This window comes from Hydrogenophaga sp. ZJX-1, from assembly GCF_048590325.1.
Lineage (GTDB): Bacteria > Pseudomonadota > Gammaproteobacteria > Burkholderiales > Burkholderiaceae_C > Hydrogenophaga.
Map to the genome: position 1 here is coordinate 110,861 of NZ_JBMBRA010000008.1, position 57,008 is coordinate 167,868.

52 protein-coding genes (2 of these 52 running past the window's edge) are annotated in these 57,008 nt (G+C 60.6%); 40 read left to right on the forward strand and 12 right to left on the reverse strand.

From position 1 onward, the window contains the following. Positions 1-215 carry the beginning of a 2-polyprenyl-3-methyl-6-methoxy-1,4-benzoquinone monooxygenase gene (coq7, locus tag ACN5W5_RS20515; RefSeq protein ID WP_420050301.1) on the reverse strand. 433 nt of this gene lie to the left of the window's left edge, so 215 of the gene's 648 nt are visible here — the first part of the coding sequence; it begins with the start codon at positions 213-215; the stop codon falls past the left edge of the window. A gap of 283 nt (positions 216-498) precedes the next feature. Between coq7 and ACN5W5_RS20520 the strand changes: the two genes are divergently transcribed. Next, positions 499-1,419 (forward strand): porin, encoded by a 921-nt coding sequence (locus ACN5W5_RS20520; RefSeq protein ID WP_420050302.1) that lies wholly within the window; start codon positions 499-501, stop codon positions 1,417-1,419. A 287-nt stretch (positions 1,420-1,706) separates the two neighbouring features. Beyond that, the gene (locus ACN5W5_RS20525; RefSeq protein ID WP_420050303.1) at positions 1,707-2,633 is read left to right on the forward strand and encodes a porin; all 927 of its coding nucleotides are present in this window, start codon (positions 1,707-1,709) and stop codon (positions 2,631-2,633) included. A 92-nt stretch (positions 2,634-2,725) separates the two neighbouring features. Here ACN5W5_RS20525 and ACN5W5_RS20530 read toward each other — a convergent pair whose 3' ends face one another. Then, a complete protein-coding gene (locus tag ACN5W5_RS20530) occupies positions 2,726-3,067 on the reverse strand; it encodes a ComEA family DNA-binding protein (protein WP_420050304.1) in 342 nt (113 codons plus the stop codon). A gap of 245 nt (positions 3,068-3,312) precedes the next feature. Between ACN5W5_RS20530 and ACN5W5_RS20535 the strand changes: the two genes are divergently transcribed. Next, positions 3,313-4,239 (forward strand): IS1595 family transposase, encoded by a 927-nt coding sequence (locus ACN5W5_RS20535; protein WP_420050305.1) that lies wholly within the window; start codon positions 3,313-3,315, stop codon positions 4,237-4,239. Positions 4,240-4,630: 391 nt separating this feature from the next. Here the strand turns inward: ACN5W5_RS20535 and ACN5W5_RS20540 are convergent, their stop codons facing one another. Next, positions 4,631-5,395: a DUF5343 domain-containing protein gene (locus ACN5W5_RS20540; RefSeq protein WP_420050306.1), complete on the reverse strand. Its 765-nt coding sequence runs from the start codon at positions 5,393-5,395 to the stop codon at positions 4,631-4,633. A gap of 564 nt (positions 5,396-5,959) precedes the next feature. Between ACN5W5_RS20540 and ACN5W5_RS20545 the strand changes: the two genes are divergently transcribed. From ACN5W5_RS20545 to ACN5W5_RS20570, 6 genes are all read left to right on the forward strand, one after another. Beyond that, positions 5,960-6,940, forward strand: coding sequence for an ABC transporter permease (locus ACN5W5_RS20545; RefSeq protein ID WP_420050307.1), 981 nt, complete (start codon positions 5,960-5,962; stop codon positions 6,938-6,940). Position 6,941: 1 nt separating this feature from the next. Continuing rightward, positions 6,942-8,168, forward strand: a complete 1,227-nt coding sequence (locus ACN5W5_RS20550) for a M20 aminoacylase family protein (protein WP_420050308.1) — start codon at positions 6,942-6,944, stop codon at positions 8,166-8,168. 37 nt (positions 8,169-8,205) lie between these two features. Then, positions 8,206-9,783 carry an ABC transporter substrate-binding protein gene (locus ACN5W5_RS20555; RefSeq protein ID WP_420050309.1) on the forward strand — a complete coding sequence of 526 codons (1,578 nt, stop codon included), beginning with the start codon at positions 8,206-8,208 and terminating at the stop codon, positions 9,781-9,783. Between the two features lie 142 nt (positions 9,784-9,925). Beyond that, positions 9,926-10,837, forward strand: a complete 912-nt coding sequence (locus ACN5W5_RS20560; protein WP_177133001.1) for an ABC transporter permease — start codon at positions 9,926-9,928, stop codon at positions 10,835-10,837. A 6-nt stretch (positions 10,838-10,843) separates the two neighbouring features. Then, the gene (locus tag ACN5W5_RS20565) at positions 10,844-11,842 is read left to right on the forward strand and encodes an ABC transporter ATP-binding protein (RefSeq protein ID WP_420050310.1); all 999 of its coding nucleotides are present in this window, start codon (positions 10,844-10,846) and stop codon (positions 11,840-11,842) included. Continuing rightward, entirely contained in the window at positions 11,839-12,930 is a 1,092-nt protein-coding gene (locus ACN5W5_RS20570; RefSeq protein ID WP_420050311.1) for an ABC transporter ATP-binding protein, read from the forward strand. The genes ACN5W5_RS20565 and ACN5W5_RS20570 overlap by 4 nt, the downstream gene beginning before the upstream one ends. A gap of 250 nt (positions 12,931-13,180) precedes the next feature. On the opposite strand, the gene ACN5W5_RS20575 is transcribed toward ACN5W5_RS20570, so the two are convergent. Continuing rightward, the gene (locus ACN5W5_RS20575) at positions 13,181-14,029 is read right to left on the reverse strand and encodes a MurR/RpiR family transcriptional regulator (protein ID WP_177132998.1); all 849 of its coding nucleotides are present in this window, start codon (positions 14,027-14,029) and stop codon (positions 13,181-13,183) included. A gap of 70 nt (positions 14,030-14,099) precedes the next feature. Between ACN5W5_RS20575 and tal the strand changes: the two genes are divergently transcribed. After that, on the forward strand, positions 14,100-15,041 hold the full coding sequence (gene tal / locus ACN5W5_RS20580; protein WP_420050312.1) for a transaldolase: 942 nt from the start codon (positions 14,100-14,102) through the stop codon (positions 15,039-15,041). A 205-nt stretch (positions 15,042-15,246) separates the two neighbouring features. On the opposite strand, the gene groL is transcribed toward tal, so the two are convergent. Together groL and ACN5W5_RS20590 are read right to left on the reverse strand one after the other, a co-directional pair. Further along, positions 15,247-16,893 (reverse strand): chaperonin GroEL, encoded by a 1,647-nt coding sequence (gene groL / locus ACN5W5_RS20585; protein WP_177132996.1) that lies wholly within the window; start codon positions 16,891-16,893, stop codon positions 15,247-15,249. A gap of 45 nt (positions 16,894-16,938) precedes the next feature. After that, positions 16,939-17,229, reverse strand: coding sequence for a co-chaperone GroES (locus ACN5W5_RS20590; protein WP_068174446.1), 291 nt, complete (start codon positions 17,227-17,229; stop codon positions 16,939-16,941). 399 nt (positions 17,230-17,628) lie between these two features. Here ACN5W5_RS20590 and ccoG point away from each other — a divergent pair, with 399 nt between their 5' ends. Then, positions 17,629-19,062, forward strand: a complete 1,434-nt coding sequence (gene ccoG / locus ACN5W5_RS20595) for a cytochrome c oxidase accessory protein CcoG (RefSeq protein WP_420050313.1) — start codon at positions 17,629-17,631, stop codon at positions 19,060-19,062. 54 nt (positions 19,063-19,116) lie between these two features. On the opposite strand, the gene ACN5W5_RS20600 is transcribed toward ccoG, so the two are convergent. Further along, positions 19,117-19,344 (reverse strand): SDR family oxidoreductase, encoded by a 228-nt coding sequence (locus tag ACN5W5_RS20600; protein WP_420050407.1) that lies wholly within the window; start codon positions 19,342-19,344, stop codon positions 19,117-19,119. Positions 19,345-19,373: 29 nt separating this feature from the next. Between ACN5W5_RS20600 and ACN5W5_RS20605 the strand changes: the two genes are divergently transcribed. Further along, positions 19,374-19,502 (forward strand): hypothetical protein, encoded by a 129-nt coding sequence (locus ACN5W5_RS20605; protein WP_420050314.1) that lies wholly within the window; start codon positions 19,374-19,376, stop codon positions 19,500-19,502. Between the two features lie 27 nt (positions 19,503-19,529). Here ACN5W5_RS20605 and ACN5W5_RS20610 read toward each other — a convergent pair whose 3' ends face one another. Together ACN5W5_RS20610 and metK are read right to left on the reverse strand one after the other, a co-directional pair. Further along, positions 19,530-21,605 (reverse strand): PAS domain-containing sensor histidine kinase, encoded by a 2,076-nt coding sequence (locus tag ACN5W5_RS20610; RefSeq protein ID WP_420050315.1) that lies wholly within the window; start codon positions 21,603-21,605, stop codon positions 19,530-19,532. A gap of 272 nt (positions 21,606-21,877) precedes the next feature. After that, positions 21,878-23,059: a methionine adenosyltransferase gene (gene metK, locus ACN5W5_RS20615; protein ID WP_420050316.1), complete on the reverse strand. Its 1,182-nt coding sequence runs from the start codon at positions 23,057-23,059 to the stop codon at positions 21,878-21,880. Positions 23,060-23,290: 231 nt separating this feature from the next. Between metK and ACN5W5_RS20620 the strand changes: the two genes are divergently transcribed. Together ACN5W5_RS20620 and ACN5W5_RS20625 are read left to right on the forward strand one after the other, a co-directional pair. Beyond that, positions 23,291-24,172, forward strand: a complete 882-nt coding sequence (locus ACN5W5_RS20620) for a lysophospholipid acyltransferase family protein (protein WP_420050317.1) — start codon at positions 23,291-23,293, stop codon at positions 24,170-24,172. A gap of 28 nt (positions 24,173-24,200) precedes the next feature. Beyond that, entirely contained in the window at positions 24,201-25,124 is a 924-nt protein-coding gene (locus ACN5W5_RS20625) for a lysophospholipid acyltransferase family protein (RefSeq protein ID WP_420050318.1), read from the forward strand. A gap of 62 nt (positions 25,125-25,186) precedes the next feature. Here ACN5W5_RS20625 and yihA read toward each other — a convergent pair whose 3' ends face one another. Beyond that, a complete protein-coding gene (gene yihA / locus ACN5W5_RS20630; RefSeq protein ID WP_420050319.1) occupies positions 25,187-25,966 on the reverse strand; it encodes a ribosome biogenesis GTP-binding protein YihA/YsxC in 780 nt (259 codons plus the stop codon). Between the two features lie 97 nt (positions 25,967-26,063). On the opposite strand from yihA, the gene ACN5W5_RS20635 reads away from it, so the two are divergent. The 5 genes from ACN5W5_RS20635 (at position 26,064) to ACN5W5_RS20655 (ending at position 32,209) form a co-directional block, all read left to right on the forward strand. Beyond that, positions 26,064-26,678 carry a c-type cytochrome gene (locus tag ACN5W5_RS20635; protein ID WP_226465255.1) on the forward strand — a complete coding sequence of 205 codons (615 nt, stop codon included), beginning with the start codon at positions 26,064-26,066 and terminating at the stop codon, positions 26,676-26,678. A gap of 174 nt (positions 26,679-26,852) precedes the next feature. After that, positions 26,853-28,985 (forward strand): cytochrome c biogenesis protein ResB, encoded by a 2,133-nt coding sequence (locus ACN5W5_RS20640; protein ID WP_420050320.1) that lies wholly within the window; start codon positions 26,853-26,855, stop codon positions 28,983-28,985. Continuing rightward, positions 28,982-30,343 (forward strand): c-type cytochrome biogenesis protein CcsB, encoded by a 1,362-nt coding sequence (gene ccsB / locus ACN5W5_RS20645; RefSeq protein WP_420050321.1) that lies wholly within the window; start codon positions 28,982-28,984, stop codon positions 30,341-30,343. The genes ACN5W5_RS20640 and ccsB overlap by 4 nt, the downstream gene beginning before the upstream one ends. A gap of 134 nt (positions 30,344-30,477) precedes the next feature. Next, positions 30,478-31,476 (forward strand): protein-methionine-sulfoxide reductase catalytic subunit MsrP, encoded by a 999-nt coding sequence (msrP, locus tag ACN5W5_RS20650; RefSeq protein ID WP_420050322.1) that lies wholly within the window; start codon positions 30,478-30,480, stop codon positions 31,474-31,476. 133 nt (positions 31,477-31,609) lie between these two features. After that, on the forward strand, positions 31,610-32,209 hold the full coding sequence (locus ACN5W5_RS20655) for a sulfite oxidase heme-binding subunit YedZ (RefSeq protein WP_420050323.1): 600 nt from the start codon (positions 31,610-31,612) through the stop codon (positions 32,207-32,209). Positions 32,210-32,311: 102 nt separating this feature from the next. On the opposite strand, the gene ACN5W5_RS20660 is transcribed toward ACN5W5_RS20655, so the two are convergent. Then, positions 32,312-32,521, reverse strand: a complete 210-nt coding sequence (locus ACN5W5_RS20660) for a lipoprotein (RefSeq protein WP_420050324.1) — start codon at positions 32,519-32,521, stop codon at positions 32,312-32,314. A 21-nt stretch (positions 32,522-32,542) separates the two neighbouring features. Between ACN5W5_RS20660 and cyaY the strand changes: the two genes are divergently transcribed. Continuing rightward, entirely contained in the window at positions 32,543-32,872 is a 330-nt protein-coding gene (gene cyaY, locus ACN5W5_RS20665) for an iron donor protein CyaY (protein WP_420050325.1), read from the forward strand. Here cyaY and ACN5W5_RS20670 read toward each other — a convergent pair. After that, the gene (locus tag ACN5W5_RS20670; protein WP_420050326.1) at positions 32,862-35,276 is read right to left on the reverse strand and encodes a penicillin-binding protein 1A; all 2,415 of its coding nucleotides are present in this window, start codon (positions 35,274-35,276) and stop codon (positions 32,862-32,864) included. The two genes, cyaY and ACN5W5_RS20670, sit on opposite strands and share 11 nt — an antisense overlap. A 270-nt stretch (positions 35,277-35,546) precedes the next feature. Here ACN5W5_RS20670 and ACN5W5_RS20675 point away from each other — a divergent pair, with 270 nt between their 5' ends. From ACN5W5_RS20675 to ACN5W5_RS20770, 20 genes are all read left to right on the forward strand, one after another. Further along, positions 35,547-36,626 (forward strand): pilus assembly protein PilM, encoded by a 1,080-nt coding sequence (locus tag ACN5W5_RS20675; RefSeq protein ID WP_420050408.1) that lies wholly within the window; start codon positions 35,547-35,549, stop codon positions 36,624-36,626. Beyond that, on the forward strand, positions 36,623-37,246 hold the full coding sequence (locus ACN5W5_RS20680; RefSeq protein ID WP_420050327.1) for a PilN domain-containing protein: 624 nt from the start codon (positions 36,623-36,625) through the stop codon (positions 37,244-37,246). Before ACN5W5_RS20675 ends, ACN5W5_RS20680 begins: the two co-directional genes overlap by 4 nt. Positions 37,247-37,257: 11 nt before the next feature. After that, entirely contained in the window at positions 37,258-37,950 is a 693-nt protein-coding gene (locus ACN5W5_RS20685; protein ID WP_420050328.1) for a type 4a pilus biogenesis protein PilO, read from the forward strand. Next, positions 37,947-38,510, forward strand: a complete 564-nt coding sequence (locus ACN5W5_RS20690; RefSeq protein WP_420050329.1) for a pilus assembly protein PilP — start codon at positions 37,947-37,949, stop codon at positions 38,508-38,510. Before ACN5W5_RS20685 ends, ACN5W5_RS20690 begins: the two co-directional genes overlap by 4 nt. After that, positions 38,507-40,672, forward strand: a complete 2,166-nt coding sequence (gene pilQ, locus ACN5W5_RS20695) for a type IV pilus secretin PilQ (protein ID WP_420050330.1) — start codon at positions 38,507-38,509, stop codon at positions 40,670-40,672. Before ACN5W5_RS20690 ends, pilQ begins: the two co-directional genes overlap by 4 nt. 18 nt (positions 40,673-40,690) lie before the next feature. Then, the gene (locus ACN5W5_RS20700; protein ID WP_420050331.1) at positions 40,691-41,098 is read left to right on the forward strand and encodes a hypothetical protein; all 408 of its coding nucleotides are present in this window, start codon (positions 40,691-40,693) and stop codon (positions 41,096-41,098) included. 121 nt (positions 41,099-41,219) lie between these two features. Then, a complete protein-coding gene (locus tag ACN5W5_RS20705) occupies positions 41,220-41,774 on the forward strand; it encodes a shikimate kinase (protein ID WP_420050409.1) in 555 nt (184 codons plus the stop codon). Positions 41,775-41,851: 77 nt separating this feature from the next. After that, on the forward strand, positions 41,852-42,973 hold the full coding sequence (gene aroB / locus ACN5W5_RS20710) for a 3-dehydroquinate synthase (RefSeq protein WP_420050332.1): 1,122 nt from the start codon (positions 41,852-41,854) through the stop codon (positions 42,971-42,973). A 70-nt stretch (positions 42,974-43,043) separates the two neighbouring features. Continuing rightward, positions 43,044-44,210, forward strand: a complete 1,167-nt coding sequence (locus ACN5W5_RS20715; RefSeq protein ID WP_420050410.1) for a deoxyguanosinetriphosphate triphosphohydrolase — start codon at positions 43,044-43,046, stop codon at positions 44,208-44,210. Further along, positions 44,207-45,445 (forward strand): CynX/NimT family MFS transporter, encoded by a 1,239-nt coding sequence (locus ACN5W5_RS20720; protein ID WP_420050333.1) that lies wholly within the window; start codon positions 44,207-44,209, stop codon positions 45,443-45,445. Before ACN5W5_RS20715 ends, ACN5W5_RS20720 begins: the two co-directional genes overlap by 4 nt. A 97-nt stretch (positions 45,446-45,542) precedes the next feature. Continuing rightward, a complete protein-coding gene (locus ACN5W5_RS20725; RefSeq protein ID WP_420050334.1) occupies positions 45,543-46,247 on the forward strand; it encodes a transposase in 705 nt (234 codons plus the stop codon). A 190-nt stretch (positions 46,248-46,437) separates the two neighbouring features. Then, positions 46,438-51,216: a glutamate synthase-related protein gene (locus ACN5W5_RS20730; protein WP_420050335.1), complete on the forward strand. Its 4,779-nt coding sequence runs from the start codon at positions 46,438-46,440 to the stop codon at positions 51,214-51,216. A gap of 32 nt (positions 51,217-51,248) precedes the next feature. After that, positions 51,249-52,715: a glutamate synthase subunit beta gene (locus tag ACN5W5_RS20735; protein ID WP_420050336.1), complete on the forward strand. Its 1,467-nt coding sequence runs from the start codon at positions 51,249-51,251 to the stop codon at positions 52,713-52,715. A 77-nt stretch (positions 52,716-52,792) separates the two neighbouring features. Continuing rightward, positions 52,793-53,608 carry an ABC transporter ATP-binding protein gene (locus ACN5W5_RS20740; RefSeq protein ID WP_420050337.1) on the forward strand — a complete coding sequence of 272 codons (816 nt, stop codon included), beginning with the start codon at positions 52,793-52,795 and terminating at the stop codon, positions 53,606-53,608. Continuing rightward, a complete protein-coding gene (gene mlaE, locus ACN5W5_RS20745; protein WP_210826823.1) occupies positions 53,605-54,384 on the forward strand; it encodes a lipid asymmetry maintenance ABC transporter permease subunit MlaE in 780 nt (259 codons plus the stop codon). Before ACN5W5_RS20740 ends, mlaE begins: the two co-directional genes overlap by 4 nt. Before the next feature lie 18 nt (positions 54,385-54,402). After that, on the forward strand, positions 54,403-54,882 hold the full coding sequence (gene mlaD / locus ACN5W5_RS20750; protein ID WP_420050338.1) for an outer membrane lipid asymmetry maintenance protein MlaD: 480 nt from the start codon (positions 54,403-54,405) through the stop codon (positions 54,880-54,882). 44 nt (positions 54,883-54,926) lie between these two features. Next, positions 54,927-55,688, forward strand: coding sequence for a VacJ family lipoprotein (locus ACN5W5_RS20755; protein ID WP_420050339.1), 762 nt, complete (start codon positions 54,927-54,929; stop codon positions 55,686-55,688). Between the two features lie 110 nt (positions 55,689-55,798). Continuing rightward, a complete protein-coding gene (locus ACN5W5_RS20760) occupies positions 55,799-56,434 on the forward strand; it encodes an MlaC/ttg2D family ABC transporter substrate-binding protein (RefSeq protein ID WP_420050411.1) in 636 nt (211 codons plus the stop codon). A gap of 4 nt (positions 56,435-56,438) precedes the next feature. Next, positions 56,439-56,735: an STAS domain-containing protein gene (locus ACN5W5_RS20765; RefSeq protein ID WP_420050340.1), complete on the forward strand. Its 297-nt coding sequence runs from the start codon at positions 56,439-56,441 to the stop codon at positions 56,733-56,735. A gap of 159 nt (positions 56,736-56,894) precedes the next feature. After that, positions 56,895-57,008: the beginning of an ABC transporter ATP-binding protein gene (locus ACN5W5_RS20770; protein WP_420050341.1), read on the forward strand. 906 nt of this gene lie beyond the right edge of the window; 114 of the gene's 1,020 nt are visible here — the first part of the coding sequence; it begins with the start codon at positions 56,895-56,897; its stop codon lies beyond the right edge, outside the window.

Consider the following 57,008-nt stretch of genomic DNA (forward strand, 5'->3'; position numbering starts at 1 on the left):
GGTGAGCGTGCCGCTAGCGCTTGTGCGGTGTACAACGCCTGAGCGCACACCTCACCAACATGATTCACCCTCATCAGGGCGCCAGACAAAATCCGGTCTGATTCACTCAGTTGCTCGTCGCCACACTCGGGAACAGTGGGACAGGCGCGCGAGGCGCGAGGATGCACAAAAATAGTGCGTAACGCCGAGTCGGCGGCATTGAGCAGGGCATCCATAAGCAAATCTCCAGGAGGTTGGTTCGGTACCAATTGGGCCGGACAGAAAGCCATTTTCCCGCAGATAGGCGACATACCTAGTATTTACCCTTATTTTGTTGACGGTTCGAAACGCCTTGGGTTGTATGACTTGTGGCCTGTTTGCAACAAAGCGATGCCCCGATGGCTGAAAGCTTTGCATCGGGCTTCCCCTTCTGGTGCAATCGCAACAGCTTCCACGAACGGAGGTTGGCTCGAGGGCTTAAGACCCACGGCCTCTTATTCAACCTTGGAGATACTCTCAATGAAAAAGACCCTGATTGCTCTGGCCGCCGTGGCTGCCACCGGCGCCGCCTTCGCTCAATCTTCCGTGACTCTGTACGGCGTGGCCGACGTGGCACTGACCAAGTCGACCGACACCTCTGCGGCTGTGATGAGCGCTGGCGCTTTGAACAACGGTACCAGCCGTTGGGGCGTGCGCGGCACCGAAGATCTCGGTGGCGGTCTGAAGGCAGGCTTCACTTTCGAACAAGGTCTCAGCTTGGGCGACGGCTCCATCTCCACCTCCGGCGCTGGTGATTTCGGACGTGCAGCCTGGATGAACCTGAGTGGCGGTTTCGGTGACCTGCGCCTGGGTCGCAGCCTGACCCCGGCGTTCTACGGCATCGCCGCTTGGGAACTGACCGGCACCGCCAACTACTCAGTGGTCGGCTCGCAGTTCGGTTTCCTGGGAGCCGCCCGCAGCAGCGCCCAGATCATGTACACGACCCCCAGCATGGCTGGCTTCTCCGTCGCCTTTGCTCACGTGCTGAAGGGAAATAACGTGGTTGAAGGCGTTGAGCGTGCACGCAACAACCTGAACGCCATCTACCGCAATGGCCCAATCGTTGTCGCCTTCTCCTACGACAAGCTCCAGGATGCCGAAGCCGGCAAGGTGCTGGGCGCCAGTTATGACTTCGGTGGCTTCAAGCTGGCTGGTTCCGTGATGGATCCTTCCGGCGTTGCCAAGGGTTTCACGCTGGGCGGCAGCACCACCATGGGCCCTGTGACCCTGACGCTGGATGTCGCACGCGACACCGAAGCCAAAGACACCGATCTGCTGGTTGAAGCCAAGTACGCTCTGAGCAAGCGCACCTTCACCTACGCAGCGATCGTCCGTGATGGCAAGGGTGAGGATGCCAAGAACTTCAACCACTTGGCTCTGGGCGTTCGCCACAATTTCTGATCTGGCGCCGGCTTGAGCCGGCGACCGCTCCGAATCAAAAACCCTGCCGGTTGACCGGCAGGGTTTTTTTATTGGTGGTTTCGTTGCATGTGGTCTTATGGCTCACTTCTGGTTTCTTCTGGGGTAGGTCGCTGTGTCAAAAAACCGACAAACTTGAACAAGCCTGGTCGTTTTTTGCGGGAAAACCCTTGTGGGGCCGAGAGCGCGGTTTAGTATTTGTAGCGTGATTTCGCTTCACAGCCGGTTTCGATATACGGGACTGGATTTTTCAAACAAGGAAACATCTCATGAAAAAGTCTCTGATTGCTCTGGCCGTTCTGGCTGCTTCGGGCGCTGCCATGGCCCAGTCCAGCGTGACCCTGTACGGTATCGCCGACATCTACGTGGCCAAGGTCAAAGGCCAGTCGGCTGCTGCCGGCAGCGGTGGTGTGAACACCAGCCGCGTGGGTTTCAAGGGCTCTGAAGATCTGGGCGGCGGTCTGTCTGCCATCTTCCAGTTCGAGCAAAAGCTGAGCTTGGGTGATGGTTCGACCAACGACAAGCTGTTCGATCGTCAAGCCAACGTCGGCTTGGCCGGTGGATTCGGTACCCTCAAGCTGGGTCGCAACTGGAACGCCATGGACGACGTCTTTGGTGCTTCCAACAGCGGCTTTGACTCGGCGCTGTCGGCCAACGCGATCTGGCAGAACAGCTACACCGGCGCTGCCGATGCTCAGCTGTACTACGCCACGCCTGAATTCGCTGGTGTCAGTGGTGCTGTGAGCACGCAACTGACCGGCAACGTTCCTGCTGGTGCCAAGCGCATCTCCGCTGGTCACGTGAAATACGCTGGTGGCCCTGTGGCTGTGGCCCTCGGCTACGAAACCAACGAAGTCGGCCAGAAGGGCACCATGCTCAACGGCTCGTACGATCTGGGCGCTGCCAAGCTGCTCGCCAGCTACTACACGACCAAAGACACTGGTGGCGTTGCCGACGCTAAAGTGAACTCCTACCAGCTTGGCGCTGACATTCCCTTGGGCGCGTTCACGCTGTCCGTGGGTTACGCCAGCTCCAAGGCAGACGGTGCTTCCGAGAGCGACAGCGCTTTCGGTGTGGCCGCAGCTTACAGCCTGTCCAAGCGCACCATGGTGTACACCGGCTTCCGTGCTGAAGACCGCAAGGCAACGGGTACCGATGCCGACATCTTCGCTATCGGCCTGAACCACAAGTTCTGATATCCCAGACGGCCCTGAGGCCGTTGGATTCGCAGAACAAAAGCCCCCGGGGACGCTTCCCCGGGGGCTTTTTCATTGGTGGGTCGGCTGTCTTATTGCGCGTTTCCAGCAACTGGAGTGGCTTTGGTTACCGTCTTCTCCAGCTTGGGCTTGGCGGGTGCTGAAATGGCCTGGTGTGCGACGCCATTGACGGTCAGTCCTTCCGCTGACAGCTTCGCCGCGCGTTTTTCGCCGATACCGGAAACCCGCTGGATCAGGTCCGCCCAATCCTTGAACTTGCCCACCTTGCGTTCACTCAGAATGCGGGTCGAGGTGCCTGGACCAATGCCTTTGATGCTGTCGAGATCGGCTTCGCTGGCGCTGTTCACGTCAACGGCGGCAAATGCGCTGGCGGCGATCAGCGCGAGTAAGGCCATCATCATCTTCCTGATCATTCAAAACTCCCTGGCTAAAGATTGCAAAAGCGCTGTTGCTCGGGTTTGAGCTGGGCGCGACGTTGGCGTGCCACACACACCTAGGCGAAATTTAGAGGAGTCGGCATTGAATGTCCCTCCCGCGTTTGGGGGATATGCGGGATTTTTGAATGAATGGGCCTGAGCTGATACATAAATAGTGTGAAGTATGTACTTGACAAACCACGTTCAAAAGCGAATAATCGGGCCACTCAGGAGCAACAACCATGGCCGAAGCAATCCTCAACCAGCCTCAGTTTCAAGACGTTGACGCAGCAAGAACGTACTTGGAGGCGCTTCGTTGGCCGAACGGTGTCGTCTGCCCTCACTGCGGCGTCGTTGGTGGCGCAAGGCAGATGCAAGGCATTGCCCATCGGACCGGCTTGTGGAAGTGCAACGATTGCCGGTCACAGTTTTCAGTGACCGTTGGTACTGTTTTCGAAGACAGCAAGGTCCCGCTTAACAAGTGGCTTATGGCTGTGCATTTAATGTGCGCAAGCAAGAAAGGCATCTCCGCCAAACAGCTTGAGCGCATGCTCGGTGTGACTTACAAGACCGCATGGTTCATGTCCCACCGTATCCGCGAAGCGATGACGGGCGACAACTCGACGCTGCTTGGCGGTCCCGGTTCATCTGGCATCGTTGAGGCCGACGAAACCTTCTGGGGCACCGCCACAGACGCGAACGGCAAGAAGCTGGAGCAGCGACCCGGTGTCCATCACAAAATGATGGTGGTGTCGCTGGTCGAGCGCAACGGCAACAAGCGTTCGTTCCACATCCCCAACGTCAACGGCAAGACGCTCGGCGCGGTGCTCAAGTCTCAGATCAGCGCCAGCGCCCGTCTCATGACCGACGAGGCCCGCGCTTACAAGACGTTTTCTAAAGCGTTCGCCTCGCATGAAACCGTGAGCCACGGTCAGAACGAATACGCTCGTGGCGACGTCACCACCAACACCGTAGAGGCATCGTTCGCGCTGCTCAAGCGCGGCCTGATCGGCACTTTCCACAGCGTTAGCGAGCAACATTTGCAGCGGTACTGCAACGAGTTCGACTTCCGCTGGAACACCCGTCAATCTCAGGGCGTCAACGATGTGGCACGCATGCAAATAGCCCTAAAAGGCATCGAGGGCAAGCGCCTCACTTATCGTGGCTAACTTGAAAGAAAAGATGTCTGGGAAAGCACCAAGCGGGAAGCCGCCATCCAGCGAGCCGCAAGTAGAAAACATGTCTCCACCAGGGTTCAACCAGGTCCTGTTGCGGATGTTGGCGACACCGCCGCCGAAGGGCCTCCCGCCTCAGAAAACTAGGGCGGGCAAGAGGCCTCAAAAGCCTAGCAAAAACTGACTGACTCGCTATAATTAAGTGGTGCGCACGGTGGGATTTGAACCCACATACCCTGCCAGGTGGCGATTTTAAAGATCGCTGTGTCTACCGTTTCACCACGCGCGCAGTTTGTGGAGGTGAGGGGATTTGAACCCCCGGGGACTTGGATGGAAAGCCGGACCCCATACCAGATCACCCCCCTAAACATTCAAAGGGGTCCAATCATTCTTCTGGTTGGACCTCTTTGTCTTTCTTGGGGCCGACTTTGTGAGTTGGGGCTAGTTCTTTCCAGCCCTCAACGTACAGCTGCAGCATCTTGGTTAACCTGTCCCAGTCAGTTGGCGCCCAGTCCGCAGGGATGACGATCTTTACTCGGCGGTCGATTGGAATTGGAATGTAGAAGGTCTGTGTACCGGTGCTGCCAGCACCACCGGCGCCATCATCAGCTGGATCATCGTCATTGTGGCCATTGCCATTGCCCAACTTTCCGGCGTCCTTCTTGGGTTTTGGCTGCGACGGCACCCGCGGCTGAGTTGGCACCTTAAGGTTTGACGACACCTTGATGCCTGCAAACTTCGCCATGCCTAAAAAGAAGGCAACACCCCGATAAAGAGTGCTGCCTGTCGGACCTTGCAGCTTGAACAGATCAACGAACTGCTGCTGAGTCGCGCGCTCGATGTTGAACTTAGTGGTGTCGAAGAGCCAAGGGTATGCGCTCCTCAGAATCTCACCCATCAAAACTTTGCGCTCGTCATCTGTGGCAAGAACATAGGTTTTGTATGCCGGTGACGGTACGCCTTTATCGTCAACCAACTTCAGGTACTTCAGCCCCGACAGCAGCTCGTTCGCAGTTGCGCCGGAGAAGTTCGTCATCAGTGATTTATCAACCACGTCGGTGACGTGGCCGTCTTCACGGCGCTGAGTAAAGAACGTCTCCATAGATCTGTATGAGACGTAAGAAGGAACCAGTTGTTTGTCTGTTGCCATTTCGAACCCTTTTCGCCCCTGCCAGAGACGGTGCTCGATTTTAAACAGACCCAATCTGTAGCGACAAGTGATATCGCAAAGGAAACTACAAATATCTTTGGTTTGTCATGTATACACTTCACTAAATAGTTGTACATATGAGACGCTGGAGCCAATCGATGGAGGCTGCGGGGACAACTTGCCGGTTTTGTGCCACCGCGCCGTGGGCCATTGAACGGGTCGGGCTGGGCAAACCTGTGGAGATGAAGTCGGTGTCCAGCCAGAGACCGCTAGGGTTAGTCCCGTTCTGGGTTGTGGAACGGTTGTTGCATAGTGCGGCTACCGTCATTCATTTAGATGTCAAGCAATGAGAACACCGCTCACGCTCTGGTGTGCAGCGTTGGCCGTTGGGGTCCGCATTCCCCGAATCAATCAGGTGATCCCATGGACCATAAAGAAAAACACCGAGGTGGTGCACCGCACCGACAACCGGATGGACTTGCGCCTCATCAAGGTAAACTGATTTCAGTCAGACGGCAGGGTGTCGCCCACCGGCTGGGTTGACCCTCTCTTCTTCCCCACAAGATGTTCGCATTCATTCTCAGGCGCCTGGCGCAGGCTGTGGTGGTGATGGTCAGCGTGGCCTTGATCGCCTTCATGCTGTTCCAGTATGTGGGTGATCCGGTCGTCTTCCTGTTGGGGCAGGACGCCACGCCAGAACAGATTCGCGAACTCCGCGTCGACCTCGGGCTTGACCAGCCGTTTGTGGTGCAGTTCTGGCATTTCCTGGTCAACGCCGTTCAAGGCGAATTCGGACTCAGTCTGCGCCAGGGGGCCAAAGTGTCACGGCTGATCGGTGAGCGCTTGCCGGCCACGCTGGAACTGGCGCTGGTGGCTGGCGTGATGGCGCTGGCGCTGGGTATTCCCATGGGCGTGTACGCAGCGCTCAAGCGCGGCAGCTTCACCAGCCAGCTGTTCATGACGATCTCGCTGCTGGGGGTTTCGCTGCCCACCTTCCTGATCGGCATCTTGCTGATCCTGGTGTTTGCCGTGCAACTGGGGTGGTTTCCCAGCTTTGGCCGTGGCGACGTGGTGCAACTGGGTTGGTGGAGCAGCGGGCTGCTGACTGGCAAAGGCTGGTTGCACATCACGCTGCCAGCGATCACGCTGGCGATCTTCCAGCTCACGTTGATCATGCGGCTGGTGCGCGCCGAGATGCTGGAAGTGCTGCGCACCGACTACATCAAGTTTGCCCGCGCGCGCGGCCTCACCAACCGGGCCGTGCACTTCGGACACGCCCTCAAAAACACCCTCGTGCCCGTGATGACGATCACAGGCTTGCAATTGGGTGGCCTGATCGCCTTTGCCATCATCACCGAAACCGTGTTCCAGTGGCCGGGCATGGGCCTGCTGTTCATCCAGGCAGTGACCTTTGCAGACATCCCTGTGATGGCGGCGTACCTGTGCCTGATCGCCCTGATCTTCGTGGTGATCAACCTGATCGTCGACCTGCTGTATTTCGCCGTTGACCCGCGCCTGCGTGCCGACAAAGCGGGAGGGCACTGACTTGCTGGCGCCCCGCATCAAGGCACATGGCCGCGCGTTCGCGCACATCGCGGCGTACCACCCCGAGCTCACCGCGTTGAGGCGCGATTTGCACTCGCACCCCGAAATCGGTTTCGAGGAGCACTACACCGCGCAGCGTGTGGTCGAGGCGCTCAAGGTGTGTGGCGTGGACGAAGTCCACACCGGCATCGGCAAGACCGGGGTTGTGGCGGTGGTTCACGGTTGTCAGCGCCAGAGCGGTCGCATGATCGGTTTGCGGGCCGACATGGACGCCCTGCCCATGACCGAACACAACGACTTTGCCTGGAAGTCCCTCAAGCCCGGGATGATGCATGGCTGCGGCCACGACGGTCACACCACCATGCTGGTGGGTGCGGCGCGCTACCTCGCCGCAACCCGGCAGTTCGATGGCACGGCGGTGTTGATCTTCCAGCCCGGCGAAGAGGGATTTGCCGGCGCCAAGGCGATGATCGAGGAAGGTTTGTTTGACCGTTTTCCCGTGCAATCGGTTTACGCCATGCACAACTGGCCGCAGATGCGTCCGGGGACGGTGGGCATCAACCCCGGGCCGATGATGGCCGCGGCCGACCGCATCACGATCGAGATCACCGGCAAAGGCGGCCACGGCGCACACCCGTATCAGACGGTGGACCCGGTGCTGGTCTCGGCCCACATCATCACGGCACTGCAAAGCATTGTTTCGCGCAATGTGCGTGCGATCGACAGTGCAGTGGTGAGTCTGTGCGCGATGCAGGCTGGCGACATGGGCGCCTTCAGCGTAACGCCGGGCAAGGCGACGCTCGTGGGCACGGTGCGCACCTTCAGTCCGGAGGTGCAGGACTTGGTCGAGCGCCGGCTGCACGAGGTGTGTTCCGGTGTGGCGTTGGGACTGGGCGCCGCGGCCCATGTGAATTACGAGCGCATTTACCCCGCGACCATCAACAGCCGCCAGGAGGCCCGGTTCGCTGCCGAAGTGGCTCAGAAGCTGCTGGGGCACGACCACGTGGACCGCGACCTGGAGCCCAGTATGGGCGCCGAGGATTTTTCTTTCATGCTGCAGGTCAAGCCCGGGGCCTATCTGCGGCTCGGCCAGGGCGCCGAAAACGGCGTGGGCAGCTGTTTTCTGCACAACAGCCGCTACGATTTCAACGACGATGTGCTGCCGCTGGGCGCTGCACTGCACGCGGGCCTGATCGAGCAGGGCATGCCGCTGGCCAGCGCCGACTGATGTTTTCCACTTTCCCAACCACGCCTAGGAGCGACTCATGAAGTTCAAGCAAACGTTGACGGTCTGTGCGGTGGCCGCCGCCCTCGCCACCCTGGGAGCCGCGCAGGCGCAGACGGTGCGCATCGGCAACCAGGGCGATGCGCTGTCGATGGACCCGCACTCGCTCAACGAGTCCTTGCAACTCAGCGTGACGGGCAATGTGTACGAGCCCCTGGTCACCCGCGGAAAGGAACTGCAGCTGGAGCCCGCGCTGGCCACCAGCTGGAAGCAGACCTCGCCCAACGTCTGGCGGTTCGAACTGCGCAAGGGCGTGACGTTCCATGACGGCAAGCCTTTCACCGCCGACGATGTGTTGTTCAGTTTTGCCCGTGGGTCGGGTGATGGCTCGGACATGAAGAGCTACACGAACGACATCAAGGAAGTGCGCAAGATCGACGCCTACACGGTCGAGTTTGAAACCAAGGCACCGTTCCCCATCCTGCCGGGGGTGCTGTCGTTCTTCTACATCATGAGCAAGCAGTGGAGCGAGGAGAACCAAGCCACCCGTCCGGTGGACCGCCGCAAAGGTGTTGAGAACGCCGCGTCGTTCCGCGCCAACGGCACGGGACCGTTCCGCCTGCGCGAGCGACAGCCCGGCGTGAAATCCAGCTTCGTGCGCAACGGCAACTACTGGGGCAAGATCGAAGGCAACGTGGTCAACGTGGAATACACCCCGATTGGCAACGATTCGACCCGCGTGGCCGCGCTGCTGTCGGGCCAGGTGGACGTGATGGAGCCGGTGCCCGTGCAAGACGTGGCACGCGTCAACGCCAGCGGCAAGGCCAAGGTGCTCCAGGGTCCCGAGCTGCGCTGGATTTTTCTGGGCATGGACCAGAAGCGCGACGAGTTGCTGAATTCCAGCGTGAAGGGCAAGAACCCGTTCAAGGACAAGCGCGTGCGCCAGGCCTTCTACCAGGCGATCGACATCAACGGCATTCAGAAAACGGTGATGCGTGGTGCGTCCACGCCGGCGGCGCTGCTGGTGGGCCCGGGCATCAACGGGTTTGATCCCGCCATGAACACCCGCCTGCCGTACGACACCGAGGCCGCCAAGAAGCTGATGGCCGAGGCCGGTTACCCGAACGGCTTCGAGGTCGGCATGAATTGCCCGAACGACCGCTACGTGAACGATGGCGCCATCTGCCAGGCGGTGGCGGCCAACCTGGCGCGCATCGGTGTCAAGGTCAACCTGCAGGTGGAAACCAAGGGCACCTATTTCCCCAAGGTGCTCAAGCGCGACACCAGTTTCTACCTGCTGGGCTGGTCGCCCAGCACCTACGACGCGCACAACGTGCTGAATGCACTGATCCGCTGCGTGGACGACAAGGGGTCGGGCCAGTTCAACCTGGGTGCCTATTGCAACCCGAAGGTGGACGAACTCACGCTCAAGATCCAGTCTGAAACCGACCAGGCCAAGCGCAACGCCATGATCAAGGAAGCGTTCACCCTGCACTCGAACGACGTGGGTCATCTGCCGCTGCACCAGCAGGCCTTGGCCTGGGGTGTGGCCAACAACGTGCAGTTGACGCAACGGGCCGACAACCAGATGCCGTTCCGATACATCAGCGTGAAGTAGCGCTCCCCCCTGCGCCGCTGCGCGGCTTCCCCCCAAGGGGATGCCAGCAGCGGCCCCGGCATAGCCGGTTCCCGCTGGCCCTGGATGGGCTTCCCTTCTGTTCCGCCACTTGGCTGGTTCACACCCATCGAAAGCACCTCACTTGATTGCCTTTGTTCGCCGTTGGCTTGACAGTGATGTCGGCCACAGTTTCCGCACATCGCCCACCGCCATGGTCGCGGCAGCGATCGCCTTCGTCTGCCTGTTCTGTGCGGTGTTTGCCCCCTGGGTGGCCCCGCACAACCCGTTTGACCTCGCCACCCTGGAGTTGTCCAATGCGCGCCTGCCACCGGCCTGGAGCGAGGGTGGTGTGTCCCAGTTCCTGCTCGGCACCGACGATCAGGGGCGCGACATCCTTTCTGCCCTGATATACGGCGCGCGTATTTCGCTGGCGGTGGGTCTGGCTTCGGTGGTGCTGTCCGTGGTGATCGGTGTGGCGTTCGGTCTGCTGGCGGGTTTTCTGGGGGGGTGGGTGGACGCCTTTCTCATGCGCCTGTGTGACGTGATGCTGTCGTTCCCAGCCATCCTGGTGGCGCTGCTGATCGCGGGCGTGGGGCGCGCTCTGTTTCCGGATGCCCACGACTCGCTGGCCTTTGGTGTGCTCATCCTCTCGATCACGCTCACGGGCTGGGTGCAGTACGCTCGCACGGTGCGCGGCTCCACCATGGTGGAGCGCAACAAGGAATACGTGCAGGCCGCGCGGGTGACGGGCGTGGCGCCGCTGCGCATCATGCGCCGCCACGTGCTGCCCAACGTCATGGGGCCGGTGCTGGTGCTGGCCACCATCCAGGTGGCCACCGCCATCATCACCGAAGCCACGCTGTCGTTCCTGGGCGTGGGCGCACCGCCCACTTCGCCCTCGCTGGGCACGCTGATCCGGGTCGGCAACGACTACCTGTTCTCGGGTGAGTGGTGGATCACCATCTTCCCGGGCGCGATGCTGGTGCTGATCGCGCTCTCAGTGAACCTGCTCGGCGACTGGCTGCGCGACGCGCTCAACCCAAGACTCCGGTAAACCACGATGAGCCTGTTGCAAGTCAAGAACCTCGTTGTCGAGTTTCCCCACCGAAGGGGCACCTTGCGTGCGCTCGACGACATTTCCTTCGACATCGCGCCCGGCGAAATTCTCGGCGTGGTGGGCGAGTCCGGTGCGGGAAAATCGCTCACGGGCGCTTCCATCATCGGTCTGCTGGAGCCGCCCGGGCGTGTGGCATCCGGTGAGATCCTGCTGGAAGGCCGCCGCATCGACAACCTGCCGTTCGATGAAATGCGCAAGGTACGCGGGCGCCAGATCGGCGCCATCTTCCAGGATCCGCTCACCTCGCTGAACCCGCTGTACTCGGTCGGACGCCAGCTGATCGAAACCATCACCACACACCTGCCGGTGAATCAGGCGGAAGCGCGCAAACGCGCCATTCAGCTGCTGCGCGACACCGGTATTCCGGCGGCCGAGCAGCGCATCGACCACTTCCCGCACCAGTTCTCGGGAGGCATGCGCCAGCGGGTGGTGATTGCGCTGGCGCTGGCGGCCGAGCCGCAGCTGATCGTGGCCGACGAGCCGACCACCGCGCTCGATGTGTCGATCCAGGCCCAGATCATCACGCTGCTCAAGACCATCTGCAAAGAGCGCGGTGCCGCCGTGATGCTGATCACGCACGACATGGGCGTGATCGCCGAGACCTGCGACCGCGTGGCCGTGATGTACGCCGGGCGCATTGCCGAGATCGGCCCGGTGCATGAAGTCATCAACCACCCGGCCCACCCGTACACCGCCGGACTCATGGCCTGCATTCCGGACATGAGCGTGGACCGCGAGCGCTTGCACCAGATCGATGGCGCCATGCCGCGGCTCAATGCGATTCCGGCCGGTTGTGCCTACAACCCGCGCTGCGACCGGGTGTTTGCCCGCTGCCACGCCGAGCGCCCCGATCTGATGCCCGCGGGCGTGACCCGGGCGGCTTGCTGGTTGCATGCCGGGTCGTCCGCGGCGCAGATCCTTGCGCAGGGGGTGGAGGCATGAATTCGGACCAGACTGATCCAGCGGTGTTGCGCCACGAGCCAGCGCTGGCTTCATCGCAGACACCCGTGCTCTCGCAAGAGGGCTTGCCAGAGTCCCAGGCGCCGCTGGTACGTGCCACCGACCTGGCCAAAACCTTCGACGTCTCGGCACCCTGGCTCAACCGGATGCTTGAACGCCAGCCGCGACAGCTCTTGCGCGCGGTGGACGGGGTTTCTTTTGACATCCAGCGCGGTGAGACGCTGGCCCTGGTGGGCGAGTCGGGCTGTGGCAAGAGCACGGTGGCGCGCCTGCTGGTGGGGCTGTACGAGCCGACCCGCGGCGGATTCGAGTTTGACGGGCAGGATGCCCATGCGGCGTTCAAGACGCCGGCGGGCCGCCAACTGCGTCGCCGCATCCAGATGATCTTCCAGGATCCATACGCCAGCCTCAACCCGCGCTGGGTGGTGGAAGACATCATCGCCGAGCCGCTGCGCGAGCACGGCATCGAGACCGAACCCGTGGCCCTGCGCGCTCGCGTCGATGCCTTGTTGCATTCCGTGGGCCTGTCGCCGCACGACCGCGTGAAGTACCCGCACCAGTTCTCCGGCGGGCAGCGCCAGCGCATCTCGATCGCGCGAGCGCTGGCCACGCAGCCCGAGTTTCTGGTCTGCGATGAGCCGACTTCGGCGCTCGATGTGAGCGTGCAGGCGCAGGTGCTCAACATCATGAAAGACCTGCAGCGCGAGCGCGGTCTGACCTATCTGTTCATCAGCCACAACCTGGCGGTGGTGCGTCACGTGAGCGACCGGGTGGGCGTGATGTACCTGGGGAGGCTGGTGGAGTTGGCGCCCAAGCACACGCTGTTCGACACCCCGCGCCACCCTTACACGCGCATGCTGCTCGACGCCATTCCCAAGATGCACGACACTGGTCAGGCGCGGACGCCGGTGTCAGGCGAAGTGCCCAACCCGCTGAATCCGCCCAGCGGCTGTGCGTTCAATCCACGCTGCCCGCATGTGAATGAGCGGTGTCGGAACGAGCGGCCCGAGTTGCAGATGATCGGTGGTGTTCGCATCGCGTGTCACGCAGTGGAAGAAGGCAGGATCTGATGGGCGGCGGGTGGGCGTTGGCGCGGACAACGGGCGCTCCCCTCCGCGAATGTCCCCCGGCCTGCTGCGCAGGCCTCCTCCTTGACTTTGCTGCGGGAAACACCCGTTGTCCTCAGGCCTGTTCGGCCCACGTGCCTCCAAACCTCAGGATGCCGTGGAACCGGCTTTGCCGGGCCATTGGCAGTGTCCCCCTCTGGGGGAAGCCGCGTCAGCGGCGCAGGGGGGAATGTTCAGCCCTCAACGCGCACGGTCAGGCGTAGCGCTTGCTCCGCAGGTTGTTCTTCATCTCCTTCAGCAGCGGCTGCAGCTTGCTGCCCCCGATGCGCAGCGCCAGGCAGGTGGCGACCACGTCGATCACCATCAGGTGCATGAGCCGCGAGGTCATGGGGCTGTAGCGGTCATAGCCTTCGGGGTGGTCGGCCGAGAGGTGGATGTGCCCCGCTGCCGCCAGTGGTGAGCCGCTGGCGGTGATCACGATGACCGTGGCGCCGTGCTTGCGGGCGATGTCGGCCGCGTCCATCAGGTCGCGCGTGCGGCCCGAGTTGGACACGATCACCAGGCAGTCGCCCGGCCCCAGCAGCGAGGCGCTCATGACCTGCATGTGGCCGTCGCTGTAAGCGATGGCGTTGATGCCCAGGCGAAAGAACTTGTGCTGCGCGTCCTGCGCCACGATGCCCGAATTGCCAGCGCCGTAGAACTCGATGCGGCCGCGGTTCTTGTAGGTGGCCAGCAGCGCGTCCACCGCCTTCTCGATCGAGTGCGTGGACGCGTCGTTGCGGTATTTCAGGAACGCCGCCACGGTGTTGTCGATCACCTTGACCAGCACGTCGCCCACCTTGTCGTCCACGTCCACACTTCGGTGGATGAAGGGCACACCCTCGCTCACCGTGCCGGCCAGCTTGAGCTTGAAGTCCGACAGGCCGTCGTAGCCCATGCTGCGGCAGAAGCGCACCACAGTCGGTTTGCTCACGTGCGACCGTTCGGCCAGCTCGGACACCGGCAGGCTGGCAAAACTGCGTGGATCGAGCAGCACGAGTTTGCCCACCCGTTGTTCGGCGGGTGCCAGAGAGGGCAGGGAGGCTTTGATGCGGTCGAGCATGAGGAACAATCGGGTTACGAAACAGGTTACATGGAGATTGTGAAACCTTATTACACCCGATAATGGCGAAATGAACCAGCTCGACGCACTCAAACAGCTCACCACCGTGGTCGCCGACACCGGGGACTTCAACCAGATCGCCGCCTTCTCGCCCCGCGACGCGACCACCAATCCGTCGCTCATCCTGAAGGCGGTGCAGAAGCCCGAATACGCCCACCTGCTCAAGGATGCGGTGGCGAAATACGGCGCCCAAGGGCTGGACGAGGTGATGAACCGCCTGCTCGTGAGCTTCGGCTGCGAGATCCTGAAACACATCCCCGGTCGCGTGTCGACCGAGGTGGACGCGCGCCTGAGCTTCGACACCGAAGCGACCGTGACCCGCGCGCGTCGCATCATCGATCTTTACCAGGGCGAGGGCGTGCACATCGACCGCGTGCTGATCAAGATCGCGTCCACCTGGGAAGGCATTCAAGCCGCTGCCCGCCTGGAGCGCGATGGCATCCACACCAACCTCACCCTGCTGTTCTCGTTCGCCCAGGCCGTGGCCTGTGGTCAGGCGAAGGTGCAGCTGATCTCGCCTTTCGTCGGCCGTATCTACGATTGGTACAAGAAGAACGCCGGCGCGAGCTGGGACGAAGCAGCGATGGCGGGCGCGAACGATCCAGGCGTGAAGTCGGTGCGCGCAATCTACAACTTCTACAAGAAGCACGGCATCGCCACCGAGGTGATGGGTGCGAGTTTCCGCAACGTGGGCCAGATCACGGCGCTGGCCGGTTGCGACCTGCTGACCATCAGCCCGGACCTGCTGGCGCAGCTGGCGGCGAGCGAAGCGCCGCTGGCGAAGGCGCTGGATGCCGGCGCTGCCAAGGCCATGGACATCCCCTTTGTCACTTACGACGAAGCCGGTTTCCGCTTTGCGATGAACGAAGACGCGATGGCGACCGAGAAGCTGGCCGAAGGCATCCGTGCGTTCGTGGTGGACACGATCAAGCTCGAAGGCATGATGCGTTGACCCACCCGAAGTCCCCTCGTTTGGGGGCATCAATGAAAAAACCCCGCGAAGCGCTTCGCGGGGTTTTTTCTTGGGATTTCGTCAGCGTGCAGTGATGCAATCCGACGCAGCATGAGGCGCCAGGTCAAGGCGCAAGGGCGTAGACAGTGGCAGCGCCACGGGCAAGCCCTTGCAACGCCGGCCTGGCGTCTCAGGCAAGGCGCAATTACATGCCCATGCCGCCCATGTCACCCATGCCACCCATACCGCCACCACCCATGGCAGGTGCGTCATCCTTCGGGGACTCGGCCACCATGCACTCGGTCGTCAGCATCAGGCTGGACACGGAAGCGGCGTTCTGCAGCGCGGTACGGGTCACTTTCGTTGGGTCCAGAATGCCCATTTCGATCATGTCGCCGTAGGTGTCGTTGGCGGCGTTGAAGCCGTAGTTGCCCTTGCCGGCCAGGATGGCGTTGACCACCACGCTCGGCTCGCCACCGGCGTTTGCCACGATCTCGCGCAGGGGCGCTTCGATGGCTTTCAGCACCAGCTTGATGCCGGCGTCCTGGTCAGCGTTGTCACCCTTGATGACACCAGCGGCCTGGCGTGCGCGCAGCAGGGCTACGCCACCACCGGCCACGATGCCTTCTTCCACCGCAGCGCGCGTGGCGTGCAGGGCGTCTTCGACGCGGGCTTTCTTTTCCTTCATCTCGACTTCGGTGGCTGCGCCGACCTTGATCACGGCCACACCGCCGGCCAGCTTGGCCACGCGTTCTTGCAGCTTTTCGCGGTCGTAGTCGCTGGTGGCTTCTTCAATCTGCACGCGCACTTGTTTCACGCGGGCTTCGATGTCAGCGGCAGCACCGGCACCGTCGATGATGGTGGTGTTTTCCTTGCCCACTTCGATGCGCTTGGCCGAGCCCAGATCGGCCAGGGTCACTTTTTCCAGCGTCATGCCGACTTCTTCGGCGATCACTTTGCCGCCGGTCAGGATGGCGATGTCTTCCAGCATGGCCTTGCGGCGGTCGCCGAAGCCAGGGGCCTTGACGGCGACAACCTTCAGGATGCCGCGGATGGTGTTGACCACCAGCGTCGCCAGGGCTTCGCCTTCGACGTCTTCGGCAATGATCAGCAGCGGACGGCCGGCCTTGGCGACCTGTTCCAGCGTGGGCAGCAGGTCACGGATGTTGGAGACCTTCTTGTCGTACAGCAGTACGAAGGGGTTGTCCAGCAGGGCAGCTTGCTTTTCCGGGTTGTTGATGAAGTAGGGCGACAGGTAGCCGCGGTCGAACTGCATGCCTTCGACGACGTCGAGTTCGTTTTGCAGCGACTTGCCGTCTTCCACGGTGATCACGCCTTCTTTGCCCACTTTGTCCATGGCATTGGCGATGATGTCGCCGATGCTGGAGTCGGAGTTGGCGGAGATGGAGCCGACCTGGGCGATTTCCTTGCTGGTCGTGGTGGCCTTGGAGGCCTTCTTCAGCTCTTCGATCAGGGCTTCCACAGCCTTGTCGATGCCGCGCTTCAGGTCCATCGGGTTCATGCCGGCGGCCACGTACTTCATGCCTTCGCGCACGATGGCCTGGGCCAGCACGGTGGCGGTGGTGGTGCCGTCGCCAGCGTTGTCCGAGGTCTTGGAAGCGACTTCCTTGACCATCTGGGCGCCCATGTTCTGGAGCTTGTCCTTGAGTTCGATTTCCTTGGCCACGGACACACCGTCCTTGGTCACGGTGGGGGCGCCGAACGAGCGCTCGAGCACCACGTTGCGACCCTTGGGGCCCAGGGTGACCTTGACCGCGTTGGCCAGGATGTTCACACCCTCGACCATGCGTGCGCGGGCTTCGCCGCCGAAAATGACGTCTTTTGCTGCCATGTTGATTTCTCCGGATTCAGTAAATGGGGATGGATGAGAGAAGAATTACTTCTCGACGACTGCGAACAGGTCGTCTTCTTTCATGACCAGCAGTTCGTTGCCATCGACCTTCACGGTCTGGCCGCTGTATTTGCCGAACAGAACGCGGTCGCCGACCTTGACGTTCATGGCGGACAGTTCGCCTTTGTCGTTTTTCTTGCCGGGACCGACGGCCAGGATTTCGCCCTGGTCGGGCTTTTCAGCAGCGGCGTCGGGGATGACGATGCCGGAAGCGGTCTTGGTTTCGCTGTCGATACGTTTGACGATCACGCGATCGGCGAGAGGACGAAGGTTCATTGCATCTCCTGAGATTGAACGGATGAGGGGTTGGGTCAGTCGGTCAAGACCGACCGCAAGGGTCGGGTATGGCCTCTGATCGACTTGGAGCAAGGTGTTAGCACTCCACTCCAGCGAGTGCTAATGATAAGGGCGCTTCGGTGGTATTTCAAGGGGCGCAGCGGTTTTATCCCCGTCCAGGGGGCTTTCATGAACTGGCGCCATATCTGTCGTTTAACTGTCGAATCTGGCAGTGCTTCCAGATTCTCAGATCCGAAAATTGTCCACCAGGTGCTGCAAGTCCTTGATTCTTGGTGATTTCGTGGACTGGCACGGTTCTTGGAACAGGGGTCGGTGTGCACACCAGTCTGGCGTTCGACGCCAAACACCCTACACAGCGGCACCCGCAAGAAAGCACCTATGTCCACGACCACCGCCAACCAGCCCCTGGGCCCCGTGCCCGAGGACGAGCCCAGCGAGCTTGAGGTTTCGCTCTACGAATCGCACAAGAAAATCCACCCGCGTTCGGTCTCGGGCTTCTTCACCCGCTGGCGCTGGGCCATGGTATGGGTCACGCAGATCGTTTTTTATGGTCTGCCCTGGCTGAACTGGAACGGCCGCCAGGCCATCCTGTTTGACCTGCTGTCACGCCGGTTCTACCTGGGTGGGCTGGTGCTCTACCCACAGGATTTCATCTACCTCACCGGTTTGCTGGTGATGGCGGCGCTCTCGCTCTTCCTGTTCACGGCTGTGGCCGGGCGCCTGTGGTGTGGCTACGCCTGCCCACAGACGGTCTACACCGAGGTTTTCCTGTGGATCGAGAAAAAGATCGAGGGTGATCGGTCGGCCCGCATACGGATGGACGAGGCGCCGCTGTCAGGCGCCAAGGCTGGCCGCAAGGCCATCAAGCACACCGCGTGGATCCTGTTTGCGCTCTGGACCGGTTTCACCTTTGTCGGCTACTTCACGCCCATCCGTGGTCAGGCGGCTGACGTGGTATCCGGTACGCTGGGCGCCTGGCAGACCTTCTGGATCTTTTTCTACGGCTTTGCCACCTACGGCAACGCCGGGTTCATGCGCGAGCAGGTGTGCAAATACATGTGCCCCTATGCACGCTTCCAGAGTGCCATGTTTGACAAGGACACCCTGATCGTCACCTACGACACCGCCCGCGGTGAACCACGTGGCTCGCGGGGCAAGAAGGTGGACCCGAAAGAAAAAGGCCTCGGTTCGTGTGTGGACTGCACCTTGTGCGTGCAGGTCTGCCCCACCGGCATCGACATCCGCAAGGGCTTGCAGTACGAGTGCATCGGTTGCGGCGCCTGTGCTGACGTGTGCGACGAAGTGATGGACAAGTTTGGCTATGCGCGCGGCCTGGTCAAGTACTCCACGCAAAACGCCATGACCAGTGGCTGGGACAAGGCGCAGATCATCCGCCGGGCGCTGCGCCCTCGGGTGCTGATCTACACCACGGTGCTGACCGCCATCGCCATCGCCGTCGGGGTGAGCCTTTACAGGCGCGTGCCGATGAAGGTGGACGTGATCCGGGACCGTGGCGCACTCGCCCGCATGGTCGAACAGGGCCGCATCGAAAACGTGTTCCGGCTGCAGATCATGAACGCCACCGAAGCAAAACAGGTGGTGCAACTGGGCGTGGACGGTATGGATGGCATCGTGATCGCTTCCGAAACCAGGGTCGAGGTGTTGCCGACCGAGGTGCGCACCCTGGCTGTGCGGGTGCAGGTGCCACCGGGTGCGTCCAGTGGTTCGCACCCCATCGTGTTCAAGCTGCAGTCCACCACTGAGGCAGCGATCCAGCTCGACGAAAAATCGGTCTTCCTGGTGCCGCGCTGACAACGTTTTGACCGGGCCGTCTGCAGTCTGTTGTGGGGCGGCCTGTGACCGGTCTCAGAAGTGAGCGAGGTGGCCACCTTCCACCATGAGTACCAAGCCAGTGACGCAACTGGCCGCGGGACTCGCCAGGAACGCGGCCACCCCGGCGATTTCATCGGGTTGCCCCCAGCGAACGAGCGAGCTGCGTTGGCGCAGCCAGGCCAGCGTCTGGGTGTCTTGTCGCGCTGTTGGTCGCGGTCGCGTAGTAGCCCGGTGAGATGGCGGTGACGCTGATGCCCTCAGGCCCGGGTTCGGCGGCCAGAGCGCGGGTCATGGACAGCCCCGAGGCCGCGGCCGACGCCGATGACGGTTTGCCCATGCAGGGCGAACAGGCTCTGCACGAATGGAAAGGGAATCGTGGTGAGATCGGCCGGGTTCACGCACCCATTGTGGTGACGTGAACCCGTCGGTTCCAGGATCTCGTATCGTCAGATCGCCAGTTCCGCGAGTGACGACTTGGGAAATTCCAGCTCGTGTTCCAGACCCTCGAAAGGCAGGGTGAAGTAGAAGGTGCAGCCTTCACCGGGCGCCGTTTCGGCCCAGATGCGGCCGGCGTGGCGCTCGATGATGCGTTGGGACAGCGCAAGGCCGGTGCCATTGCCTTCGAAGTCCATGGAGTGGTGTTGCCGCTGGAACATCACAAACAGGTTGTGGGCTTTTTCCAGATCGAACCCCACGCCGTTGTCATGGATGAAGAAGGTGCGTCCGCCCACCGGGTTGACCTTCCAGCCAATTTCAATGCGGGCGTGTTCGCGGGTGCGGGTGTATTTCACAGAGTTGTTCAGCATGTTGCTGAACACTTCGGCCAGCAACATCGCATCGCCGCGCACGACCGGCAGGTCTTCCTCCACCACCCATTCGATCGAGCGATGGGGATTCTCCTGCTTCAGGTGGGCAATCACGCCGTCGAGCAAAGGCGCCAGTGGCACCGGCTGCGCCTCGATCGCCACCCGCCCGAGCCGTGCGTATTCGAGCAGGCCTTCGATCATGATGCTCATGCGCTTGCTGGCCTTGGCAATCGAGTTGAGGTATTGCAGCGCCAGACTGTCGCTGGATTCGCCCATCTGCTCCTGCAGCAGGCTGACAAAGCTGGCGATGTGGCGCAGCGGTGCGCGCAGGTCGTGCGACACCATGTGCGAGAACACGTCGAGGTCCTTGTTGGCCGCCACCAGTTGCTGGGTGCGTTCGGCCACGCGTTTTTCGAGCTCGCGGTTGAGGTCGTTCATCACGTCCTCCAGACTCTTCGCCGCGGTCATGTCGCGCGTGATGCTGGACAATCCCTGCAGTTCACCCGCTTCGTTGCGCAGCGCGGTCAGCACGGTGTGGGCCCAGAAGCGCGAACCGTCATCGCGCAGTCGCCAGCCACGGGTTTCCCACTGACCGTGGGATTTGGCCAGTCGCAGGACCTGTTCCGGACTCACCTCGTCCTCGCCAGCGTTGTCGGTGGCCAGCAGCTTCGTGTAGGGCTCTCCCAGCATCTGGGCGCGGGAATGGCCGTGCAGGCGCTGGGCGCTCTCGGTCCACTCGGTCACCGCACCGTTTTCGTCCACGAAGTAGATGCAGTGGTCCTGGATCGCGTCGACCATCAGCCGGTATCGCTGCTCGCTCTGGAACAGCTCAGCACTGCGTTCGCGCACCCGTTCTTCCAGATCGCGGTTGGCTTCGAGCACGAATTCCTCGGTACGCCGGCGTTCGCTGATGTCGTGCATCTCGATGAAGATGCCCTCGACCATGCCGTGCTGGAAGTCGGGGATGTAGTGGATTTCATAGAAGCTGGTGGTGCCGTCATGGGCGACGCGTTCGGCTTCGAAGTTCTGTGGTTGACCGCTGAGTGCCTCGGCAAAGTGCGGCAAGATATCTGGCATCAACTCGGCGCGCACCACCTGACTCAGGTGGGTGCCGACCAGTTCGCTGGGCATCTTGCCGTAGCGGCGTGCGTGTGCGGAATTGGAGAACCGGCAGATCAGGTCTTTGTCGTAGTAGGCCAGCCGGACCGGGATGCGGTCGGTGATGGTCTGCAGAAAGCCATCGTGAGCCGCCACGCGCTGTTCGGCGGCCTTGCGATCGCTGATGTCGAGCACGGTGGTGTTGGTGTGCAGGAAGGCGCCGTGCTCGTCGTTGACAGCGGTCGACGAGAGCAAGGCGAGGAATCGGGTACCGTCTTTGCGCTGCACCTCGATCTCCATGGGCAGCGCACGCCCCGATTGCCTCAACGAATCCATGCGCGTCTGCAGCAAACCGCGCCACGAGGGGTCGATCAGCGCGAACAGATCCAGTTCGTTGATCACTTCTTCGCGCGCATAGCCCAGCCAGTTCAGCAGCGTCTGGTTGATGTTGACGAAGCGAAGCTCGGCGTCCAGCGACAAATGGCCGCTGGGTGCCTGCTCGTAGAGCGACTGGGCACGCGCCAGTGCGCGCTCCAACTCCTGGGTGCGCTGGGCGACCAACCGCTCTAGTTCAGGGTTGGCGAGGTCGTTCGGGTCCAGGCCGACAGTGATATCCATGGTTGAATGCTCCAGGTCGTTTCGATGCACAGCGGTTCAATTCTGTACCGTTCATATCGGACACCGGGAGGAAAAATTCAGGCCTGTGTGTGTCGGTCAAGCAGGGCAACACCATTTCTGGAGTCAAAAAAAGCCCCAGGGTCAGGCTTGGGGCTTTGAGGTGTATGTTGGTGCTCGCTTACAAAACCATTTAAAACAGAAGGTCTTTCTCGCGCGGCGTCATGGCGCATCCCTTGATATGGAGTTCATGGGATGCGTCGAAGAAGCTTTTTTTACAGGCCTGCCGCTGCGCGCAGCACTTGCGCCTTGTCCGTGCGCTCCCAGGCGAACTCGGGCTCTTCGCGGCCAAAGTGGCCATAGGCCGCGGTCTTCTCATAGATCGGGCGCAGCAGATCCAGCATCTTGATGATGCCTTTGGGGCGCAGGTCAAAGTGCTCGTTCACCAGCGCGGAAAGCCTCTCGTCACTGATGACGCCCGTGCCTTCGGTGTAGACCGTGATGTTCATCGGTTTGGCCACACCAATGGCGTAAGCCACCTGGATCTGGCACTGCTTGGCGAGACCGGCGGCGACGATGTTCTTCGCCACGTAGCGCGCGGCGTAAGCGGCCGAGCGGTCCACCTTGCTCGGATCCTTGCCGGAGAACGCGCCACCGCCGTGCGGGCAGGCACCTCCGTAGGTGTCGACGATGATCTTGCGGCCGGTCAGGCCGCAGTCGCCCTGCGGGCCGCCGATGACGAAACGCCCGGTCGGGTTGATCAGGTACTTGGTGTTCTGCAGCCATTCCTTGGGCAGCACCGGCTTGATGATTTCTTCGATGATGGCTTCGGTGAACGAGGCTTTCATCTGGTGCTGGTTCTCGCTCTGATCCGGGCTGTGCTGGGTGGACAGCACGACGGTGTCGATGCTGTGCGGCTTGCCGTCCACGTAGCGCATGGTGACCTGGCTCTTGGCGTCGGGACGCAGGAAGGGCAGTCGGCCGTCTTTGCGCAGTTGGGCCTGGCGCTCCATCAGGCGGTGCGCGTAGTAGATTGGCGCAGGCATCAGTTCGGGCGTCTCGTCGCAGGCGTAGCCGAACATCAGACCCTGGTCGCCGGCGCCGGTGTTGAGGTGGTCGTCAGACGCGTGGTCCACGCCCTGAGCGATGTCGTTGCTTTGCTTGTCGTAGGCCACCAGCACGGCGCAGCCCTTGTAGTCGATGCCGTAGTCGGTGTTGTCGTAGCCGATGCGCTTGATGGTGTCGCGCGCGACCTGGATGTAGTCCACGTGCGCGTTGGTGGTGATTTCACCCGCGAGCACCACAAGGCCGGTGTTGGTCAGCGTCTCGGCTGCCACGCGGCTGCGCGGGTCCTGCTTGAAGATCGCATCGAGGATCGCATCGGAAATCTGGTCAGCCACCTTGTCGGGATGGCCTTCAGAGACGGATTCTGAAGTGAAGAGAAAGTCGTTCGCCATGTATAAACTCCAGAGTTGGTTGATCGGCGTTGCCGGTCTTCTGGATTCGGCGAACGCTTTAGCGGAATTTGTGAATCGCCCCGCAATTAGTTCAATAACTCGGCGATGACAGGATTTTAGGGCATGCGTGGGTCTGGATGCCCGTGCTGCAGGCCATGACCTGTTGCCGACACCGGCTGTACGCCCACCGCCGGTATATTTCGACGGCCATGCTGGCCTCTTGAGCATTTCGTGACCGTCCTCTTTCAACTGCTTTTCCGTTTTTTTTCATACATGCCGCTGCCTGTACTGCACGCAGTAGGCTGGGTGGTGGGCTGGCTGAGCTTCCTGCTGTCGCCGCGTTACCGGCGCCGCTTGATGGCCCATGTTCGCCAGGCCGGTTTCTCCCGCAGGGTGGCGCTGGCTTCGGTGGGCGAAGCGGGAAAAATGGCTGTCGAAACCACCCGGTTGTGGTTGGGAGCCCCGATGAAAGTGGGCTGGGAAGGGGCTTCCCTGATCGAAGCGGCGATGGCCCACGGCTCTGGCGTGCTGTTCCTGACGCCGCACCTGGGTTGTTTTGAGATCACGGCGCAGGCGGTGGCGCAGCGTTTCGGTGAGCGTATGACCACCACCGTGCTGTTTCGCCCCTCACGCCAACCCTGGCTGCGGGATCTGGTGGCCCATTCCCGTGAGCGCCCGGGCCTGTTGACGGCGCCGACCACGCTGGCTGGCGTGAAGCAACTCATCAAGGCGCTCAAGACCGGGCAGGCCGTGGGGCTCTTGCCGGACCAGGTGCCGCCCGCGGGCCAAGGCGTGTGGGCGCCGTTCTTCGGGCGTGAGGCCTACACCATGACCTTGTCGGCCCGCCTGGCACGGACGCCAGGCGTGCAGCCGGTATTGATCTGGGGCGAACGGCTCTCCTGGGGGCGCGGGTTCCTGGTGCATGTGCGCCCCTTCCCGGGTCTGGCTGAGGAGGGCCTGAGCAGCGACCCGCAGATGGCTGCCAGACAGATCAACCAAGCCATGGAGATGCTGGTGCGAGAATCGCCGGCCCAATACCTCTGGTCGTACGATCGCTACAAGCAACCCCGTCAACCCGAGTCCCCGGATACCGGCGCCGCGCCCCAGCGCTGAAACGGCCCGGTGCTCACCGCAGTCATTCATGTCCACAATCCCCCCCCCAACTCCTCACAGTCCATCGGGCACCAAAACCTGGGGTGGTCGACTGGGCGTGGGTTTCATGCGCTTGCTGGCCCGTTTGCCCCTGTCATGGGTGCGTGGACTGGGCTGGCTGTCGGGGCAGGTGCTGCATCTGGTGGCCGCTCGGCGCCGGGACATTGCTCGCACCAACTGGGCGCTGTGTTTCCCTCAGGACAGCGAGGCCGAGCGCAACCGCGCTGTGCGCCGGCATTTTGTGTATTTCGCGCAATCCTGGCTGGACCGGAGCTGGGTCTGGGAAGCCAGTGAAGCGGTGACCCGACGTCGCCTGAGGCTGGTCGGGGCGGTCCATGAACTGGCCACCGACGGGCCGATTCTGGTGTTCGCTCCGCACTTTGTGGGACTGGACGCTGGCGGAACCGCACTGGCCCTGGGGTTTCCGCGCAGGTTCATCAGCCTGTACGCCCGTCAACGCAATGTGGCCGTGGATCAATGGATTCGGGCGGGTCGGCTGCGGTATGGCTCGGTCAGGCTGGTCGAAAAGCACCAGAGCATGCGCTCGCTGGTGCAGGCGTTGCGAGCGGGGGAGGTGCTGTACCTCTTGCCGGACATGGACATGGGGCCGGCGGAGTCGGTGTTCGTGCCGTTTTTCGGGGTGAGCACCGCCACCGTGCCCACCCTGCCGCGGCTGGCCCAGATGGGGCGTGCGCGCGTGGTGCCGGTCATCAGCCGGATGACGCCCAGTGGTTACGACGTGGAAGTGCTCCCTGGATGGGACGGCTATCCCGGTGGTGACACCGTGGCCGACACCGCGCTCATGAACCAGCATCTGGAACAGATGATCGCGACCATGCCTGAGCAGTACTACTGGGTGCACAAGCGCTTCAAGACGCGACCGGCGGGTGAAGCGTCTCCTTATGGACGTTGATGAACACGGCGGCAACCCGGTGAGCGTCTGACGGGCGGCGAGTTCCTTCCGAGTGGCTGAGCTCAGTCCAGCGCCGGCGGCTCGTCGTCTCCTGCCGCATCGGGTTGCTCCACGGGTGCCACGGTCTCGCCATGGGTCCAGTCCCACAAGAGCCGCGCCATTTCGTCCAGCCCCTGCTTCTTCAACGCAGAAAACAGGCGGGCCTCGCCACCGCCACACTGCAGCTTTGCAATGGAGAGGGCCTTGTTGGCCTCGGCTCGCGTGAGTTTGTCTGACTTGGTCAGGAGGATCACGAACTTCAGGCCGCTCTGCACCCGGGGGCGAATCACGTCCAGCAGGATTTCATCCAGTTCGGTCAAACCCAGGCGGGGGTCGCACAGCAACACCACCGCCTTGAGGTTTTCGCGCGTCATGAGGTAGTTGCCCATCACGCGCTGCCAGCGCAGCTTGGCCTCGCGCGGCACGGCGGCGTACCCATAGCCTGGCAAATCGGCCAGCACCGCGTCGGTCTGCCCCTGCTTGCCCAGCGAGAACAGATTGATGCTTTGAGTGCGTCCTGGCGTCTTTGATGCGAACGCCAGGCGCTTTTGCTGGGTCAGTGTGTTGATGCAGGTGGATTTGCCCGCATTGGATCGGCCCACAAACGCCACCTCGGGAACGTCCAGCGTGGGCAGGTGCTCCAGCTGGGGTGCTGTGGTGAGGAATCGGGCGGTGTGCAGCCAGCCGTGCAGGCTTTTGATGTCGGGCGGCGCGGCGTCTTGGCCCTCCCCGGAAACGTGCACGGAAGGGGTGCCGGGCGAGGTGGTGATCGGTGCGGGGGCGGTATTCTTGACTTGAGTCATTTGGGTGTCCTGTGAGGCATTGTAAAATTGAATGCTGTACGGCCCGAAAGCCGCGAACTTCTTCAAACCGACGCGTCGCAAACGACGCCGCCCCGACATGAAATTGCCCGTTTCTTTCCTTTGCGTGGCTGCCGCTGCAGCCCTGTCGTTCAGTGCACATGCGCAGTCGGTCAAACCCGATGCTGCCAAGGGTGCCGCCACCTACGGGCAGGTTTGTGTGGCTTGCCACGCAGCCGACGGGAATTCGGTGATTCCAGAGAATCCGATGTTGGCGCAGCAGCATCCAGAGTATCTGGTCAAGCAACTGCAGGAATTCAAGTCCGGTAAACGGGCCAACCCGATCATGCAGGGCATGGTCGCGGCGCTGTCCGATGATGACATGCGCAACATCGCCTGGTGGCTGGCCGATCAAAAGGCGCGCGAAGGCTTCGCGACGGACAAGGATCTGGTTCGTCTGGGTGAGCGCATCTACCGTGGCGGCATCGCTGATCGACAGATCGCGGCTTGCGCGGGGTGCCACAGCCCCACCGGCGCCGGCATTCCCTCGCAGTACCCGCGCCTGAAAGGGCAGCATGCCGGGTACACGGCGACCCAGCTGAAGGCGTTCCGGGACGGCACGCGTGCCAACCACATCCAGATGACCGGTGTGGCGGCCAAGCTGAACGACCGCGAAATCCAGGCGGTGTCGGACTACATCGCAGGCCTGCGCTGACCGGACAGGTGCTTAGCCCCGAGGTTCCCGGGGATATAAGCGGCAGTTAATATTTGGCGGCACAATGCGGGTTTATCTTTCTTTGCATTGAACCGCCACACGAACAAAGCATCACATCAGGGCGCGTTCTGGGTTGTTCCAGATCCGCCCTGTTTGTTTTTTTACGACGCCTAAATGACCGTATCTACCCAAGGCCTGCAGATCCGTACCGGGTCGCGCTTCGCCAGTCAGCTGGTTGAGCTGTTGTCGTCCATGCGGTTTGCGATTTCGCTGCTGACGGTGATCTGCATCGCGTCGGTCATCGGGACCGTGGTCAAGCAACACGAACCCCTGAACAACTACGTCAACCAGTTCGGCCCGTTCTGGTCCGATGTGTTTGGCAGTGCCCGGCTGTTCACGGTCTACAGCGCCTGGTGGTTTCTGCTGATCCTGGCGTTTCTGGTGGTCAGTACCAGCCTGTGCATCGCGCGCAACACGCCCAAGATCCTGGTGGACTTCAAGGCCTTCAAGGAGAACATCCGCGAGCAAAGTCTCAAGGCTTTTCCGCACCGGGCCGAAGGCGCACTGCCTGAAACGCCTGAGTCGGCGGCCAACCGCATCGGTCAAACCCTGCTGGGTTCAGGATGGAAGGTCAAGCTGCAGTCGCGAGAAGGCGCGGGTGGCACCGGCTGGATGGTGGCCGCCAAGGCGGGATCGGCCAACAAGATCGGCTATCTGGCGGCACACAGCGCGATTGTGCTGGTGTGCCTCGGTGGCCTGCTCGATGGCGATCTGGTGGTGCGTGCCCAGATGTGGTTCAACGGCAAGACGCCGTTCACCGGTGGCGGCCTGATTGCCGATGTGGCCCCTCAGCACCGCCTTTCTCCCAGCAATCCGACGTTCCGGGGCAACCTGCTGGTGACCGAGGGCACTACGGCGGGCACCGCGATTCTGGCCCAGTCCGATGGCGTGCTGCTGCAGGATCTGCCGTTTTCGGTTGAACTCAAGAAGTTCATTGTTGAGTACTACGACACCGGCATGCCCAGGCTGTTCGCCAGCGACATCGTGATCCACGACCACGAGACGGGCGAAAAGAAGGCCACGCGGGTTGAAGTGAACCATCCCGCCAGCCACCGCGGCATCAACATCTACCAGTCCAGTTTTGACGATGGTGGGTCGCGCGTCAATCTGCAGGCGGTGCCCATCAACGGGCCGGCCAAGGCGTTCGAGGTGTCGGGCGTGATCGGTGGCACGTCTGCGCTGAGCAATGGGGACCAGAAGCTCACACTCGAGTACACCGGCCTGCGCGTGATCAATGTGGAGAACTTTGCTAATCAGGGGGGCGAGGCGTCGGGCACGGATGTGCGCAAGGTCGACCTGCGCAGTTCAATCGAGAGCCGCCTCGGCTCGGGTCACAAGCCGGGTGCCGAAAAAACCTTGCGCAACGTGGGCCCCAGTTTCAGCTACAAGCTGCGCGACGCGGCGGGCCAGGCGGTGGAATACAACAACTACATGCTGCCCATGGAGATCGATGGTTCGCGCATGTTCCTCTTTGGCATGCGTGAAACGCCGTCCGAACCTTTCCGGTACCTGCGCATCCCTGCCGATGATCAGGACAGCATTGATGGTTTTGTGCGTCTGCGCGCGGCCCTCCTCGATCCGGCGCTGCGTGAACTGGCCGTGCGCCGATACGCGGTTTCGGCGGTCGAAGCGGGGCGCACCGAGCTCTCCGATGCACTGCAGGCGTCTGCCGGTCGGGCGATTGATCTGTTTGCCGGCGCCGAAGCCACCGAGGCCCCGGTGGGTGATCCGCCCATCAAAGGGGGGTTGCAGGCGGTGTCGGCGTTTCTGGAAAGCAATGTGCCCGAGGCAGAACGTGAGCGCGCCAGCGATGTGCTGGTGCGCATCCTCAACGGAACGCTGTTCGAGCTGTTGCAGGTCAGTCGCGAACGGGCCGGTCTGCAGCCGCTGGAGCGCAGTGATGCCACGCAGCAGTTCATGACGCACGCCGTCATGAGCTTGAGCGATGCTTTCTATTACCCGGCCCCGATGACCTTTCAGCTCAAGGATTTTGAGCATGTGCAGGCCAGTGTGTTCCAGGTGGCGCGCGCGCCCGGCCAGAGCATCGTGTACCTGGGTTGCGTTTTGCTGATCCTGGGTGTTTTTGTCATGCTCTATGTGCGCGAGCGGCGCGTGTGGGTGTGGCTCGCGCCTGCGGGCGCGGGGCATTCACAGGCCACCATGGCCCTGTCGTCCAACCGCAAGACGATGGAAGCCGATCAGGAGTTTGAAGTGTTGAAGTCCCAGTTGTTGAAGGTGCCCTCATGAATACCGCTACCCAGACCTTTGAACTCAAGCGGGGCCAGAACGGCTCCGGCTTGGAGCCCGGCTATTTCTCGCGTCGCAATGTGTGGGACTGGCTGTTCGCTGTTCTCGTGATAGCGGGCGCGGTGTGGAGTTTCGTGCGCTACAGCCCAGCCATGGACGTCTATGAAAAGGCCATTCTGGCGGGTGCGGTCCCGGCAGTGATCTGGCTGGGCTGGTTCTGGCGACCCCTGCGTGTGCTGATGGTGGTGGTGACGGCGCTGTCCTTGCTGGCCATCTCGCTGTACCAGACGCCGGAAGGCACGGCCAATCTGGCGCGCGCCGACCAGGTGTTCATGCTCAAGTATTTCATCTCCAGCCAGTCGGCCATTCTCTGGATGAGCGTGCTGTTCTTCATGAGCACCATCTTCTACTGGGTTGGGATGTTCACCCGCGCAGGCAATGCGTTCGAAGGCTTGGGGTCGCGCCTGGCCTGGGTTGCTGTGACGCTGGCGTTGGTGGGCACCATGGTGCGCTGGTACGAGAGCCACCAGATTGGTGTCGGCATCGGTCACATTCCTGTGAGCAATCTGTACGAGGTCTTTGTGCTGTTCTGCTGGATGACAGCGACCTTTTACCTGTATTACGAAGAGCAGTACAACACCCGTGCGATGGGCGCTTTTGTGATGCTGGTGGTGAGTGCGGCCGTGGGCTTTCTGCTCTGGTACACCGTGGTGCGCGAAGCCCACGAAATCCAGCCGCTGGTGCCCGCGTTGCAGAGTTGGTGGATGAAGCTCCACGTGCCCGCCAACTTCATCGGTTACGGCACCTTTGCGCTCTCGGCGATGCTGGCGTTTGCCTACCTGATCAAGCAGAGCGCGAGCGAGTCGCGCTGGTACAAGCTCGCGCCTCTGTGGTTGCTGGGCATCGTTCTGTGTTTTGAGCCCATCGTCTTTCGCACGTCGGCCGCGGAAAAGGGCGGCAGCTACTGGTTCGTGTATTTCGGCATTTCGGCGCTGATCGTGGCCACCATCCTGTTCGGCCGCCGCCGCATCGCGGAGCGACTGCCGAGTTTCGAGGTGCTGGACGACGTGATGTACAAGGCCATCGCGGTGGGCTTTGCCTTTTTCACCATTGCCACGGTGCTGGGCGCCTTCTGGGCCGCCGAAGCCTGGGGCGGCTACTGGAGCTGGGACCCGAAGGAAACCTGGGCGCTGATCGTCTGGCTGAACTACGCCGCCTGGCTGCACATGCGGTTGATGAAGGGCTTGCGTGGCACGGTGGCGGCCTGGTGGGCCTTGGTGGGGCTCGCGGTCACCACCTTCGCCTTTCTGGGCGTGAACATGTTCCTCTCGGGCTTGCACAGCTATGGCGAGCTGTGAGGTTCTGCCACCCCTGAATCCTGCCATGTAGGCGGTACAGGATTCGGGGCGGAGCGGGGGGCTCGATGTCCCGATCAGGAACTTGGTAAGAAATGGTCAGCTCCTACGACTGACGTGAATCAAAGGAGCCTTTCATGATCATCCGTTCAGCCGACACCGGGTACTGTCATCCTTTTTCGAGCGAAATCACGTCCCGGTCCGCTTATCTGAGGCGTCGTGAGTGGTTGCAGCGCTTGGCGCTGGGGGCCGGTGGTGCTGCGCTGGCAGGTTGGGCCTCGCGCGACGCCCTGGCCTCGGTGACCAGACCTGGCAAGCTCGCTGCGCTGACGGGTGCCATTTCCCAACTGCCCGGGGCTTCGACAGTGGAGAAAATCACCGCTTACGAGCACGCGTCGACCTACAACAATTTCTACGAATTCGGCACCGACAAGTCGGACCCCGTGGCGCGCGCCAAATCGCTGAAGACGAGTCCTTGGACGGTCTCGGTCGAGGGCTTGGTGAACAAGCCCAGGACCTACGGGCTGGAGGAATTGCTCAAGCTGGCCCCCATGGAGGAGCGCATTTACCGGCTGCGTTGTGTTGAGGGCTGGTCCATGGTGATTCCCTGGGTGGGCTATTCGCTGGGTGCGTTGATCCGGGCGGCGCAGCCGCTGGGCAGCGCGAAATATGTGGAGTTCGTGACGCAGGCCGATCGGGATACCATGCCGGGCTTGCGCTCCAGTGTGTTGTTGTGGCCGTATGTCGAGGGCCTGCGTCTGGACGAGGCCATGCATCCGCTGACGCTGCTGTCGTTTGGCATGTATGGCGAGGTGTTGCCGAACCAGAACGGCGCACCCGTGCGCCTCGTCGTTCCGTGGAAATACGGTTTCAAGAGTGGCAAGTCGCTGGTGAAGATCCGGTTCACCGACAAGGAACCCCGCACGGCCTGGAACATCGCGGCTCCGCAGGAGTATGGCTTTTTCTCGAATGTGAATCCTGACGTGGCCCACCCGCGCTGGAGTCAGGTCACGGAGAGGCGGATTGGTGAAGAGGGCGGCCTGCTGGCCAAACGCCGCAAGACTCTGATGTTCAACGGCTACGAGCCCCAGGTGGGGCAGCTTTACGCGGGCATGGACCTGCGCAAGTTCTTCTGAACTTCTCTGGCATTGCATTCGCAACGCAGCGCTTGTGGACGCCCGACTTTCCGCTGATCCTTCAGACCGATCTGGTGCGGTGGATTCCGTCACCTTGCCGCGCAAGGCAGGGTCGCGCGTGAACCGGTGGCTCATGGACCGCACAGCCAAACCCTTGCTGTTTGTTTTGTGGAGCCTGCCGGTTGTCTGGCTGTTTTGGGCCGCCTGGAACGAACAGCTGGGCGCCAATCCGGCCGAAGCCCTGATCCGCTCGCTGGGTGACTGGACGCTTCGAGCGCTCGTGCTGGTTTTGCTGGTGACGCCGTTGCGCGTGATGGCGGGCTGGCCTGCGTTGGCACGGTTGCGGCGCATGCTGGGGCTGTTCGTGTTTTTCTACGCCAGTCTGCACCTGCTGGCCTACGCCTGGTTTGACATGGGTTTTGAATGGCGTGAGGTGCTGACCGATCTGGCCAAGCGACCGTTCATCCTGGTCGGCTTTCTCTGCTGGGTGTTGCTGCTGCTCCTGGCCGGCACTTCGTTCAACCGGGCCATCCGGGCGTTGGGGGCTGCGCGCTGGAGATTGCTGCACCGCTGCGTGTACGCCGTGGCCTGTCTGGCGGTGCTGCACTTCTTCTGGATGCGCAGCGGCAAGAACGACTTTGCGGAAGTGGGTGTTTACGCGGTTCTGCTGGCCTTGTTGCTGGGCTGGCGTGTGTGGAAACGCTGGCGGCCCAAGGACCCTCTGGGGCGTTGAATATGCTTGAGTAGGCGAACGGATTGCTGGAACAGCGCTTTCACGATCGCGGCCACGACCAGGAAACTTTGCGGCCCCGGATTGACAGCCTCGAAAGGAAGTTCAGCGCTGCGGCGACTCGTCCAGCGAATCGGTCGCGTTGGGTACCGTGTCCGCTGGTTTCGGCGCGGCAGGCCGGGCCTCGGGTTGCGCGCCGGGCAGGTACAGCGGACCCTTTTGACCGCAGCCGGCGCCCGCCACACTCAGGGCGACCAGGATCGTGCCGCCAGCGATACGGACATGGGCGAGCGCTCCGCCTAGAATTGGATGCATCTTCATAGTGGGTGCATTGTAATGACCGATATCGAATATCTGGATCGCGCCGAGGCCTTGCTCCGTGCCATAGAACTGGCTTGCGACCGCATCAATGATGAGACTGCCGCGGACATTGACAACCAGCGCGTAGGCGCCATGGTGACGTTGACCTTTGCCAACCGTAGCCAGATCATCGTGAATTTGCAGAAACCGCTGCAGGAGGTCTGGATGGCGGCGCGCGCGGGGGGCTTTCACTACAAGTACGACGGTGCCCAGTGGATGGACAGCAAAGGGCAGGGCGAATTTTTTTCGCACCTGTCCCGTTGTGCAACCGAGCAGGCGGGCCAGCCGCTGACGTTCAGTTCCTGAACAGGTCCAGGATGGTGCGCCGGTCCTCGGTGGCGTTGGGCTGAGTAGCGGCCTCTGGGGACGTGACATCGCTTTCAACCTGGCTACCGGGCCACGGGTCCTGCAAGCCCAGGCCATGCACACCCTGGCCAGGGCCAAACTCCTCGTAGTACCAGTCGCCACCGACACGAATCACGCCCGACGGCGGTTTGTACTCAACCACTGGCACCCCTTTGAGTGCTTCTGACATGTAGTCGATCCAGATCGGCAGGCTCAAGCCGCCACCGGTTTCGCGGCTACCCAGATTGCGCGGCGTGTCGTAACCCACCCAGGCAGTCGCCACGAGGGAAGGGTGGTAGCCCACGAACCAAGCGTCCATGGAGTCGTTGGTGGTGCCCGTCTTGCCGTAGACGTCCGGCCGTTTCAGCGTTGCCTGGGCACGCGCAGCCGTGCCGGTTCGGGTGATTTCCTGCAGCAGGCTGCTCATGATGAAGGCATTGCGTTCGTCGATCACCTGGCTCGATGCGTCCACTGCTTTGGGAGGTTCATCAAAAAGCACTTTTCCACGTTGTTCGACAACGCGGGTGATCAGGACGGGTGTGACGCGATGACCGCCATTGGCAAACACGGCGTACCCAGTGGTCATCTGCATCGGAGTGACCGCACCGGCGCCGAGCGCCATGGTCAGGTAGGGAGGGTGCCTCTCTGGCGGGAAACCGAACCGGGCGACCCAGTCCTGAGCGCTTTTTGTTCCAACGAGCTGTAGCACGCGGATCGACACCATGTTCTTGGACTTGGCCAGTGCGCGGCGCACCGACATCGGTCCCTCGAACTGTCCGTCATAGTTCTTGGGCTCCCAGGGCTTGCCACCGGTTTGCTCGGCGCTGTAGAAAAGCGGCGCGTCGTTCACCACGGTCATCGGTGTCAGGCCTTTTTCAAGCGCGGCGGAGTAGATGAAGGGCTTGAAGCTGGAGCCCGGCTGGCGCCAAGCCTGGGTCACGTGGTTGAACTTGTTCTTCTGGAAGTCGAAGCCACCGACCAGCGCGTGCACCGCTCCGGTGTTGGGATCCATCGCCACGAAGGCAGACTCGACCTCGGGCAACTGGCTGATGCGCCACCCGTTGGCAGAAGTCCTGACCACCCGAACCACGGCCCCCGGACGGAGTTTGATCGAAGGGGCAGCTTTTTCCGCCAGTCCCGATTGCACGGGGCGCAGGCCTTCGCCGGTGACGGCGAAGGGCTCGCCATCCTGTCGAACCACCACTACCTTGCGAGGAGCGGCTTCAAGCACGACGGCAGAGAGCAGGTCACCGTTGTCGGGGTGCTCCGCCAACACGCTATCGATCACATCTTCACGTGCAGCTTTGTCCGCCGGAAGGTTGATGAAGAGTTCGGGGCCGCGGTACCTCTGACGGCTTTCGTAAGTCAGGATGCCACGGCGTAAAGCTTGGTACGCGGTTTGTTGTTCGCTGGACTGAAGCGTGGTGGTGACGGTAAGGCCGCGGGTGTAGGCTTCTTCTCCGTATTGGGCGACCATGGACTGGCGAACCATCTCGGCAACAAATTCACCGTGAACCCGTTCAGGTCCGCCTAGCGGGCGAAGTCTGAGTTCTTCGATCCTGGCTGATCGGGCCTCTTCGGCGGTGATGAACCCGTTTTCGAGCATGCGATCAATGATGTGCAGTTGCCTGGCACGGGCGCGTTTGGGGTTGGAAATGGGGTTGTACGCTGAAGGTGCTTTGGGCAGGCCTGCCAGCATGGCTGCTTCGGCAATGCTCACGTCCTTGAGCGGCTTGCCAAAGTACGTCTGCGACGCGGTGGCAAAGCCATAGGCTCGCTGACCCAGAAAAATCTGGTTCATGTAGATCTCCAGGATCTGCTCTTTGGTGAGCAGATATTCCAGCTTGAATGTGAGCAGCACCTCATAGATTTTGCGGGTGTAGCTCTTTTCTGCAGACAGGTAAACGTTTCGGGCCACCTGCATCGTGATGGTTGATGCTCCCTGACTTTTTGCCTGGCCCAAATTGGCCAGCACCGCCCGGAGCATGCCTCGGTAGTCCACGCCGCCATGCTCGAAAAACCGGGAGTCCTCAATGGCGAGGACGGCATTCTTCATGACATCCGGGATGTCTTTTATCGGCAGGAGGCTGCGGCGCTCTTCGCCAAATTCGCCGATCACCAAGCCATCGGCGGTGAGCACCCGAAGGGGCAACTTGGGCCGGTAGTCGGCCAGGGCGCCCACATCGGGCAGATTGGGATAGGCCACGGCCAGTCCGATGCCCACCCCCAAAAAGAGCGCAACCAAGGCCGCCAGCACCAGCCCTGTCAGACCTGCCAGCACGCGTCCAAGCCACGCCAGCAGGCCCGCTTTCTGGGAGTCGGTGGGCTCGGACGAGCGGGAGGCAGCGGGATCGTTTTGAGGCATGCGAACAGTCAAGGCGAAGGAGGCTGATTATAAAAATCGGCCTGTTGTGAAGGTGTCAGAGCAGAAGCCGTTATTGTGAGTTGTTGTGTGTTTCTTATCTTTCTGCGTGCTGCCGGTCTGCCGGGAGTGGTTGGTTTGCGTATGCTTTTGGCAACGTTCTCTTCTGTGTCAAAGGTAGAAAATCTTTGCTGCACAAGGGGCTTGCTGCTAGCATTCAAGTGAAATCTTAAGTCTGGCGCCTTGCCGCGCTTCTATTTTTTGGGGGTCACCTTGATCTCATTGGGGTCGTTTTTCAGCCGTGATCCAGCGCCGTTGTTGGGCATCGACGTCAGTTCGTCCAGTGTCAAACTGGTTGAGTTGAGCCGTAATCGCTCCGGTGATCTGGTGTTGGAGCGTTGTGCCATCGAGCCCCTGGAGCGAGGGTGGATCACCGATGGGAACATCGAAAAGTTCGATGAAGTCGCCGAGGCCGTGCGCCGGGTTGTCCGCAAAAGCGGCAGCAAGACCAAGAATGTGGCCATGGCGTTGCCCGCATCGGCCGTGATCACCAAAAAGATCGTTCTCCCTGGCGGGCTGTCTGAAAAAGAGCTTGAGGCGCAGGTCGAGTCGGAGGCCAACCAGTACATCCCCTTCTCGCTTGATGAAGTCAGTCTCGATTTTTGTGTCGTTGGGCCAAGTGCCAACTCGGTCGGAGATGCCGAGGTCCTGATCGCGGCTTCACGCAAGGAGAAGGTGTCTGATCGGCAGGGACTTGCTGAAGCCGCAGGCCTCAAGCCGGTCATCATGGACGTCGAGCCCTACGCCTCCCGGATGGCCGCTGGACGGGTGATTGAAACACTGCCCAATCAAGGCGTGGATTCTCTGGTGGCATTGTTTGAGGTGGGTGCCTTGACCACCAGTATGCAGGTGATGCGCAACGATGACGTACTGTATGAGCGCGATCAAGCTTTTGGAGGTGCCCAGTTGACGCAGTTGATCGTGCGTCAGTATGGTTTTTCTGCCGACGAGGCTGAGGCCAAGAAGCGATCGGGCGACTTGCCGGATGACTATCGATCAGCCGTGCTGAACCCATTTATTGAAAGCATGGCACAAGAAATTGGGCGTGCTTTGCAGTTCTTCTTCACCAGCACCCCCTACAACAAGGTTGACCACATCTTGCTGGCCGGAGGCAGTGCGGCATTGCCCGGTTTGATCGAAGGGGTCACCCATCAGACTTCGTTTGCTTGCATGGTGATCAATCCGTTCGATGGTATGGAAATGGCCACCAGCGTACAGGCACGAAAGATCGCGCGTGAAGCCCCATCCTATCTAACCTCCACTGGCTTGGCGTTGCGGAGGTTTTACCAATGATTTTGATCAATTTGTTGCCTCATCGTGAGGCTGCGAGAAAAAAGCAGAAAGAGCAATTCTTTGCACAGCTGGGGCTGTCCGCCCTGCTTGGAGGCATCATCTGTGGTGCCGTGTTTACATGGTATCAGGGGCAAATTGCGGAACAGCAGCAGCGGAATTCGTTTCTTCAAAGCAAGACGAAAGAGCTGGATGCTGAAATTAAGGATATTGCGAGCCTTCAGGCGCAAATTGCTTCTCTGCGAGCCAGGCAAACCGCTGTAGAGGGGCTGCAGGCGGATCGAAACATGCCGGTACACCTGCTTGACGAACTGGTGGCGCAACTGCCAGACGGTATTTATCTGAAAAGCATGAAGCAAGAAAATCAAAGCGTCTTGTTGGAGGGTGTGGCCCAATCTCAAGAACGGGTTTCTGAGTTGTTGCGAAATCTTGCGAACAACTCGTCTTGGCTCGGGAAGCCTGAGTTGATCGAAATCGTTGCAGCCAACGCAACCGGTTCAAATCGCGAGCAGCGCAGGGTATCGAATTTTAAGATCAGAGTGGCTCTCAATCGCCCCACTGGTTCGAATGGAGTTGGGCAGGGTGCTGCGGGAGCAACACCCCCGGCGCCAGGAAAAATCTGATCGGGGTAATCATGGCTCTATCACCTACCATCAACCTCGATTTCAAATCGGTTCAGGATACGCTTCAAAGGCAGTTTTCTGGCCTTGATCCCAATGATCCTTCTTCCTGGCCATCGCTGCCGCGGAATCTACTCTATATATTTGTTTGCGCCGCTGTTATTGCCGGTCTTTGGTTTTTTTGGCTCAAGGCTGTTGATGAGGAGTTGTTGACTGAGCAAACCCGGGAACAGCAGTTGCGAGAAGACTATCGAAAGAAGCTGGTTCAGGCAGTCAATCTGGATGCGTTGAAGAAACAGCTTGAACAGGTTCAGCAGTACGTTAATCAACTGGAGAAACAACTTCCCAGCAAGGCAGAAATGGATGCCTTGTTGTCTGACATCAACCAAGCAGGCTTGGGTCGCAGTTTGCAGTTTGAACTGTTTCGCCCAGGCCAAGTCTCTGTGAAAGAGTACTATGCAGAACTTCCGATAGCCGTTCGCGTAACAGGTGGGTACCACGACATTGGATTGTTCGCGGCAGACATTGCTAACTTGTCTCGCATTGTCACATTGAACAATTTGTCGCTTGCTCCTGTAAAAGATAGAGATGGCATCCTGACCATGGATTGCACTGCAAAAACATTCCGGTATCTCGATCAAGAGGAGATCGAACTGCAGCAAAAAGCTACGTCGGAAAAAAAAATGCCTAAAGGAGTGTCTAAATGATCCGGCGCAGGTCAGGTGGCCAAATCGGCGTTGCGTTGCTGGCTTTTTCACTGGTATTGCTGCAGGGGTGTGGAAGCTCTGAGCAGGAAGAGTTGAGCCTCTGGATGCAAAATGAGAGAAACTCCATCAAGCCCGATGTCAAACCAATTCCGGAGCCCACAAAATTTGAACCATATGCTTACGGAGGTGAGCGGCTTGTGGAGCCTTTCAGCAGCGAGAAATTGGCAAGTATTCTGCGCGGAGGACAGGCGCTACCCGCTGGAAATTCCGCTTTGATCGATGCAGAGATGAGTCGTCGGAAGCAGCCGTTGGAGGCTTTTCCGCTGGATACCATGTCGATGGTTGGCAGTCTGAATCGTGCTGGACAGCTCGTTGCCTTGGTGAAGGTGGATCAACTCCTTTACCAAGTAACCCAGGGCAGTTACCTGGGTCAGAACTATGGACGGGTGTTGAAAATCACCGAAAATGAAATCAACCTGCGCGAAATTGTGCAGGATGCAGCAGGTGAGTGGATTGAGCGTCCGGCGGCCTTGCAGTTACAAGAGGAAGTTTCCAAATGACAAAATCCTATAGCGTGACCATCTCTAAGTCAAAAGAGCGGAGTCTGCGCAAGCTGTCACTGTTCATGGTCATAGCCATGACTTCGTTTCTGGCCCATGCGCAAAATGCCATCCAGTCTTTGACTGGCGGCATGCAGGCCGGTGTGGAGGTTGTACGTATCGACACTACAGAGGCTTTGACTGCACTGCCAACCGGATTCACGATCCAGTCGCCTGCTCGGATTGCGTTGGATTTCCCAGGTGTGGTGAATGCCATGGGCAGAAATAGCGTAGAGCTGAATCAAGGGAATTTGCGATCGGCCAACGTGGTTCAGGCGGGAGACCGGACTCGGGTTGTGATCAATCTGAAGCAACCTGCTGCCTATCAAGCCAAGCTGGATGGAAAATCGTTGTTGCTGGTTCTTGATCGTACGGAAGCAGCCGGTGCACCGCCACCAAACGGTCATGCTATGTTTTCCCAAGTGCAAACCGATCACACGGTTGCACTCAAAGATATTGATTTCCGAAGAGGCGTTGGTAATTCAGGGCGGGTGGTGGTTGATCTTGCGGACAATCAGGTTGGTGTCGACATCCGCCAGCAGGGTAAGGACCTTGTCGTGGACTTCTTGCGAACATCTTTGCCGGAAGGATTGAACCGCAAGCTGGATGTGACCGATTTTGGCACTCCCATCCAGAGCGTGGTCACCAGTCAGATTGGTGACCGTGTTCGCATGGTGGTGACGCCCAAGGGCAACTGGGAACACTCGGCATATCAGAGTGACAATCAGTTTGTGCTTGAAGTTCGTGAGCAAAAAATTGATGAATCCAAGCTTACTCAAGGACCTGGCTATAACGGTGAGAAATTGTCGCTCAATTTCCAAAATATTGAAGTCAGGTCGCTGCTGCAGGTCATTGCGGATTTTACCAACTTCAATATTGTCACTTCGGATTCAGTAAGTGGAGCTGTGACACTGCGTTTGAAGGATGTCCCGTGGGATCAAGCTCTTGACATAATACTTCAGGCCAAAGGCTTGGGAATGCGGAAGAGCGGAAATGTTCTCTGGATTGCTCCCCAGGATGAAATTGCAGCGCGCGAGAAGCAAGAGTTGGAAGCAAAGGCCTCTATTGAAAGTCTGGAGACACTGCGCACTCAGAGTTTTCAGATGAATTATGCGAAAGCCAGCGAGGTAGCTGTTCAGTTGACTGGGCCTGGAGGTTCGGCTGGTGCTGGTGCTGGTGCTGGTGCCCGTATTCTCTCAAATCGAGGTAGCGTGATCGCCGAACCAAGAACAAATCAGCTGTTCGTGACGGATGTTCCAACGAAACTGGAGCAGGTTCAGCAACTTATATCAAAATTGGATATTCCAATTCGCCAGGTATTGATTGAAGCTCGAATTGTCGAAGCTGATGACAGATTTGGGCGATCCTTGGGAGTTCGATTGGGTGGGAGTGATCTCCGTGGTGTTCGCGGTGGGGATGCAGGATATGCGGTGAATGGTCAAAATCGTGTTGCTATAGGTGGTAGCTATAACGCTGTTTCGAGTACCACTGCTGAATCGGAAAATGTGTTGGATACTATAAACACCAGTTTCGTTAATTTGCCATCTGCTGGCATTGGTGGTTCTTTGCCTGCAGCCTTTGCTGTGTCGCTCTTTAGTTCTGCAGCAAATCGCTTTTTGAATCTCGAAATATCAGCTCTTGAAGCCGATGGGCGAGGGAAAATTGTTTCGAGTCCTCGAGTTGTGACTGCAGACCAAGTAAAAGCCTTGATTGAACAGGGGACGGAGTATCCATATTTGCAGGCGACCTCTAGCGGCGCTACTTCAGTAGCCTTCAGGAAGGCCAATTTGAAACTTGAGGTTACGCCTCAGATCACCCCTGAAGGCGGTATTATCCTTGATGTTGATATCAATAAAGACAGTCGGGGTGAAACAGTAGCTGCTGGTATTGCAATTAACACCAAGCATGTTCAAACTCAGGTGTTGGTTGAAAATGGGGGTACGGTCGTCATCGGTGGTATCTTTGAACAAAATGAAACAGAAGATGTAACCAAGGTGCCGCTGTTCGGGGACCTTCCAGTTGTTGGAAATCTTTTTAAAAATAGAAACAAGACTTCAAACAAGTCTGAATTGTTGATCTTCATCACACCAAGAACCATTGGCGACCGTGGTGTCGCCAGATAAATATGATTGGAAATTGATATGAGTAAGATGAGTTTTATTTTGAGATCGGTGTGTCTTTTTGGTTTTGTTGCCGCATTGGCTTCCTGTGGTGGAGGTGGCGGGGATGCTGGGGATTCTGCCGAGTTTGCAGCTGTTCCTGATGCTGTGAATATCAAGGCAGGGGATGGGGATTTGTCTTGCCAAGGAACGGCAGGAATTCAAACGACCTTTACCATTGTGGGGGGGCAGCCGCCTTTTCGTATCGTAAATTCTTTTCCCCAGTATCTCTTTCTTGATCGTACAGAGGTTTCTGGTCAAGATCCGAAGTTCAAGGTCACAACGCTCACCGGTTGTGGAGAGGACCTAACGGTACTAGTTCTTGATCAGCATTCTCGTTCTGCTACGGTCGCTTTCACTGTGGAGAAGGGTGACGAGATCACTGAGTGATCTTTAACATCTGTGCAGCGTTGCTATCGGACGTTTAGAATGTTAATGAGATGGTTCTCTCGATGGGGTTTTTGATTGGTCGCCGTAGAGGTATCTACGCTTTTGCGTGGTATTGATGCAATTGTTGATTTCTTTGGTGGGGTTGCCAGGGTCTGGCAAGACAACCGTGGGTCGCCAATTGTCTCGCAGGCTTTTGGTTCCTTTCTTTGACTCTGATCACGTGATCGAGCAACGCCTCGGGTGCTCAATTCGCGAATATTTCGATCGAGAAGGCGAAGACAGCTTTCGTGATCTCGAAGCTGCTGTGATTGATGAATTGGCGCGGGGGGAGCCTTGCGTGCTATCGACCGGTGGTGGCGCCGTGTTGCGCGCGGCGAATAGGACTTGTCTTCGCGAACGCAGTCACGTGGTGTATTTGAGATCTTCTCCTGAGGAAGTTTTCAGGCGTCTTCGGCACGACCGGAACAGGCCTCTTCTTCAGGTTGCTGACCCACTTCAGCGGCTTAGGGATCTGTTTGCGCAACGGGACCCCCTGTACAGGGAGACTGCGCACTATGTGATCGAAACAGGGCGACCTTCCGTGTCATCCCTTGTCAACATGATCATGATGCAACTGGAACTGGCCGGCGTGGTGAAAGATGTTCTACCGGCTGGGCAAGACATCAGAAGGAGCTGACATCAGGTCTCTGTCCAGGTGGGGCGGTCGGTGGGCTGCCTTTCTGACTGCTCCCGGAGGCTCTACACTCTGGCCCCATGCACGAGACCACACCATCCGCGACGCAATCCCAGGTTGAAATCCACTTGGGTGAACGGAGCTACAACATTGCCATTGGCGGCGGCTTGCTTGGGTCGCTAGACAGCTACGCTGGCTTGCCCTGCGCCAAGAATGCGCTGATCGTGACCAATGAGACGGTTGCGCCGCTGTACCTTCAGACCTTGGCTGACGCCTTGAAGGGACAGTATCCCGTGGTGGGCCAGGTGGTTCTGCCCGATGGTGAGGCCTACAAAACCTGGGCCACTCTCAATCTGATATTCGATGCCTTGCTTGAACAGGGTTGCGACCGCAGAACAGTGTTGTTTGCCCTGGGTGGAGGTGTCGTCGGGGACATGACCGGCTTTGCCGCAGCCAGTTACATGCGAGGGGTGCCTTTTGTGCAGGTACCCACGACGTTGTTGGCCCAGGTTGACTCCTCAGTGGGGGGGAAAACCGGCATCAATCATCCGTTGGGCAAAAACATGATTGGCGCGTTTTACCAGCCGCAGCGGGTGATCTGCGATCTGGATACGCTCAAGACGCTGCCCGAGCGGGAACTGAGCGCAGGCTTGGCCGAAGTCATCAAATACGGTCCCATCGCCGACGCGGGTTTTCTGGACTGGATCGAGACAAACCTCGATCGGCTGCGAACCCGTGATCCTGTCGCGTTGGCTTTTGCGATTCGACGCAGCTGTGAAATCAAAGCCCATGTGGTGGGTGCTGATGAGCGGGAGGCAGGTCTTCGGGCAATCCTGAATTTCGGTCACACCTTTGGCCACGCCATCGAGGCCGGCATGGGATATGGGCAATGGCTGCACGGTGAGGCGGTGGGTTGTGGCATGGTCATGGCTGCGCGCCTGTCGCAGCGCCTGGGTTTGATCGATGCCACGTATGTGGACCGTCTGAGCCGTTTGATAGAGCGGGCCGGCCTGCCCGTTGTGGCGCCAGTGCTGGACGCTCAGGACAACGCGGACCGCTACCTGGCGTTGATGCGTGTGGACAAAAAGGCGGAGGCTGGGGAGATCAAGTTTGTGTTGATTGACGGTTCCGGACAGGCGGTCGTCCGCAGCGCACCAGACAGTTTGGTGACCGAGGTGATCCAGTCCAGTTGTCGCCAGTGAGCACCTTGTGCCTGCAGATGGTGGCAAGCCGGGTGGAGACATGGGCTTCGGGATGGAGGTGAACAACGGAATGGGCCTCGCGCCGTATGCGTGTCATCCTGGCGGCAGCAGGGGCCGGCGTTTCAGCGAACCCGAAGCACCCACGCGAACCGCGTTTCAACGAGACCGCGATCGCATCATCCACAGCACGGCTTTTCGCCGTCTGGTTTACAAGACCCAGGTGTTTCTAAACCATGAGGGTGACCTGTTCCGTACCCGCCTGACCCATTCTTTGGAGGTTGCGCAATTGGGTCGAAGCATCGCCCGTTCGCTGAGCTTGAACGAAGACCTGGTGGAGGCGGTCGCGCTGGCGCATGACCTGGGCCACACGCCGTTCGGACACGCGGGCCAGGATGCGCTGAACGCTTGCATGAAAAACCAGCCTTTGTCGCAGAATACGCCTCACGCGAGTGAACAGTCGGGCTTTGAGCACAACCTCCAGAGCTTGAGGGTGGTCGATGCGCTCGAGGAGCGTTATCCCGATTTCGACGGGTTGAATCTCACTTTCGAGACCCGGGAGGGTGTTCTGAAACACTGTTCCCCGGCGAATGCAAAACGTCTCTGTGCCCAGGATGCCTCCGGCGTGGCGGTGCGTTTCTTGACCGGTGGTTCGCCTTCCCTGGAGGCGCAACTGTGCAACCTGGCTGACGAGATTGCCTACAACGCACACGACATCGACGATGGCGTACGCTCCGGTTTGCTCAGCATGGAGCAGCTTGAGGCCGTACCCCTGTTTGCACGGTATCACCGGCTGGTTCTGGAGAAGCACCCGCGACTCGACGGCCGCCGGCTGTTGTTTGAGGTGATCCGGCGGATGCTCAGCGATCAGGTGTACGACGTGATCGACACCTCGCGCTCAAATATCGAGAAATCACGGGTCGACTCAGTGGATGAGGTGCGGGCACATGGCACCCTGGTGTCTTTCTCAGAGGCGATGCGGGACCAGTCCGTGGAGCTGAAGCAATTCCTTCTGCGCAATCTGTACCGCCACCCGCAGGTGATGGAAACAACCGAACGGGCCCGGCGTGTGGTGACCGAGCTGTTCGCCTTCTACCTGGCTCAGCCTCATGAGCCACCAATGAGTCGCCAGCCCGACACGCACCGGGCGCGGGCTGTTGCCGACTACATCGCAGGCATGACCGATCGCTTTGCGATTCGAGAACATGAGCGCCTGAGCGGTAAGGTGCTCTTTCCTTGACCGCGTCCGAATCCGCTTTTGTGCCTGAGCGCAATCCTGTGGTGTTGGCGGCGGTTGTGGTCGGGGTTGGCGTCGTTTGCGCGTTGCATGTGGGCAAACTGCCGGTCGCCATCCCTGTGTTGCAGACTTCTTTGGGGCTCAGTCTTCTTCAGGCAGGGTTTCTGTTGTCCCTGGTTCAGCTCGCCGGGATGACTCTAGGCCTCATCGTGGGGTTGATGGCCGATCACCTGGGACCGCGACGCGTGATGCTGACGGGTCTGGGTTTGCTGGCATTGGGCAGCGCGCTGGGTGGCTTGTCGACCGGGGTTCACGGGCTGCTGGCGACCCGGGTGCTGGAAGGGCTGGGATTCCTCCTGGCTGTGCTGCCCGCCCCGGGCCTGCTGCGCCGGCGGGTCCACGACCCGAAAACGCTTGCGCGAGCACTCGGTTGGTGGGGGGCCTATATGCCACTGGGGACGGCGACAGCACTTCTATGTGGCGCACCGTTGTTGGCGCTGATCGGATGGCGTCCGGTGTGGCTGTCGCTGGCCCTGCTGACGTTGCTGGCCGCCATCGGACTAGCCACGCAGGTTTCGGGTGACTCTGCGGGTGCGACGGATGCCAGTCCGCTGGTAGTCGGAGGAGCGCCGAGTCCATGGACCCGCGTTCAACAGACGCTGGTTGCGCCGGGGCCCTGGCTGGTTGCTCTGGCCTTCTTTCTGTATTCGGGGCAGTGGTTGGCGGTGGTGGGATTCTTGCCCACCATCTACAACCAGGCAGGCTACAGCGGAGCGGTGGTTGGGGTTCTGACGGCGCTCGCCGCGGGCATCAACATGGTGGGCAACATCGGTGCTGGCCGGTGTCTGGCACGAGGCATGCGTCCCGGCGTGTTGTTGTCAACGGCTTACCTGGCCATGGCTATGGGGGCTGTCGTGGCCTTCGGGGCGCAAGGTCATCCGGTGTGGCAGTACCTGGCCGTGCTGCTGTTTTCCGGTGTGGGTGGACTGATCCCGGGCACGCTGTTCAGCTTGGCCGTCGTGTTGGCGCCAGGGGCGGCAACAGTCTCCACCACGGTGGGCTGGATGCAGCAGTTCTCGGCACTGGGTCAGTTTCTCGGGCCGCCCTTGGTGGCGTGGGTTGCCACGCAGACGGGGGGGTGGCACTGGACTTGGGTGGTGACGGGTACTTGCTCATTGCTCGGCATCGCGTTGGCGGCCTGGTTGCAGCGCGCCTGGGCAGACCAGGCACTGCGCTGATCGCAGGGCGTCCGCTGGCGGCGGACCATGGCATTCGTGAGTTGCAAAAATGGGGTCAGAATCTACAGCTTGTTCACCTCGCTGACCGGATTGAGAAATGGCCCGCTTACCCCGCCTTACCCTGCCTGGTTACCTCCATCATGTGACCCAGAGGGGAAACAACCGCCAGTCCATCGTGCTGGACGATGCCGACCGCACAGCGCTTCTTGACGCGGTGGCCGAAAACGCCAAAAAGTACCAGGTCGCGTTGCACGCCTATGTGCTGATGGACAACCACGTTCATCTTCTGCTCACACCCGAGACGGCAGATGGCGTGCCTCGCATGATGCAAGCCATCGGCCGGCGTTACGTGCGTCACTTCAATGCCCGACATGGACGCACAGGAACGCTGTGGGAAGGCCGCTACAGATCGACTCTGCTGCAAGCGGAGCGCTATTTGCTGCCCTGCATGGCCTATCTGGATCTGAGTCCGGTGCGTGCCGGGTTGGTGACCGATCCCGTGCACCACGTCTGGTCCAGCCACAGGCATTACGTCGGGCAGGGTTCCGACCGGCGCATCACCCCCCATCCGGTTTACTGGCGCCTGGGCAACACGCCTTTTGCGCGGGAAGCGGCGTACGCCGAAATGGTGCGTTCTGGATTGAGCGAAGCGCAGTTGACCGTGATAACCAACGCGCTGCTGCATGGGTGGCCGCTTGGGGAGTCCGACTTCATGGCCGCACTGCAGGCACAAACCGACAGACGGGTAAGCAAGGGCAAACCGGGCCGACCCCCTTCGCGGCGAACACCAGCCAGCGATTGATCAAAGTGGTCAATCAAATCAAAGGCTTGCGTTTCATTTTGATGTGTCCCTTATTATTTTTTCAACTTTCTCTATTCAATTTAATACTACTCTGACCCTATTTATTCGACTTGGCATTTTTGTTGCATTGCACTAAGCTCTGCACCCCGCGAATTTTGTTTTCATGCCCTCGAACCGAGAAGGAAGCGCCATGACCACGGCAGCCGAACAGCAGCAACTCCAGCAACAGGGTCTGTACGACCCGGCCAATGAGCACGACGCCTGTGGCGTCGGCTTTGTCGCTCACATCAAGGGCGAGAAGAGCCATGCGATCGTGCAGCAGGGCCTGAAGATTCTTGAAAATCTGGATCACCGCGGCGCAGTGGGTGCTGACAAACTCATGGGCGATGGTGCCGGTATCCTGATCCAGTTGCCCGATGCGCTCTACCGCGAGGAAATGGCGGCGCAAGGCATCACGCTGCCACCGCCCGGTGAGTACGGCGTTGGCATGATCTTCATGCCCAAGGAGCACGCCTCCCGCCTGGCCTGTGAACAGGAAATGGAGCGCGCCATCGCTGACGAAGGCCAGGTGTTGCTGGGCTGGCGCGATGTGCCGGTCAACAAAGACATGCCGATGTCGCCCACCGTGCGCGAAAAGGAGCCCGTCCTGCGCCAGGTGTTCATCGGTCGCGGCAACGACGTGATCGTGCAGGACGCTTTGGAGCGCAAGCTCTATGTGATCCGCAAGACCGCCAGCGGCCACATCCAGTCGCTCAGGCTCAAGCACAGCAAAGAGTATTACGTGGTGAGCATGAGCAGCCGCACCGTGATCTACAAAGGCCTGCTGCTGGCAGATCAGGTGGGCACTTATTACAGGGATCTGCAGGACACCCGCTGCGTTTCGGCCCTGGGTCTGGTGCACCAGCGCTTCTCCACCAACACCTTCCCGGAGTGGCCACTGGCCCACCCGTACCGCTATGTGGCGCACAACGGCGAGATCAACACCGTCAAGGGCAACTACAACTGGATGAAGGCGCGCGAAGGCGTGATGTCTTCACCGGTGCTGGGCGCTGACCTGCAGAAGCTGTACCCGATCAGCTTCGCCGGCCAGTCCGACACCGCCACCTTCGACAACTGCCTGGAGCTGCTGACGATGGCTGGCTACCCGCTGGCCCAGGCCGTGATGATGATGATCCCCGAGCCCTGGGAACAGCACACCACCATGGACGAACGCCGGAAGGCCTTCTACGAATACCACGCCGCCATGATGGAACCCTGGGACGGCCCGGCTTCCATCGTGTTCACCGACGGCCGCCAGATCGGTGCCACGCTGGACCGCAATGGCCTGCGCCCCTCGCGCTACTGCATCACCGACGATGACATGGTCATCATGGGTTCCGAATCGGGCGTATTGCCGGTGCCAGAAAACAAGATCGTGCGCAAGTGGCGCCTGCAGCCCGGCAAGATGTTCCTGATCGACCTCGAACAGGGCCGCATGATCGACGACGAGGAGCTCAAGGCCAACCTCGCCAACACCAAGCCCTACAAGCAGTGGATCGAGAACCTGCGCATCCGCCTGGACGACGTGGAAACACCGGTCGCCGGTGAAAGCGCGCAGGAGTTGCCCATTACGCAGACCGAGCCGCAGTCCGCCGGAACCGAACACGTCACACCCGAGTTGCTGGACTGCCAGCAGGCCTTTGGCTACACGCAGGAAGACATCAAGTTCCTGCTCAGCCCCATGGCCGCCAATGGCGAAGAAGGCATCGGCTCCATGGGCAACGACAGCCCGCTGGCCGTGCTGTCCGACAAGGACAAGCCGCTCTACAACTACTTCAAGCAGCTGTTCGCCCAGGTGACGAACCCGCCGATCGACCCGATCCGCGAGGCGATCGTGATGTCGCTGGTGTCCTTCATCGGCCCCAAGCCCAACCTGCTGGACATCAACCACGTCAACCCGCCGATGCGCCTGGAAGTGAGCCAGCCGGTGCTGGACGTGGCCGACATGGCCAAGTTGCGCGACATCGAAGGCGTGACCCAGGGCAAGTTCCGCAGCGCCACGCTGGACATCACCTACCCGGTGTTCTGGGGTCGTGAAGGCGTGGAAGCCAAGCTGGCGTCGCTGTGCGCCGAAGCGGTGGATGCGATCAAGAGCGGCCAGAACATCCTGATCATCAGCGACCGTGGCGTGAGCGCCACGCAGGTGGCGATTCCTGCCCTGTTGGCGCTGTCGGCGATCCACCAGCACCTGGTGCGTGAAGGTCTGCGCACTTCGGTGGGTCTGGTCGTGGAGACCGGCACCGCACGCGAAGTGCACCACTTCGCCGTGCTCGCCGGCTACGGCGCCGAGGCCGTGCACCCGTACCTGGCGATGGAAACCCTGGCCGCGATCTGCAAGGACCTGCCGGGCGACCTGAGCGCCGAGAAGGCGATCTACAACTACGTCAAGGCCATCGGCAAGGGCCTGTCCAAGATCATGTCCAAGATGGGCGTGAGCACCTACATGTCGTACTGCGGCGCCCAGCTGTTCGAGGCCATCGGCCTCAACAGCGAAACGGTGGACAAGTACTTCTCTGGCACGTCCAGCCGCGTCGGTGGCATCGGCGTGTTCGAGATCGCTGAAGAAGCCATCCGCATGCACAAGGCGGCCTTCAGCGACAACCCGGTGCTCGCCACCATGTTGGACACCGGTGGTGAATACGCCTGGCGTGCCCGCGGCGAGGAGCACATGTGGACGCCCGACGCCATCGCCAAGCTGCAGCACAGCACGCGCGCCAACAACTGGAACACGTACAAGGAATACGCCCAGATCATCAACGACCAGAGCAAGCGCCACATGACGTTGCGCGGTCTGTTTGAGTTCAAGATCGACCCCAGCAAGGCGATCTCTATCGACGAGGTCGAGCCCGCCAAAGAGATCGTCAAGCGCTTCGCCACCGGTGCCATGTCGCTGGGTTCCATCTCCACCGAAGCGCACGCCACGCTGGCTGTGGCCATGAACCGCATTGGCGGCAAGAGCAACACCGGCGAAGGCGGCGAAGATGCGCTGCGCTACCGCAACGAACTCAAAGGCATCCCGATCAAGCAGGGCCAGACCATGTCCGACCTGCTGGGCAAGGACACCTTCGAGGTCGACTACGTGCTGCAAGAGGGCGACTCCATGCGCTCCAAGATCAAGCAGGTGGCGTCGGGCCGCTTCGGTGTCACAGCCGAATACCTGAACAGCGCTGACCAGATCCAGATCAAGATGGCGCAGGGCGCCAAGCCCGGCGAAGGCGGCCAACTGCCTGGCGGCAAGGTGTCGGACTACATTGGCAAGTTGCGCCACAGTGTGCCGGGCGTGGGCCTGATTTCGCCTCCGCCGCACCACGACATCTACTCGATCGAAGACCTGGCCCAGCTGATCCACGATCTGAAGAATGTGGCGCCGCACAGCTCCATCAGCGTCAAGCTGGTGTCGGAAATCGGTGTCGGCACCATCGCTGCGGGTGTGGCCAAGTGCAAGGCCGACCATGTGGTGATCGCCGGCCACGACGGCGGCACCGGTGCTTCGCCTTGGTCGTCGATCAAGCACGCGGGTTCGCCCTGGGAAATCGGCCTGGCCGAAACCCAGCAGACCCTGGTGCTCAACCGCCTGCGCAGCCGCGTGCGCGTGCAGGCCGACGGCCAGATGAAGACCGGCCGCGACGTGGTCATTGGTGGCCTGCTCGGTGCCGACGAGTTTGGCTTCGCCACCGCGCCGCTGGTGGTCGAGGGCTGCATCATGATGCGCAAGTGCCACCTGAACACCTGCCCGGTGGGCGTGGCCACGCAAGACCCGGTGCTGCGCAAGAAATTCACCGGCAAGCCCGAGCACGTCGTCAACTACTTCTTCTTCATCGCCGAAGAAGCCCGCCAGATCATGGCGCAGCTGGGCATCCGCAAGTTCGATGACCTGATCGGTCGTGCCGACCTGCTGGACACCAAACAAGGCATCGAGCACTGGAAAGCCAAAGGCCTGGACTTCAGTCGCCTGCTGGCCATGCCGGCGGTGCCCGCCGACGTGCCGCGCCTGCACACGCAGAACCAGGAACACGGTCTGGAGAAGTCGCTCGACAACATCCTGATCGCCAAGAGCCGTCTCGCCATCGACAAGGGCGAGAAAGTGCGTTTCATGGAAGCGGCGCGCAACGTCAACCGCTCGGTCGGTGCCATGCTCTCCGGCGCCGTGACCAAGGTGCACGCCGAGGGCCTGCCAGACGACACGATCCACATCCAGCTCGAAGGCACCGGTGGCCAGTCGTTCGGTGCCTTCCTGTGCAACGGCATCACGCTGTACCTGATCGGTGAAGCCAACGACTACACCGGCAAAGGCCTTTCCGGTGGCCGCGTGGTGGTGCGCCCCAGCCTGGACTTCCGCGGCGTGGCGACGCAAAACATCATCGTGGGCAACACCGTGATGTACGGTGCCACCAGCGGCGAGGCCTTCTTTGCCGGCGTGGCCGGCGAGCGCTTCGCGGTGCGTCTGTCGGGCGCCACCGCAGTGGTGGAGGGCACGGGCGACCACGGATGTGAATACATGACCGGCGGCACCGTGGCCGTGCTGGGCAAGACCGGCCGCAACTTCGCCGCCGGCATGAGCGGCGGTCTGGCCTATGTGTACGACGAAGACGGCCAGTTTGCCAAGCGATGCAACACCGCCATGGTCAGCATGGAAAAGGTGTTGAGCACGGCCGAGCAGGAAGCCACGATCGACAAGGCCATCTGGCACCGTGGACTGAGCGACGAAGCGCAGCTGAAGAAGCTGCTCGAAGACCACAACCGCTGGACCGGCAGCAAGCGCGCACGCGAACTGCTCGACACCTGGGTCGAGTCGCGCGGCAAGTTCGTGAAGGTGTTCCCGAACGAATACAAGCGTGCCCTGGGTGAGATCAACGCCCGCAAGACGGCCGCCACCGCCACCACCAAAGCCCAAGGTACGGCGAAGCAGGCCACGGCCGCCGTCAAATAAGCCCAGACACACGGATACGAAGGATCAACATCATGGGAAAAGTCACCGGCTTCATGGAATACGAGCGTCTGGAAGAGGGCTACAAGCCCGTGCCCGAGCGCCTGAAGGACTACAAGGAGTTCGTCGTCGGCCTCGATGACAGCCAGGCCAAGGTGCAGGCCGCGCGCTGCATGGACTGCGGCACGCCGTTCTGCAACAGCGGCTGCCCGGTCAACAACATCATTCCGGACTTCAACGATCTGGTTTACCAGGCCGACTGGAAGAACGCGATCACCGTGCTGCACAGCACCAACAACTTCCCCGAGTTCACCGGCCGCATCTGCCCAGCGCCTTGCGAGGCCGCCTGCACGCTCAATGTGAACGGCGAGGCGGTGGGCATCAAGTCCATCGAACACGCGATCATCGACAAGGCCTGGGCCGAAGGCTGGGTGCAGCCGCAGCCGGCCAGGATCAAGACCGGCAAGAAGGTTGCCGTGGTCGGCTCCGGCCCGGCCGGCATGGCCTCAGCCCAGCAGCTTGCGCGTGCGGGTCACGACGTGACCCTGTTCGAGAAGAACGACCGCATCGGTGGCCTGCTGCGTTACGGCATCCCCGACTTCAAGATGGAGAAGACGCACATTGACCGTCGCGTCGAGCAGATGAAGGCCGAAGGTGTGGTGTTCCGTACCGGTGTCATGGTCGGCGAGCTGCCCAAGGACAGCAAGGTCACCAACTGGGCCAAAGAAACCGTCACACCCGAACAGCTGCAGAAAGATTTTGACGCCGTGCTGCTGACCGGTGGCTCCGAGCAGAGCCGCGACCTGCCGGTTCCGGGCCGAGACCTGGACGGCATCCATTTCGCCATGGAGTTCCTGCCGCAGCAGAACAAGGTCAACGCGGGCGACAAGCTCAAGGGCCAGTTGCGCGCCGACGGCAAGCACGTCATCGTGATCGGCGGTGGTGACACCGGCAGCGATTGTGTGGGCACCAGCAACCGCCACGGCGCGGTCAGCGTGACCCAGTTCGAGGTGATGCCCCAGCCGCCCGATGTGGAAAACAAGCCTCTGGTGTGGCCCTACTGGCCGCTCAAGCTGCGCACCAGCTCCAGCCACGAAGAGGGTTGCACCCGCGAGTTCGCCATCTCCACGAAGGCCTTCAAGGGCGAGAAGGGCAAAGTCACTGGCCTGACCACCGTGCACGTCGAAATGAAAGACGGCAAGCTGGTCGAAATCCCTGGCACCGAAAAGGACTACAAGGCCGACATGGTGCTGCTCGCGATGGGCTTCGTGAACCCGGTCGCCAGCATCCTGGATGGTTTCGGGGTCGAGAAAGATGCCCGCGGCAACGCCAAGGCCAGCACCGACTTTACGGGTGGCTACGTCACCAATGTGCCCAAGGTATTTGTAGCCGGCGACATGCGCCGAGGTCAGAGCCTGGTGGTCTGGGCGATCCGCGAAGGCCGTCAGGCCGCACGTTCGGTGGACGAGTTCCTGATGGGATTCTCCGACCTGCCACGTTGATCCCTAGGGTTTCCTCGCTATGAAAAAGGGAGAGATCGACCCGCGTGCGACAATGCGCAGTCATTTTTCCTGGCCCCATGAGCGACTCCACCTTCATTGATATAGATCATGTGACGTTTGGCTACGACAGCCGCCGAATCATCCTGAACGACCTCTCTCTGCGATTTGCGCGCGGAAAAGTCACGGCGGTGCTCGGTGGTTCCGGCTGCGGCAAGACCACCTTGTTGCGCCTGATTGGCGGCGTGCATGCCCCCAACAGCGGGCGCGTGGTGTTTGATGGCGAAGTCGTGGACACGGGTGACAAGCACCAGCTGTTCCGTCTGCGCCGCCGACTGGGCATGTTGTTTCAGTTCGGCGCCTTGTTCACCGACCTCTCGGTGTTTGACAACGTGGCCTTTCCGCTGCGTGAGATGACCGATCTGCCGGAGCCGCTGATCCGCGACATCGTGCTGATGAAGCTGAACGCGGTAGGCCTGCGGGGTGCGGCGGGACTGCGCATCAGCGAGGTGTCGGGCGGCATGGCGCGACGCATTGCTCTTGCGCGGGCCATTGCACTGGACCCCGAGCTCATCATGTACGACGAGCCCTTCGCCGGGCTGGACCTGGTGTCCATGGGCGTTGCGGCCAAACTGATCCGCACGCTCACCGACGTGACGGGCGCGACCACATTGCTGATTTCGCACGACGTGCCCCAGTGCATGGCGATCAGCGACTGGGTGGTGCTCATGGCCACGGGTGGACGCATCGTGGCCCAGGGTACGCCGGCCGAGCTGATGGCCAGCACCGAACCCGAGGTGCGGCAGTTTGTGCGCGGCGAGCCCGATGGCCCGGTCAAGTTCCACTACCCGGCGCCGCCGGTGGCGGTCGATTTCGGTCTGGAGGCTTCGCGATGAACCCGCTTCAGCATGTGGGTCGTCGAGCCCTGGACGTGTTCGCGGCCTGGGGTCACGGCGCCGTTTTCTTCATTGAACTGATCAAAGCCGTGCCCGCTGGACTGGCCCGTTTTGGCCTGGTCGTGACGCAGATCCACGCCATTGGCAACCGTTCGCTGGTCATCATCCTGGCCTCTGGGCTGGCGGTCGGCTTCGTGCTGGCCCTGCAGCTCTACAACACCCTCACCAATTTTGGTGCCGCCGAGTCGCTGGGGCTGGTGGTCAACCTGTCGCTGGTGCGGGAATTGGGCCCCGTGGTCACGGCGCTGCTGTTTGCAGGCCGGGCTGGCACGTCGCTCACCGCGGAAATTGGTCTCATGAAGGCTGGCGAGCAGATCGCCGCCATGGAACTGATGGCGATCGATCCGCGCAAGCGGGTGCTGGCACCGCGCTTCATCGCCGGTGTCATTGCAATGCCCTTGCTGGCGGCATTGTTTTCCGCCATCGGCATTCTGGGTGCCTGGGTTGTCGCCGTTGGTTTGATCGGCATTGATGCGGGCAACTTCTGGTCGATCCAGCAAAACGGTGTGGACGTGTGGCGCGATGTCGGCAATGGCGTGGTCAAGAGTGCGGTGTTTGGCGTCATCTGCACGGCCGTGGCCTTGTACCAAGGCTATGAAACCGAAGCCACGCCCGAGGGCGTTGCCTACGCGACGACACGCACCGTGGTGACGGCTTCGCTGGGCGTGCTGGCGATGGACTTCATCCTCACCGCCCTGATGTTCTCGACCCCTTGATCACTGAGCAGTTTACGTATGAACAAAAGAAGCACTGAAATCCTTGTTGGCCTGTTTGTCGTGCTGGGCGCGCTGGGCCTGCTTTTCCTTGCCCTGAAGGCGGCCAACCTGGGCAGCTTCTCCAACGGAGGGGAGACCTACGTGGTGCAGGCGCGGTTCGACAACATCGGGGGGCTGAAAGCGCGTGCGCCGGTGCGCTCCGCGGGGGTGAATGTCGGCCGGGTCACCAGTGTCGTGCTGGACACGCAGACCTACCAGGGGTTGGCCACCATGGAGATCAACAAGAACGTGGTGTTTCCCAAGGACTCCTCGGCCAAGATCCTCACTTCAGGCCTGTTGGGCGACCAGTACATCGGCATCGAACCCGGCGGCGATACCAACAACCTTGCCAATGGCGACGTGATCACGCAGACCCAATCCGCGGTGGTGCTTGAAAACCTGATCGGACAGTTTCTGTTCGACAAGGCCGCTGATGGTGGTGAGAGCAAGGCGCCCTGAGTGAGAATCCGTTCGGGTGCTGCATCTGAAGGAGGAAACAAAACATGAAAAACAGAACCTCTGAACAACTTCCTGGTGCGCTGCTCCGCTGGGTGTCCGGTGGCATCTTGTGTCTAGTGCTGGCCGGTTGTGCCACGGGGCCGAATGCAAATCCGCGTGATCCTTGGGAGCCGTTCAACCGCCAGGTGACCGAGTTCAACGACGCGGTGGATGGCGCGGTGCTCAAGCCGGTCGCTACCGTTTATCGCGACATCACGCCCGACCCTGTGCGGACCGGCGTGAGCAACTTCTTTGAGAACCTGCGTGACGGCTGGTCGTTCATCAACGCGTCGTTGCAGTTGCGCCCGCGCGAAGCGGTCGAAAACTTCATGCGCTTCAACGTCAATACCTTCTTCGGACTCGCCGGGGTGTTGGATATCGCGTCCGAGATGGGCATCGAGCGCACGCGGCTTGACTTCGGGCAGACGCTGGGCCGCTGGGGCATTCCTTCGGGTCCATACCTGGTGCTGCCGATCTTCGGGCCATCGTCGGTGCGGGATGCGGCGGGTTTCACCATCGAGGCACGTGGGGACTTCGTGCAGGGCCTCTCGGATGTGGCGTTGCGCAATTCGCTGTACGCGCTGCGGGCTGTGGAGACGCGGGCGAACCTGCTGCGTGCCACCACGATGCTCGATGGGGCCGCATTGGACAAATACAGTTTCACCCGCGATGTGTACCTGCAACGCCGTGAGAGTCAGATCGAGGACCTGAAGGACAAGGGCATCGGCTTGCAGAACGGCGACGGACAACACACCGATACCAAATAATTACACGCCGGATACACAAGCGCGGAACCGCTGGCTTAAAGTGCCCTCACATGTGGGGTAACGGTTCTCCAGTCCGGTGGACCACCGCTACAAAGAAGGAATTTCAGATGATGCAACGTCGACAATGGATATACCGTCTGCTCGCAACCAGCGCGCTGCTGGCCAGTCCTCTGGTTGCCACACAGGCTTTTGCCGCCGATGAAGCGCCCGATGTGCTGGTCAAGCGCATTTCCGGCGAGGTCATGGATGCCGTGAAGGCCGATGCCGCGATCCAGAAGGGGGACATCGGTCGTATCGTGACCTTGGTCGACACCAAGATCATGCCGAACGTCAACTTTTCCCGCATGACATCGTCGGCCGTGGGGCGCTATTGGCGCCAGGCCACCCCTGAGCAGCAGAAGCAGCTGCAGGACGAGTTCAAGATTCTGTTGGTGCGTACTTATGCGGGCGCACTGGGTGAAGTCAAAGACCAGACGCTGAGTTTCCGTCCCTTGCGTTCCAGGCCCGAAGATACCGAGGTCGTGGTGCGTTCGGAGGTCCGCGGGCGGGGTGAACCCATCCAGCTGGACTACCGGCTGGAGAAGACACCGCAAGGCTGGAAGATTTACGATCTGAACGTGTTGGGGGTATGGCTCGTCGAGACCTACCGCACCCAGTTCGCGCAGGAAATCGGTGCCAAGGGCATTGATGGCCTGATCGCCACGCTGACCCAGCGCAACAAGGCCAGTGCCCCCAAAGCGGGTTGAACACATGAGCGACGACAGCATGGTGGTGGCTGCTGCGGCCCGGTTGCCGCAGCAGCTGACCCTCAATGAGGCGGTGCAGACCCTGGAGCAGCTCGGCACCGCGCTGGCCAGTCAGACGGCAGCGTCCTTGCAGATCGATGCGAGCGGGCTGGAGGTGTGTGACTCATCGGCCGTTGCGGTTTTGCTGGAACTCCGTCGGCGGCTGCTGGCGCAAGGCAAGACCCTGCAGGTTACTCACATTCCTCAACGTTTGCGCGATCTCGTCGGCCTTTACGGCATGAGCGAGTTGTTGCCAGGCTGAGGTTGCGGGCAGCCGTGCGTGGTTAGCTCCGGGGGGAACCGGCAGGGCTGTTGGCACCGTACCCGCAGAGTCGTTGCGCACAGGCTTAAAATACAAAGCTGTCCCGCCGTGATCAGATGTCCTGGTCAGGGCCGGTGATCTCGTGGTCCCGCACCCGCAATGCCTGCAGTTTCATTTCAGAACGTCTCCAAGATCTATCCTTCTTCCCGCGGCGACCTGCATGCGCTCAAGGCGGTGTCATTCGATATCCAGTCCGGTGAATTTTTCGGATTG

Excerpts from the sequence above, each read along its gene's own strand:
- ACN5W5_RS20520 (WP_420050302.1), top strand. The coding sequence starts at position 499 with ATGAAAAAGACCCTGATTGCTCTGGCCGCCGTGGCTGCCACCGGCGCC.
- ACN5W5_RS20525 (WP_420050303.1), top strand. The coding sequence starts at position 1,707 with ATGAAAAAGTCTCTGATTGCTCTGGCCGTTCTGGCTGCTTCGGGCGCT.
- ACN5W5_RS20530 (WP_420050304.1), bottom strand. The coding sequence starts at position 3,067 with ATGATCAGGAAGATGATGATGGCCTTACTCGCGCTGATCGCCGCCAGC.
- ACN5W5_RS20535 (WP_420050305.1), top strand. The coding sequence starts at position 3,313 with ATGGCCGAAGCAATCCTCAACCAGCCTCAGTTTCAAGACGTTGACGCA.
- ACN5W5_RS20540 (WP_420050306.1), bottom strand. The coding sequence starts at position 5,395 with ATGGCAACAGACAAACAACTGGTTCCTTCTTACGTCTCATACAGATCT.
- ACN5W5_RS20545 (WP_420050307.1), top strand. The coding sequence starts at position 5,960 with ATGTTCGCATTCATTCTCAGGCGCCTGGCGCAGGCTGTGGTGGTGATG.
- ACN5W5_RS20555 (WP_420050309.1), top strand. The coding sequence starts at position 8,206 with ATGAAGTTCAAGCAAACGTTGACGGTCTGTGCGGTGGCCGCCGCCCTC.
- ACN5W5_RS20565 (WP_420050310.1), top strand. The coding sequence starts at position 10,844 with ATGAGCCTGTTGCAAGTCAAGAACCTCGTTGTCGAGTTTCCCCACCGA.
- ACN5W5_RS20570 (WP_420050311.1), top strand. The coding sequence starts at position 11,839 with ATGAATTCGGACCAGACTGATCCAGCGGTGTTGCGCCACGAGCCAGCG.
- ACN5W5_RS20575 (WP_177132998.1), bottom strand. The coding sequence starts at position 14,029 with ATGCTCGACCGCATCAAAGCCTCCCTGCCCTCTCTGGCACCCGCCGAA.
- tal (WP_420050312.1), top strand. The coding sequence starts at position 14,100 with ATGAACCAGCTCGACGCACTCAAACAGCTCACCACCGTGGTCGCCGAC.
- groL (WP_177132996.1), bottom strand. The coding sequence starts at position 16,893 with ATGGCAGCAAAAGACGTCATTTTCGGCGGCGAAGCCCGCGCACGCATG.
- ACN5W5_RS20590 (WP_068174446.1), bottom strand. The coding sequence starts at position 17,229 with ATGAACCTTCGTCCTCTCGCCGATCGCGTGATCGTCAAACGTATCGAC.
- ccoG (WP_420050313.1), top strand. The coding sequence starts at position 17,629 with ATGTCCACGACCACCGCCAACCAGCCCCTGGGCCCCGTGCCCGAGGAC.
- ACN5W5_RS20605 (WP_420050314.1), top strand. The coding sequence starts at position 19,374 with ATGGACAGCCCCGAGGCCGCGGCCGACGCCGATGACGGTTTGCCCATG.
- ACN5W5_RS20610 (WP_420050315.1), bottom strand. The coding sequence starts at position 21,605 with ATGGATATCACTGTCGGCCTGGACCCGAACGACCTCGCCAACCCTGAA.
- metK (WP_420050316.1), bottom strand. The coding sequence starts at position 23,059 with ATGGCGAACGACTTTCTCTTCACTTCAGAATCCGTCTCTGAAGGCCAT.
- ACN5W5_RS20625 (WP_420050318.1), top strand. The coding sequence starts at position 24,201 with ATGTCCACAATCCCCCCCCCAACTCCTCACAGTCCATCGGGCACCAAA.
- yihA (WP_420050319.1), bottom strand. The coding sequence starts at position 25,966 with ATGACTCAAGTCAAGAATACCGCCCCCGCACCGATCACCACCTCGCCC.
- ACN5W5_RS20635 (WP_226465255.1), top strand. The coding sequence starts at position 26,064 with ATGAAATTGCCCGTTTCTTTCCTTTGCGTGGCTGCCGCTGCAGCCCTG.
- ACN5W5_RS20640 (WP_420050320.1), top strand. The coding sequence starts at position 26,853 with ATGACCGTATCTACCCAAGGCCTGCAGATCCGTACCGGGTCGCGCTTC.
- ccsB (WP_420050321.1), top strand. The coding sequence starts at position 28,982 with ATGAATACCGCTACCCAGACCTTTGAACTCAAGCGGGGCCAGAACGGC.
- msrP (WP_420050322.1), top strand. The coding sequence starts at position 30,478 with ATGATCATCCGTTCAGCCGACACCGGGTACTGTCATCCTTTTTCGAGC.
- ACN5W5_RS20655 (WP_420050323.1), top strand. The coding sequence starts at position 31,610 with ATGGACCGCACAGCCAAACCCTTGCTGTTTGTTTTGTGGAGCCTGCCG.
- ACN5W5_RS20660 (WP_420050324.1), bottom strand. The coding sequence starts at position 32,521 with ATGCATCCAATTCTAGGCGGAGCGCTCGCCCATGTCCGTATCGCTGGC.
- cyaY (WP_420050325.1), top strand. The coding sequence starts at position 32,543 with ATGACCGATATCGAATATCTGGATCGCGCCGAGGCCTTGCTCCGTGCC.
- ACN5W5_RS20670 (WP_420050326.1), bottom strand. The coding sequence starts at position 35,276 with ATGCCTCAAAACGATCCCGCTGCCTCCCGCTCGTCCGAGCCCACCGAC.
- ACN5W5_RS20680 (WP_420050327.1), top strand. The coding sequence starts at position 36,623 with ATGATTTTGATCAATTTGTTGCCTCATCGTGAGGCTGCGAGAAAAAAG.
- ACN5W5_RS20685 (WP_420050328.1), top strand. The coding sequence starts at position 37,258 with ATGGCTCTATCACCTACCATCAACCTCGATTTCAAATCGGTTCAGGAT.
- ACN5W5_RS20690 (WP_420050329.1), top strand. The coding sequence starts at position 37,947 with ATGATCCGGCGCAGGTCAGGTGGCCAAATCGGCGTTGCGTTGCTGGCT.
- pilQ (WP_420050330.1), top strand. The coding sequence starts at position 38,507 with ATGACAAAATCCTATAGCGTGACCATCTCTAAGTCAAAAGAGCGGAGT.
- ACN5W5_RS20700 (WP_420050331.1), top strand. The coding sequence starts at position 40,691 with ATGAGTAAGATGAGTTTTATTTTGAGATCGGTGTGTCTTTTTGGTTTT.
- aroB (WP_420050332.1), top strand. The coding sequence starts at position 41,852 with ATGCACGAGACCACACCATCCGCGACGCAATCCCAGGTTGAAATCCAC.
- ACN5W5_RS20715 (WP_420050410.1), top strand. The coding sequence starts at position 43,044 with ATGGGCCTCGCGCCGTATGCGTGTCATCCTGGCGGCAGCAGGGGCCGG.
- ACN5W5_RS20725 (WP_420050334.1), top strand. The coding sequence starts at position 45,543 with ATGGCCCGCTTACCCCGCCTTACCCTGCCTGGTTACCTCCATCATGTG.
- ACN5W5_RS20730 (WP_420050335.1), top strand. The coding sequence starts at position 46,438 with ATGACCACGGCAGCCGAACAGCAGCAACTCCAGCAACAGGGTCTGTAC.
- ACN5W5_RS20735 (WP_420050336.1), top strand. The coding sequence starts at position 51,249 with ATGGGAAAAGTCACCGGCTTCATGGAATACGAGCGTCTGGAAGAGGGC.
- ACN5W5_RS20740 (WP_420050337.1), top strand. The coding sequence starts at position 52,793 with ATGAGCGACTCCACCTTCATTGATATAGATCATGTGACGTTTGGCTAC.
- mlaE (WP_210826823.1), top strand. The coding sequence starts at position 53,605 with ATGAACCCGCTTCAGCATGTGGGTCGTCGAGCCCTGGACGTGTTCGCG.
- mlaD (WP_420050338.1), top strand. The coding sequence starts at position 54,403 with ATGAACAAAAGAAGCACTGAAATCCTTGTTGGCCTGTTTGTCGTGCTG.
- ACN5W5_RS20755 (WP_420050339.1), top strand. The coding sequence starts at position 54,927 with ATGAAAAACAGAACCTCTGAACAACTTCCTGGTGCGCTGCTCCGCTGG.
- ACN5W5_RS20760 (WP_420050411.1), top strand. The coding sequence starts at position 55,799 with ATGCAACGTCGACAATGGATATACCGTCTGCTCGCAACCAGCGCGCTG.
- ACN5W5_RS20765 (WP_420050340.1), top strand. The coding sequence starts at position 56,439 with ATGAGCGACGACAGCATGGTGGTGGCTGCTGCGGCCCGGTTGCCGCAG.